This is a genomic window from Pseudomonas caricapapayae (assembly GCF_001400735.1).
Taxonomy (GTDB): Bacteria; Pseudomonadota; Gammaproteobacteria; order Pseudomonadales; family Pseudomonadaceae; genus Aquipseudomonas; species Aquipseudomonas caricapapayae.
Window position 1 is genome coordinate 1 of sequence record NZ_LJPW01000078.1, and the last position, 57,317, is coordinate 57,317.

The window sequence follows — 57,317 nt, forward strand, 5'->3', positions numbered from 1 at the left end:
ATGTCTATCTCGCCGAACTACCAGGGCGCAACCAATGGCGCTGGCGGTTATGCGCTCGCTCCGCTACAGGGCTACGTCAAGGAATCCGCCGACCGGCTGCGGGCGCTGGTGCTCCAGTATGGTGACAAGCTTGCTGCTCTGGGCACCACTGGCAACTATGACATCTTGCCTCTGGCAAAGGGCGGGACAGGGGCGTCAGATGTGGCGGGCGCACTTACCAGTATCGGCCTCAAGGGCGGCTCTAACGACCTGCTGATTAAGAGTATCGGTTTTCGCGGCGCTCCCGTCGCTTACAATGTTCAAGGCCTCTATATGGGGTGGAACGGAAACGGGGATGGCGGTGCGAATTACATCTGCAACCGCGGCGGAGGCCTCGGCGGGCATGCATGGTGGTCCGTGAATTCGGATAACACGGCAGCTGGCCCAGTCATGACCTACTCCTACTCCGGGCTTTTGACCGTAAACCAGGTATCCACGACAGTGGTGTCCACCAATCAGATCAATGGCCTGACGACAGCGCTGACGATTGCGCAAGGCGGCACCGGGGCCAATAGCCAGGCAGGAGCGCAAAATGCTCTCGGGCTTGGCGTAGCGCAAACACCCCAATTCGCGGGCATTGAGCTGTCGGCCGCCGCACCCTACATCGACTGGCACTACGCGAACAGTACAGCTGATTATTCGGTCCGCATGCAAATCGACAGCGCCTCATCAATGGGTGTCAGTGGTGACTGGGGAGCCCGCGCCTACTGGTGCAAGTTGGGGCTGAACGGCGCTCGCGGCAGTAACCGGTTCAACATGAACTGGACTGGCTCGGCGATGGACCTTTATGTCGACGCCAGCTACGTGGGTTCTCTTTCGCTGTTCACCTCGGATTATCGCATCAAGAAGCTGATCAAAGATGTGGCGGTGCCATCGTTCCTTGATCGCATCGACGCTTATCGCATCGTGAATTTCCAAAAGCGCATTTTCGGCGCGGTTTTCCGAGGGGACGGCACAACCTACCAAGGTCTGATTGCTCATGAAGCGCAGGCGGTAAACCCATTGGCTGTTAGCGGGGAGAAGGACGGCGCTGATGCCGATGGCAATCCGATCATTCAGCAGCTTGAGCCGATGGCGTTGATTACCGATCTGATGGGCGCAGTCAAAGAGCTGCGCGCAGAATTAAGAGAGATTCAGGCGCAGCTAATGTCTGTAGGGAGTAGCTAATATTTAGGTATGGCTTTAGAGTTCACTAAGAGAGTGAACTTTTAAAGACTCTCGAGAAGCTTCAAATAAAGAGTTTAGGAAATCCACTGTGAATGGGGATTTAATGAATTTAAGTTCGCTTTTTCCTCTTTGAGCTTCTGAGAGCTTTAAAAGTGGCTGGCAAATATCTCGAAATGCTTGAAGCTCGTCCGTTGATGGTATGGCTTTATATGAGGCTAAATATAAAGGAGCCGGTAGTTCTTGGTGGTGAGGATCGAAAACCATCACGGCATTAATTGATTCGTTGTTGCTTGCTCCCCCATGAGCGGCCCAAGCGTGCCTTAGCGTGATAATTTTATCATGCAATTTCACTTGATCTTCATTTAGTAGCTTAATAAGATTGGATCTCTCCAGTTTTGCGTTTCTGCCTTTTTCCTGAGTGGTGTCACGTTTTGAACTTGTGTTATCAAAAAGCTTGGCGTAAGTTACTATTGATGATGTGTATATATTGCTTATTATTAGATGCGCCTCGCTAGATAGATCGAAAGTATTTAGTTCTTTCTCGTTCTCTAGCTTCTCTTTTATGGTATATGCGACACTCAGTGATGCATGTATGAAATTGACATCATTCCATATAGCTTGAAATGCAGCGGTTGCTCTTGCCGAAGGGTGGTCAATTGGTGCAATTCTACATCTTTTCCCCTTGTACTCAAATATGGCATGAACTTCGTCACCTATCTGCTCGTGCGAGTGCTTCACCTTCTGTCCATCTATAGGCTTCATTTGTTTCTCCTTAGTAAAAAATGCGTTTTCAGGCCAGCTATAGGATAGGCCATGTTTAATATAAAGTTTGATTATTTTAAAAGCACCAACAAATTCAGCTAGAAGCTTTGCGAGCTTCCTTCCAAGATTTTACCAATCGGAATCTTTTTGCCTGGAGACATAGAAATGCCGATCACCACGCATCAACTACTGAAGATCCTTCCTAACGCCGGCCAGAAAGCCGGCGTTTTTGCACCCGTCCTCAACACAGCAATGAGCAAGTACCAGATCGTGACATCGCTGCGCATCGCGGCGTTCATCGCTCAGGTTGGTCATGAGTCCGGCCAACTGCGCTATGTCCGAGAGATTTGGGGCCCGACTCCGCAGCAGCTGGGGTACGAGGGTCGCAAGGACCTGGGCAACACTGTGCCGGGCGATGGCTCCAAATACCGTGGCCGTGGCCTGATTCAGGTTACGGGCCGGGCCAACTACGAGGCGTGCGGCGAAGCGCTGGGCCTGGACCTGATCAACCATCCTGAATTGCTTGAGCTGCCAGATCACGCAGCCATGTCGGCTGCATGGTTCTGGGACAGGGCAAAACTCAACACGCTGGCAGACAAGGGCGACCTTCTCCAAATCACTCGCAGAATCAACGGTGGCACGAATGGTCTCGCCGATCGGCAGGCGCTGTACGCCCGGGCGCTTGGGGTGTTGGCGTGAAGGCCCTGCCGTGGAGGGCGGTCGGCCTGCTGCTGATCCTGCTGGCGCTGGCCGGTGCGTTGTACGGGGCATACCGGCACGGCGTGACCGTCACCGATCTGGCCTGGAAGGCGAAGTGGGCCGAGGAAGTCCGCGCCCAATCAGAAGAGGTGGCCACCACGACCACCGAGTACCGAACTGAAGAGCAACGCCGCCAGAAAGCGGCCAACCAGGTGGCAAATGATGCAAGACAAGAACAGACCGCTGCGCTTACTGATGCTGCTGTCGCTGACGCTGCTGGCGACCGGCTGCGTGTCGAAGCAGGAAAGCTGGCAGCCACGGCAAGTTGTGTGCCCGGCGATACCGGAGCTGCCGAACGAGGCAAGGCAGCCACCCGCGCCGCCATGGTGCTCTCCGAACTGCTCGGCCGGGCTGACGCGCGAGCGGGAGAGCTGGCAAAAGCTTATGACAAGTCCCGAATAGCCGGGCTGGCGTGCGAGCGCTCTTACAACTCCCTGATTACCTCTGAGTAACGGAACAACAAAATGGCCACGACGCAGCTGATTCAAAGAGACATGGGGCGGACGATGCTGATCGTCAAAGCGAACGGCGGCACGGTGACGGTCGAGAAAAAGGCCGGCGATAGCTGGGTGGTGACCGATACGCTGGCCAAGGACGGCGGTTATCTGCTGGAGCTGGGCAGCTCGTACACCCGCATCACCCCGACCGCAGGCGCTTACTTTGAGGTGACGCGATGAGCCTTTTGATCAATCAGGCTCCGCGCCGCCAGCCGATACGCCGTGGCCTTGGCCTGCTGGGCGATAGCTTCTCTGGCAACTGTCACACCATCGGCGCGACCGTGTATGGAACCGAGGCTTACGGCTACGCGGCAATGATCGCAGCGCGCACCGGTCTTTTCCCGAGCTACCTCGACAACCAGGGCAAGGTCGGCGACCACACCGGGCAATTCCTGGCCAGGCTACCAGCCTGTATCGCTTCATCCACGGCTGACCTTTGGATGCTGCTGTCACGCACCAACGACAGCACCACGGCAGGTATGAGCCTGGCCGACACGAAAGCGAACGTGATGAAGATCGTCACCGCGTTCCTCAACACGCCGGGCAAGTACCTGATCGTCGGCACCGGCACACCGCGCTTCGGTAGCAAGGCGCTGACCGGTCAGGCGCTGGCTGATGCGATCGCCTACAAAGACTGGGTGATCAGCTACGTGAGCCAGTTCGTTCCGGTGGTGAATATCTGGGATGGCTTCACCGAGGCCATGACGGTGGAGGGGCTGCACCCCAATATCATTGGCGCCGACTTCATCAGTTCGCGCGTGGTGCCGATCATCAATGCCAACTTCGAATTCCCCGGCATCCCTCTGCCCACGGACGCTGGCGATATCTACTCGGCCATCCGGCCCTACGGCTGCCTCAACGCCAACCCGCTGATGGCGGGCACTGGCGGCACTCTCCCGGCTGGCGTGAACGCTGTGGCTGGGTCTGTGCTGGCGGACAGCTACAAGGCAGTGGGCTCTGGTCTGACTGGCATCACCACGCGGTGGTACAAGGAGCAGGCCGCCTATGGCGAGGCGCAGTGCATTGAACTGGGAGGGACCCTTGCGGCGGCGGGTGGCTATGTGTACGTGCAGCCGATCGCCAACGTCACAATGGGCAATCTGGCAGCCGGCGACGTCATCGAGATGGTGTCGGCCGTGGAGATTGCTGGTTCATCTCGCGGCATCCTGGGTTGGGAGGCTGAACTGACATTCACCAAGCCCGTCAGCGGCGCGTCCACCACCATTTACTACCGGTCGATGGACAAGTACCAGGAACCATTCACGCTACCCGCCAGCTTCGTCGGGCAGCTGGAAACCCAGCGCGGCACTGTCGATCTGACAGAGACCGTGATCACCTCGCGCATGGGTCTGTACCTGGCCGCAGGCGTGGCGCAGAACTCCACAATCAAGGTCGCCCAGTTCGGTATCAGGAAGGTTTAAGTGCCAACACCCAGCGTGCTTGGAGCGAATCCCGCAATCTGGAATTACGTGAAGTTTTCTCCGTTATTGCGAAATCGGAGTTTTGTCAACCAGACTTCATGGCTGATCCGTCGATTTGTCAACTTGCGCAAAATCGCAAGTTGGCAGGTCTGGAATATTTTCTGGAATATTCTGATGTGGATTATGTAGAACGGTTAGGCAAGGCCCGGCAGCTCAGCACCCGCAAGGTTTAGGCTGCCGCCACCTGTCGAAAACCTGCTCATACAGTATTGCCCGGCAAACCCTGTATCGATTCTACTGGCTGTATATACAGTTAATCGGTAGTAGAAAATGCACTATCTCATCCTCAGGAGGCGACACCTGGGCATCGCCATCGACCGAAAGGAGCTTCACCGAATTGAGCCGGTCCGTGGTGATATCCATATTGCCGAGTACAAGATCGAGGCGCTGGGCCGTATCGCGATCAGCGCCTTCCTGTACAAGTCATCGCCTCATCTGCTGGATGTGATACCGCCGCTCATCGATGTCACGATCACCAGCATGGCAACCAACGGAATGAACCTGACCGGTATTGAGCAGGTCGGTGACGCCTTCTACTGGCAGTCATGGTGGTGCAGGGGGATCGTTGATGACCGGGCTTGATCCACTGGCCGATTGGAATCGGCGCATTGATGATCGCGGGTCGTTCCTGGCTGAGCCGGAGCAGCACCGGCAGAGGCTGATCGATCTGGCAAGGGCGGCGCTGACTGAAGGCCAGGTGTGCAGCGAGGAGTTCGGCGAAATGCTCGAGCTGCTGGACTGCGCCAAGATTTGGGCAGAGGTGGAACTTGCTGAAGCTGAGGAGATTGGTTTGTTCGTCGGCAGGACGCCGGGGGAGGGAAAATAGCTCAGTGACTTTCAAAGTGACTTCGCTCTGTACGGTAAATCACAGTGAGGCATCGTTGCAGCGAGCGCCACGCTGGAGACCTTGTATTATCTGGGCTGTAGCCCCATCCGCTTGCATGGGGTGCTAGGGGTCGAGTGTTCGAATCACTCCGTCCCGACCATATTTTGTAAAGGGGATCAGTCACTTACGGTGCTGATCCCCTTTTTAATTTCCGGCTTGCGCAAAGCCCGCGAAACCAATTCAAAAAGGGCTTATATCAAGGTCCTGAATTGACTCTGGCCATACAACTGCAACGTGGTCTTTCTGGTATTTTTTCTTCATATCCCTTCTCGCATGCTCAGCGATCTTTTGTCCGTACTTTTCGGCCTTCTTGTACAGGTGCGGTGACAGCGCCTGCTCCTCGTGGACGTTTGGCATTTCCTCATCACTCCAACCCGCTTAGCACCCTGGCGCGCAGCCTTGAATGCGCGTGTCAAATAACGCTCTTCGATCTTCGTCCAGTGGTTCTTGGTCTGCGCCTGTTTTTGCTTTAGGTGCTCGGGGCGGCTGTGAACAAGATAGGGCGAAGTCACGTTGTCCGGCATCGAATGATTACAGTCTGAAGCGCTTCCAGAGTATCCGTGAGCCGCTGTGCAGTGGGCAGTGGGCAGTGGGCAGTGCGAGGTCGATTGTGTTCTGTAGCCAGGCCGTCGTCATCCTGCTCACTACACAGTTGATACCTGAATGAAATTGATTTTCGTTATCTCTGAATGTAAAAATTGTAAATGAGCATCATTTGCATTTTAATTTTTGGAGCCTCAGCGACTCATGCGCATAACGTCCTCCTTGCCCAACTCAGCCCTCACGTTGATCGCTTTGGGTATTCTTAACAGTGCTTTTGCGGATGACAGCACTCTGAATCTGCCGTCCACTACCATCAGCACTTCGGCCGAAGATCAGGAAAGCGCGCCGCCGGGCTATCAGGCCAAGCCCGACCGTAGCACCACACGGTTGAACCTCACAGCCCGGGAAACCCCGCAGGGCGTGACCAGTATAAAGCGCGAGCAAATGGACGATTTCAAACTCGACAGTGTCCGCGATGTGCTCGACAGCACGCCGGGTGTGAACGTCCAGAAAGTAGAAACCGACCGCACTTACTTCACGGCCCGGGGCTTCGATATCACCAATTTTCAGTATGACGGCGTGGGAATGCAGATGACCGGCGGGCTGCTGGTGGGCGATGTCGACATGGCTACCTACGAGCAGGTGGATATCCTGCACGGGGCCAATGGCCTGATGACAGGCAGCGGCAACCCCTCGGCAACGGTCAACTTCGTGCGCAAGCGTCCGACTTACGAGACTCAGGCCAAGATAGATCTAAGCGCCGGTTCCTGGGACAAGCGTCGGGTCGATATCGACTTGTCGGGCCCGTTGACCGAAACGGGCAATGTTCGTGGGAGGTTGATCTATGCCAACGAGGTGGGTAACTCCTACCTGGATCGTTACTCCCGGGAAAAGAACATTTTCAGCGGCATGCTGGCATTCGACCTGACCGACAGCGATACCTTGACTGTTGGTTACGAAGACCAGAAAAGCAATTCCAACGGTGCCAGTTGGGGTGCGTTACCGCTCACCGACGCCAGTGGCAAGTCGCTGCATTACAGCAGCAAAAGCGCCAACATCGCCCAGCCTTGGGTGTATTGGGATGTTCACACCACTCGTGCTTTTGCGGAGTGGGAGCACAGCTTTGCCAACGACTGGAAGTCGCGCCTGACCCTCACCGCCATGGAGCATAGGGAAGATACCGAGATGTTCTACATCTACGCTGACAGCACTTCTTCTACGGGCTATACCGGCCTGGCTTCCAAGTACAAGGACAAGAACCGTGAACTGGACGGTGATCTGTCTTTCAGTGGGCCTTTTTCCCTGGGGGGACGTGAACATCAGTTGACGGTGGGGGCCAACGTGGCCCGCTCGCGCAACAATGAGTCCTCGCTATACGGAACGTCGTCTTACTACACATCGGTAGCGTTGCTGGATGCACTCAATGGCTCCATTGCCAAGCCCACTACTTACGACATTGCCAACGCTGCCGATACCTCCAACTATACCGACCGGCAGAAGAGTGTGTATGCCGGGGCGCGCTTCAGCCTCACCGACGATCTGCATTTGATCACCGGGGCGCGCATGCTCAGTGCCGACAGCGATGGAGAAAACTACGGGTCAGGCCGGGATGTGCGTGTCCACGGCAAGGTTACGCCCTATGCTGGCCTGGTCTACGACCTGACGCCGGAATATTCGCTGTATGCCAGCTACACCGAGATCTTCAATCCGCAGTACTACCTGGACTCTCAGGGCAAGGTGCTCGACCCGCTGGAAGGCAAGAGCTACGAGGCCGGGATTAAAGGCCATCTCCTGGACAATACGCTGGACGTCTCGGCTGCGGTGTTCCATACCAGGCAGGACAACGTCGCCACTTACTCCGGCTATGATGCCAGCCTGGGTGGTTACTTGTATGAGGGCATGTCCTACAAAAGCAACGGTGTAGAACTGGAAGCCTCTGGTGAGCTGGCTCCGGGCCTGCAAATCAGCGGTGGTTACACCTATGTGTACATCACGGATGCGGATAACGACCGTGGACGCAAATTCATCCCGCGGCATGCCTTGACCTCCTCCATGAGCTACAAACTGCCGATGGCACCGAAGGTCAAGGTTGGCGGCACGGTCAAATGGCAAAGCGAGATCCGGAACGACGATACGCCGGCTGCGAATCAGAGTGGTTACGCATTGGTGGGGCTGATGGCGCATTACGATATCGACCCACACTGGAGCACCCAGCTCAACCTCGACAACCTTACCAACCAGAAGTACCTGCAAGCTGTGCGGTATGGCCAGAGCAACTATGGCGAGCCGCGTAACTTCACAGCGTCTGTCAGCTGGAAGTTTTAACGTCGGGTCGCAAAACGCACATCAAGCCGCGACCTGTCGCGGCTTGATGCCGGGCGTCAATCGGCTGTTCACCTGAATTGGTATGACTCCCTGGCGTTGGCCGACTCCATCTACGCTGCCGTAGCGGCCTGCATGCTTTACTCCGCAGAATGAAACTGAATTATTCCCCGCCCCCCAGCCCTCGCGCAGTCTCCACATCGGTAATCAACACATCCAGGTACCCACCCAACAAAGCCCCTTTGATCGCCTGTACTTTTCTGGCTCCTCCGGCCAGCCCCAGCACCCGGTTAATCGAACGCAATCTGGGCAGCGCCATCGACACCACAAACTCTTCATCCTCTTCCAGTACCGGCGTCCCCTGCGCATCGAAGTACCGCAAGCAGATATCACCCACCGCGCCACGTTCGGCGAGGACGCGCAGCATGTCTTCGGTGTAATAGTTGCCGCTATTGCGCAGTAGTTGTGAAGGCTCAAGTTCACCGATACCGACGATTGCCAGAGTGATACTGTCGAAGCGGTTGAGGACTTCCTTTACTTCTTCCATCTCGACGATGCGCTGTTTGCTTTCCACCGATTGCTCGATGCTTTGCGACGGCAGGAGGAAAGCGGGGCAGTTGAGCAGGGTGGCGAGGCGCTGGGTCAGCAGGGTCGCTTCAAATGCCCCTTTATTGCCGACGCCGCCCAGCAGTTGCACCACTTCCCGGGCACCTTGTTTGCCCGGTTGGGCGTGCATGTGGCCGACCATGGCGCGAATGGTGCTGCTCCAGGAGGAGATGCCGATGTGGTCCTGAGGGCCGAGGCTGGTTTCCAGATAGTGGGCGGCTGCCGAGCCGATGGCCTGCTTGATGCTTTCTTCGCTGTCCGGCTCGGTGGCCTCGACGACGATCACCTGGCGTATGCCGTATTTCTGCTGCAGCCGGCTTTCCAGCTCCAGATGCAGCCCCTGCGGGCGCATCACGGTGATCTTTACCACGCCTTCCTGCAAGGCGCGGCGCAAGGCGCGGCTGATGAATGATTGGGACAAATCGAGTCGTGTGGAAATCTCGGACTGCTTGAGTCCTTCTTCATAGTAGAGGCTGGCGATTTTGCTCATCAGCCGTTGTTCTTCGATCTGGCTCATGCAGGCCCCAAAAAAATGATAGCGATATCCAAAGTGGCGGCGAGGATACCAAACTGGCAGCGGGTCGTGCCTGCTCTGGCGGTCAGGACATGATCAGTCCACCGTCGATGTTGATCGCCTGACCGGTCAGGTAGGCGGCGTCGTCCGAGGCAAGGAACGCGACCAGCCCGGCTACGTCCGAGGGCTTTCCGGCGCGGCGCATGGGGATGTTACGGACCCATTCGGCCATCAGTTCGCCCTTGGCATAGCGTTTCTCTTCGGTGCCAAGGATTTCTCCCCAGACCCGGTCGTTGTAGTCCCACATTTCGCTTTCGATAATGCCGGGACAGAAAGCGTTGACGGTGATGTTGTGCCGTGCGAGCTCCAGGGCCAGGCTCTGAGTGATCCCGATCACGCCCATTTTGCTGGCGGCATAATGTGGAGTGTAGATGAAGCCCTGGCGTCCCTGGCCTGAAGAGGTGTTGATCAGCCGCCCGCTGCCCTGTTTGACCATATACCGTGCGGCCTCCCGGCAGCCGAGCCAGACACCTGTTGTGTTGACTTGCAGGACCTTGTCGAAGTCGGCGCGAGGCATGCGTTCACAGTGATCGATGGTGATAATGCCGGCGTTTTGCACCGATACGTTGATGCTGCCAAAGCGCTCGTGGGCGGTTCTGTACAGGCGTTGTATGTCGGCCTCGTCGGTGACGTCGAGCCCTACGGCAATGCTCTGGACCGAGTACTCGCTGGCCAGTTGGCCGGAGGTAAAGGTCACTCGCTCCAGGTCGTTTGAGGCCAGCACCAGATTGGCGCCTTCCTGAGCGAAACGTTCGGCGATGCCTGCGCCGATGCCTCGGCAGGCACCGGTAATGACCACGGTTTTTCCACTGAATCGTTGGTACATGTTCAGGCTCCTGTAACAGGCATGGGCGGGCTTACCAACAGACAAATCCACCGTCCACCAGCAGGTCGATACCGGTGCAGAAGGACGACGCCTGGCTGGCCAGAAAAACTGCCGGCCCAACCATTTCTTCTACGCTGGCCATGCGACCCATCGGCGTGGTCTGTTCAAAGATTTTTACTTGCTCGGCCACTTCCGGGCGCGAGTTCATGGGCGTAGCGGTGTAGCCGGGACTGATGCAGTTGACCCGCAGCCCCTTGTCGGCCCACTCCATTGCCAGGCTCTTGCTGAGGTGGATGACCCCGGCCTTGGAGGTGTTGTAGTGCGCTTGCAGCAGTCCGCGGTTGACAATGCTGCCGGACATCGACGCGATATTGACGATGGACCCTTTGCCGCGAGGCAGCATGACTGCGGCCTGGGCCTGGCAACTGAGAAAGATACCGGTGAGATTGATGTCCAGCATCGTTTGCCAGCGTTGCAGCTCCAGGTCTTCGGCGGCCTGGGCGTTGGCGATACCTGCGCAGTTGACTGCCACACTCAGCGCGCCCAGTTCGGTTTCGCTTCGGGCTACGGCTGTATCCAGCGCTGCACGGTCTGTCACCGTACCGCTCAGGGTGATAGCGCGGCGGCCCAGCGCGAGGATGCGCTCCACGGTGCTGCCGATGCCGGGGCTGCCCGGCAGGTCGAAGCAGGCTACATCTGCACCGGCCTCAGCCAGGCCTACGGCAATGGCCTGGCCGATGCCGCTGCCCGCGCCAGTCACAAAGGCCACTTGGCCATCAAGACGAAAAAGTTGCATGTTTCGCTCCACGTCATAAACGTCTGGTTGGGTGCCTGTTTTCAGGCAGTGGCCATTTCCATGACCGTGACCGGGGTCGCTGCGCCGCGTTCGAGAATGCCCATCTGTCTGCCACGGCTCATGACCATGACCCTATGCGACAGGCCAAGGACTTCGTCGAGGTCGGAACTGACCACAATCACTGCCATGCCGGTTGCTGCCAACTCCGCGATCACTTCGTAAATAGCTGCGCGCGCGCCGACGTCGATGCCTCGCGTCGGTTCGTCGAGAATGAACACTTTAGGGTTACGTGCCAGCCATTTGGCAATGATGACTTTTTGCTGGTTGCCGCCTGACAGGCTGTCGATGCGTTGTTCTGGCGCGCCTTTTACCCCCAGCCGGGAGATGGCATTGCGGGCAAATTCGTGAAGCCCGTTGGGCAGTATCCAACTGCCGCTGTGCAGCAGGTCGGTGTTGCCATAGACCAGGTTGTCTTCGATCCGGTGTTCAACCACCACGCCTTGTTGCTTGCGGTCTTCAGGCACCAGCACCACGCCAGCCTGGATGGCCTGCGAGGGGGAACGCAGATGAACGGTTTCGCCGTCCAGCTGCATGTGGCCCTGAATATCCCGGGCTGCCCCGGAGATCACCCGGATCAGTTCGGTACGGCCGGCGCCGACTACTCCGGCGATGCCGAACACTTCGCCTGCGTGTACGCTGAAGTCGATGCCGTGCAGAGCGAACTCCCGACAGGCGAGGTCCTTGACCTGCAGCATTACCCGCTCCTGCGGTGCCTGCAGGGCGGGGAAGATACGCTCCAGGCTACGCCCGACCATTTGTTCGACCAGTTCGCGCACCGGTACCTGGGCGGTGGCGTGCAGAGCAATTTGTCGGCCATCGCGCAGGACCAGAATACGGTCGGCGATGCGTGCGATTTCTTCCAGGCGATGGCTGATGTAAATGAACGATACGCCCTGGGCTTTGAGGCGTTCTACCTGCTGAAACAACAGCTCGGTTTCCTCGCTGCCGAGGGCCGCAGTCGGCTCGTCAAGGATCAGCAGTCTGGCATTCAGAGTCAGCGCCTTGGCGATTTCGACCAGTTGCTGTGCAGCAACGCTCAGCCCCTCGACCTTGCGCGATGCCGGCACATTCAGGCCCAGGCGCTGTAGTTGCTTCTGTGCCTGCGCTTCCATGTAGTCACGGTCTACCTTGCCATGACGCATTGGCAGGCGACCGACAAAGATGTTCTCGGCAATCGACAATTGCGCCAGCAGGCGAATCTCCTGATGGATCAGCCCGATACCGGCACTCAGAGCTGCCCCCGGCGATTCCGGGGTGTAGTCCTGATTGAGCCAGGTCATGGAACCGCCTTCTTCGGGCTGCACCAGGCCGGCGATGATCGACGACAGGGTGGATTTGCCTGCGCCGTTCTCGCCGAGCAGGGCGAGCACTTCGCCCGGTCGCACATCGACGTTGATCTGCGACAGCACCTGCACAGGTCCGTAGGACTTGCCGATGTTGCGTAGGCACAGCACCGCCGCCGGTGCGGTCTCGGTACCGTGGAGAGCGTGGTTATCCAGAGCAGCTTGCATGGCGAACTCCCAGACTCAAGGGTGCTGTTGCAGGAAGGGTGCAACGTTATCCTTGGTGGTCAGTACGGTTTCCAGCAACTGCTCCTTGGGCACGGGCTTGCCAGCCTTGAGGTCCAGCGCAGAGGCGACTGCCATGCGGCCCATTTTCTGGGTCTGCTGGGTCATGGTCGCTTGCAGCACACCGCTGGCCACGGCTTTGAGGCCCGCGACGTCGCCATCGAAACCGACCACCACCACGGGCTGCGCCAGGTTGGCGACTTTTACCGCCTGCGCGGCACCCAGCGCCATGGCATCGGCGCGGCCAAAAAATACCGTGATGTTCGGGTCGCGCTGCAACAGGTCCTGGGCGACCGCAAAGCCTTTGTCCTGCGCCCACTCTGCAGGTTGTTCGGCAACCACCTTGAGGTCGGGAAAACCCTTCAAGCCTTCCTGGAAGCCCTTGGCACGGTCGTTCTCCGGGGTGGTACCCAGCTGGCCCTGAAGGATCGCGATGCGGCCCTTGCCGCCAGTCACCTTGCCCACGTATTCAGCAAGGGTGCGTGCACCGGCGACGCTGTCGCTGGCGATAAAGGTGTCGCCGGGTGCATCGGGTGCATTGCGATCGACGGCGATGACAGGAATCCCCGCAGCCTTGGCTGCCTTGACCGGTACCCCGGCGGCAGTGGCACCCGCAGGAATGTAGATCAGCGCATCTATCTGGCGGGTGATCAGGTCTTCGATCTGGCTGACCTGGGTGGAGGAGTTGCCCTGTGCATCAACGGTAATGATCTTCACCCCACGGGCTTTTCCTTCCGCTTCTACCGACTGTTTGATCTGGTTGAAAAAGTCAGCCTGCAGATTGGCCACGGCCAGGCCGATGGTGAGTTCCTTGGCCCAGGTCGAACCTGCGGTAGTGAGGGTCGCGGCAGCCAGAGCGGTAGCGAGCAGCAGTTTTTTGGTCATGAACATGGCGGTGACTCCTGATTTTATTGTTGGGGGTGTCAACAGCGGTCAAGCGCAAAACGGCACAGCTTAATGAGCACTACTGTCAATTAATGAGCGCTACTGGAACGGCGACGCAAGGTATCGATGGTCACGGCAAGGGCGATCACCACGCCGATCACCACCTGTTGAATGAAGGGGGAAACGCCCAGCAGGTTGAGGCCGTTGCGCAGCACACCAATGATCAGCACGCCGACCAGTGTGCCGCCGACGCTGCCGACGCCGCCGCTCAAACTGGCACCGCCGATGACGACTGCAGCAATCGCATCCAGCTCCAGAGTCAGACCTGCGCTGGGTTGTGAAGAATCGAGGCGGGCAGCCATGGCCACCGCGGCGATACCGGCAAGTGCCCCACTGATGGCGTATACCCATAACGTAATGGCCCGCACTTTGATCCCCGAAAGCCTCGCAACTTCGGGGCTGCCGCCAATGGCGTACAGGTTACGACCGCCTGCACGAAAGCGCAGGAACACCCAGGCCACCACCAGCATGACCAGAAATAGCCCGACTGTGGCAGACAGAAAGCCGAAATGACGCACCGTGGCCAGGTGAGTGAACCACTCCGGATAACCGACGATCTGCCGGCCTTCGGTAAGAATGTTTGCCAGGCCTCGCGCGACCGACATCATGGTCAGCGTGGCGATGAAGGCGGGCAGTCTGGCGTAGGTAATCAGCAGGCCGGACACCAGTCCCGCGAGCATGCCGGTCGCAATCGCCACCGGAATCGCCACACCCAGCGCCAGGCCCTGGTCCTGATACAACCAGCCGAGCATCATCATCGAAAACGCCAGCACCGAGCCCACTGACAGGTCAATGCCGCCGATCACGATCACGGCGGTCATGCCGATCGCGAGGATGCCCAGTACGGTGACTTGATCAAGGATATTCAGACCATTGCGCAGGGTGAAAAAGAATTCGGAACTGAAGGAGAAGACCACTACCAGCAGCGCCAGACCAATCAAAGGACCACCGATGTTGTTCGGCAGCAGCCTGAGCAGCCATGCACGCCCCGAAGGTTTTACGACGGCCTGATGAGCAGGGGCTTTGGCGTCCATAGTGTTCTCCGGATTTATTGTTGTTGGAGTTTTTTCGGCTGCATGAATATATATGCATGCCTGACTTTTAATTCAGATTCCATCTCCGGCTCGCTAAAGTCAAGCGGTTTAATTTTCTTCAGTCATCGCTCTTGCCTCCGTAAATGCCCTGAAAGCCTCTGAGCAGAGCCTCGCATTGAGAACCATCGGGCTGGCAATCGGGCATCTCCACGTTCTTTTTTCGATTTCGACGCAGCGCTCGCTTGACCTGAAGAACGAACAGCGTCTAAATATAAATATATTTTCAAGTGTGAATATATATTCATTCCGTGTTTTCAGGCACTGTTTCAAGGCCTTTGATATCACGCGTGGTGAGCCCCCCAGGAGCCGTTGCATGAATGCCTTCCAGTACGACGCCCAACAAATCAAAGAACAGGCACGCCTGATCAGGCGCAATGTCATCCTTCTGAATGCCGGGTCGCCAGCGGGCGGGCATACCGGGGCCGACCTTTCGGAAACCGATATTCTTGCCACGTTGTACTTTCGTATTCTCGACATCGGTCCGCAGCGCATCGAGGACCCGGAGCGCGATATCTATATCCAGAGCAAAGGCCACGGCGTGGGCGGGCTGTATTGCTGCCTGGCCCAGGCGGGTTACATCCCCGAGGCGTGGCTGCCTGACTATCAGCACTTCAATTCGCGCTTGCCGGGGCACCCGGTGCGCCAGAAGACGCCAGGTATCGAGCTCAACACCGGCGCACTCGGACACGGACTGCCGGTCGCGGTCGGTCTTGCGCTGGCGGCGAAGATGTCCGGGAGTAAACGGCGTATCTACGTACTGACCGGCGATGGCGAACTGGCGGAAGGGTCGAACTGGGAGGCGGCGATGGCGGCCGCCAAGTACGGTCTGGATAATCTCTTTGTCATTGTCGACAAGAACAAGCTGCAACTGGCAGGCCTGACGGCAGAGATCATGCCGCTTGACCCACTGGATGTGAAATGGAAGGCGTTTGGTTTCACGGTCAGTGAATGTGATGGCAACGATGTTGCCCAGTTGGTGCCCGCGCTGGAGCAGATGCAGGCCCGCAAGGGGGCTCCCCAGGTACTGATCGCCCATACCGTAAAAGGCAAAGGCGTGTCATTTATCGAAGGGAAACCCGAATGGCACCACAGGGTGCCCAAAGGTGAAGAAGTCAGCGCAGCACTGGAGGAGTTGAATCATGTCGAGTGAGCATTTTGCCAGTGTGATGGTGGAAGCATTCATTGCCGCTGTTGATGCCGGGCTGGACCTGGTGCCGGTGGTCAGCGATTCCACGTCGACTGCGAAGATCGGTCCCTTCGTGCAGCGCTTCCCCGAGCGCGTGATCAATGTCGGAATTGCAGAGCAATCGTTGGTCAGCGTAGCTGCCGGTCTGGCGCTGGGCGGCAAAATCGCGGCGACCTGCAACGCTGCGCCGTTCCTGATTTCCAGAGCTAACGAGCAGGTCAAGGTCGATGTCTGTTACAACCACGCCAATGTCAAAATGTTCGGTCTTAACGCGGGGACCAGCTATGGGCCTCTGGCCAGCACCCATCATTGCCTGGATGACATTTCGGTGATGCGCGGCTTTGGCAACGTACAGATTTTTGCGCCGTCCGACCCGCTTGAGTGCCGTCAGATCATCGACTATGCCTTGCGTTATCAGGGGCCGGTCTATATACGTCTCGACGGCAAACCACTGCCTGAGCTGCACGATCGGAGTTATCGCTTCGTACCCGGTCAGGTGGATATTCTGCGTCACGGTTCGGACGTCAGTATCGTCGCGTTGGGCTCGGTGGTGCATGAAGCGGTGGACGCTGCGGCGCTGCTGGCGGAGCAGGGTGTCGACGCGCAGGTCATCAATCTCTCTTCGATTCGTCCATTACAGCGTGATGCGCTGTTCGACGCCCTGAGCGGCAGCCGTGGCGTGATTACCGTCGAAGAGCACAACGTCAATGGCGGACTTGGCAGCCTTGTGGCCGAGCTGCTTGCCGAGGGCGGGGCGGGTGTTGCGCTGATTCGCCTGGGTATCGGCGACGGTGAGTATGCAGCGGCGGGCGCCCGCGAACCGACTCGCGCGCTGCATGGCATTGATGCTGCCGGGATTGTCGCCGCCTATGCACGTTTGCGCTGATGCGCGCCCGTATATCGAGTAACCAGACCATGAATGAATGCTCCCCGCTGATTCTGGCCCTTGATGAAGGCACCAGCAATGCCAAGGCTGTGCTGGTCAACGAACTGGGTCAGGTGATCGCCCGGGGTTCGCGACCTTTGTGTCTCAGTCATTCGCAGCCTAGTTATTCGGAGCAGGACCCGTTGATGATCTGGGAGAGCACCCTCGCAGCCATCGCAGACTGCATGAACGGTCTGGATCGCCCGCTGAGCGCGCTGGCCATCAGTAATCAACGCGAGTCAGTGGTCGCTTGGGATCGGGCTAGCGGCGCACCGCTGTCGCCCTGCATCAGTTGGCAGTGTCGACGTTCGCTGCCCTTGTGCAATGAACTGCATGCGCAAGGTCATGAGGCGATGATTCTAGGCAAGACCGGCCTTGCGCTGGACCCGATGTTTTCTGCCGGCAAGCTGCGCTGGATCCTTGATCATCTGGACAATGGTCATGCACGCGCAGCCGCCGGCAAAATCTGCCTTGGGACCATCGACAGCTGGCTGCTCTGGAACCTCAGCGGCGGCCGGGTATTTGCCACCGATTACTCCAACGCGGCACGCACTCAGTTGTTCAATCTGCACACTGGCGATTGGGACCCAGAGTTGCTTGAGCTGTTTGCGATTCCTGTCGCCGCATTGGCAACCATTCAACCCAGTGCCGGCTTTTTTGCACATACCGTCGCCAACGGCAGCCTTGCTGCCGGGATTCCGATTCTGTCGATGATCGGTGACTCGCACGCTGCGCTGTACGGGCAGGGCGGTTTTGCTCCGGGCCTGGTCAAGGCCACGCTAGGGACGGGCTCTTCGCTGATGACGCCCATGCCCGGGCCTGTGGTCTCTGGCCACGGACTGTCGACGACATTGGCCTGGCACGACGGGAAGAGAGCGACCTACGCCATGGAAGGCAACATCGTTCACACCGGCGCGGCGGTGCAATGGGCATCGCGACTGATGCCCGGGGAGTCCATCGATGCACTGAGCGAACAGGCCGCACAACTGGACGACAATGGTGGTGTTTACTTTGTGCCAGCGTTGTCCGGACTGGGAGCACCCCACTGGCAGGCTGACGCCCGCGGACTGATTTGCGGCCTTACTGAAGGTGCTGGCGGCGTACACATCATGCGGGCCGCACTGGAATCCATCGCCTATCAGATCCGCGATGTGTTCGATGCCATGCAGGCTGATACCGGTACTCCGCTCAAGGAGCTCTGGGTGGATGGCGGGGCGACCCGCAATCGCTGGCTCATGCAGTTTCTCGCGGACCTGTTGCAACGCCCGGTAATCCGCAGCTTGTCGCCGGAAGTTTCGGCACTGGGCGCTGCGCACCTCGCCGGTAAAGCCCTTGGCATCTGGCGCGACGATGCCAGCCTCCAAGGCCTGGAAAGAAAGCGTGAGCGCTTCGATCCGGTTTCCGGGCTGAAGCTGGAGGGTCAGTATCGGGAATGGCAGAAGTCCCTGCAGCGTACCGTCCGTTGATTGGCTTGACGCCTTTCCACCTGCTGAATCTGTTTTATCGCAATCGCAGGGTGATCCAGGCATGGGCCAAGCCCGGTGCACCAAATCTGCCTGGGCTTTAACAACTGAAACTTGACACTTTATCTCGTCAAAATAATGTCTTTTGCGGAACTAAGCGTTTTAAATGTCGATACTAATTAAAAATAAATTATTGTTAATTATCAGATGCTTAGTTTGTAAAAGGCGTTTTTAGGCTGTTAGCTTAAAAGGAGTTCCTCAAGTTAGGATCCAGATGGACGACACTAGGGATGTCTAAGTGACATCACTCGCATGAGATGGTTCCAACACTATTCTTGCGACCAAAAAACGCCCATAGCACGCCATGGAAAGGCAAGGCTCAGGATCGCTATCATGTTCAGCAAACTCAGCATCTCGCAAAAGCTGTACTTCAGTTTCGTCGCTATAGTCGTGCTAATCGCCGTGCTGGTAGCCAGTGCCTACAGAGGCTTCGAGCAGGTTGAAGACGCTACCAACAGCAACGTTCACACCTATCAGGTCCTTAGCGATGCACAGTTGGCCCTCGAGCAACTGATCAACATCGAAACGGGTATGCGCGGCTTTGTCATTGCTTCGAAAGATGCTTTCCTTGAGCCCCTGGTAGCGGGCGAAAAACGCTTTAACGAAGAGCTCGATTCGCTCAAGCGCCTGACCGCCGATAACCCGGAACAGCAGCGCCGCCTGGCCTCGCTGGGTGAAATTCAAAAGCGCTGGCTCGATGAAGATGTCCATCCGATCATTGCCCTGCGTCGTGACCTGACCGCACGCAACATAGCCGATGACGAGTTGGACAGTCGTATTACCTCCGGTGCCGACAAGGCCAAGATGGACAGCATGCGTGCCATTCTGGCGGAAATCAGCGCCACCGAGAACAAGCTTCTGGTAGCAAGAACCCAGAACATGGTGGATGCCAAGCATCTCGCTATCATGATTCTGATGTGCGGCGGCCTTGCAGCCGCTGTGCTTGCTGCCATCCTGGCCACGGCATTGGGGCGCAGCACTACAGCGCGTCTGCAGTTGGCTATCGACGCCGCAACCGCTATTGCCAATGGCAAGCTGGACACCGTCATTGATACCAGCAGCCATGACGAGTTGCCTAAAGCCTTTGATCGTATGCAGAACCGCCTGCGCGAGATGATTCAGCAGATCAGCCAGGCAGCCAATCAATTGGTCGTTGCCGTGCAACAGATTTCCGGTGCCTCCGAGCAGCTTTCCGGTGCAATCCAGGAACAGTCAACGTCTGCATCGATGATGGCCGCCACCATTGAGGAGCTGACCGTCAGCATCCACCACGTATCCGAAAATGCCGATGAGGCGCATCAACTCGCCAGCCGCTCGGGCCAGCAGTCCAAGGATGGCGCGCAAGTCATCGAAAATACGCTGTCCAGCATGAATGGCATTGCCAGGACCGTACAGCTTTCGTCTACTCAGGTTGCAGGCCTGGGTCAGCACTCGGAGCACATTTCATCGATCATCAGCGTGATTCAAGGTATTGCCGACCAGACCAACCTGCTGGCACTCAACGCCGCCATCGAAGCTGCGCGTGCCGGTGAGCAGGGTCGCGGCTTCGCAGTGGTTGCCGATGAAGTGCGCCTGCTGGCGCAAAACACGGGTAAATCCACCAAGGAAATTGCCGGAATGATCGAGAAAATTCAGGCAGGCGTGCGCGAGACAGTCGAGAGCATGCGCAGCGGCGTTCTGGAAGTTAATCAGGGTGTGGAGATGGCTGGCACGGCCGGTCAGGCTATCGTCGAGATTCGCGACAGTTCCGGCAAGGTTCTGCAGGTCGTCGACCAGATATCCTTCGCTTTACGCGAGCAAACCGCAGCCAGCCAGGACGTAGCGCGTAACGTCGAGCGTTCTGCGCAAATGGCCGAACAAAACAACATGTCGGTTCAGGAATTGCTCAAGACCAGCGGCGGCCTGAAGAACCTGGCCACCAGCCTGCAACTGGAAGTCGGTAAATTTCAGCTTTAGTGCTCTGAAAACAGATCGACAGCAGGGCCACCGCGCTGAAAATGCCCGGTATCAGTCGATAGGCTGATACCGGGCATTTTGCTTTGCAGGTTTGGCAAGCCGAGCGCAGGCGGGCACGAAACGGGTGTCTGACAGCTTTACCGTTGCGCCAGAATACTCCCCAACAATCCTGGAAACCTGTTCTCCAGCATTTGAGCGCGTAGCGAGTTCATGTGCGTGGTACCGATATTCCGCGTCTGCACAAGCCCGGCATCGCGCAATACCCGAAAGTGATGGGACATGCTGGATTTTGGACGGCCGCCGTCGAGTTCGCCGCAGGTGGCTTCGGCGACGCCTGCCAGATAGCGCACGATTCCCATGCGTACAGGATCACTCAGGGCGTAGAGCACGCGTTCGAGTGTGAGGTCTTCAGGATCGGGGTGTTGGAAGGTTCGCATGGTGCGAATGATATCAAGGCTTCCGTTTATTGCCATAGTTCGATTACCATCGAACAATTGAAATCAAAGCCATCTGGCTTACGGGAGCTTTCCAATGTCTGCATTGTTCGAACCCTTCAAACTGAAAGACGTCACGCTGCGCAACCGAATCGCCATTCCTCCGATGTGCCAATACTCGGCAATCGACGGGGTTGTCAATGATTGGCACCACGTTCACCTCGCCAGCATGGCACGTGGTGGCGCTGGTTTACTGGTGGTTGAAGCCACTGCAGTTGCACCGGAAGGGCGGATTACCCCCGGTTGCACCGGTATCTGGAACGACGAGCAGGCGCAGGCATTTGTGCCCGTCGTCAAAGCCATCAAGGCGGCAGGCTGTGTGCCGGGCATCCAGATTGCTCATGCCGGGCGCAAGGCCAGTGCCAATCGTCCGTGGGAAGGCGATGACCATATCGTTGCTTCCGATTCGCGCGGCTGGGACACCATCGCGCCCTCGGCAATTGCGTTCGGCGCCAATCTGCCCAAAGTCCCGCGCGCGATGACGCTGGAAGACATTGCCCGCGTTCGTCAGAACTTCGTCGATGCTGCCCGTCGTGCCCGAGATGCCGGCTTTGAATGGATCGAATTGCATTTTGCCCACGGCTATCTGGGGCAAAGCTTTTTCTCCGAGCACTCCAATCAGCGTACCGATGAGTACGGCGGCAGCTTCGATAACCGCAGCCGCTTCCTGCTCGAAACGCTGGCAGCGGTTCGCGAAGTCTGGCCGGAGAACCTGCCATTGACTGCACGCTTCGGCGTTCTTGAGTACGACGGTCGTGACGAACAGACCCTCACCGAATCGATAGAGCTGGCGCGTCGCTTCAAGGCCGGTGGTCTGGACTTGTTGAGTGTCAGCGTCGGTTTCAGCACTCCGGACGCCAACATTCCGTGGGGGCCGGCGTTCATGGGGCCGATTGCCGAGCGAGTACGCCGTGAAGCGGATATTCCAGTGACCAGCGCCTGGGGTTTCGGCGAGCCGAAACTGGCTGAAGAGGCGGTTAAGTCAGGGCAGCTCGATCTGGTCTCGATCGGTCGTGCCCACTTGGCCGATCCGCACTGGGCATACTTCGCGGCGAAAGAGCTGGGCGTCGAAAAGTCTGCCTGGACACTGCCTGCGCCATACGCCCACTGGCTTGAGCGTTATCGCTGAGTCAGCTTGATCTGAAGGGGATGTACTCGTCAGCAGGGTGCATCTTTTCTTCGGCAACGTGGTCGGGCGGCGCTTGCCACCCGCCACCGAGTGCTTTGAACACCGCAACCGCCGCTTGCGCTGACTCGGTTTTCGCCTGCGCATTGGCGTCGGATATCTGCAGCATTTTCTCATCGGCGCGCAGGACTTCAATCAAGCTGACGGCACCTTGCCGGTAGCCTGCGAATGAAGATTGTCGCGCTGCCGCAAGGGCCGCTTCCCCCTTGCTCAGCGCTGTGATCCGGTTTTCGTCATTGATCATTGAAGAAACGGCATTTTCAACGTCCTCCGTGGCACGCAAGACTGACTGGCGATAGACCGCGAGGGCTTGAGCTTCCTGCCCTTTGGCCTGATTGATCTGAGCGTTCACCCGACCAAAATCAAAAAGTCTCCAACGCAGTCCCAACAGGCCAGCGTACTGGCTGGCACCCCCGGTAAACAGATTGCCGCTTGACACAGCGGTGGCGCTCCCAAGCAATGCGCTCAGCGAGAGTTTCGGGTAATACTCGCTGACCGCCACCCCGATGCGCGCACTGGAGGCGGCGAGGCGCCGCTCGGCGACCATGAGATCAGGTCTGCGACGCAGAAGATCAGCGGGCGTTCCCGTCGACACAAGCCGAGGTGATTGGGGAATGCTGGCCGGTGCAGACAACGAGTGTCGATGAGTGCCAGGCGGTACGCCTAGCATCACATCCAGCGCGTTCATCGCGGCATCCAGACCCGCTTTCAGGCTCGGCACGGTGGCCTGGACCTGTGAAAGCTCCCCTTCGATCTGACGCACTTCATACTCCGCAGAGATCCCCTGGTCGTAAAGCAGTTGAGTCTTTTCCAGCAGGTCCTGTCGGGTTTTGACCTGTCGGTTTGCAATGTCCAGCCTGGTTTGCAGACCACGAATGGCGATGTAGATATCAGCGGTTTGAGCCGCTACGGCGAGTCTTGAGGCTGCAACACCCGCCTGCGACGCTTGATATTCAGCCAGTGCAGCCTCTCGACCACGTCGCAAGCCGCCGAAAACATCCACTTCCCAGCTCGCATTCAGATCGGCTTCGTACGAACTACCGTAGCGGTCGTAGCCAGGTCTTGAGTTCAGCACCTGGCCGAGTGGCGTTTCGACCGATTGATAGGCACGGGCGGCCTGGGCACTGACGTTACCCGATGGCAGAAGCGCCGCCGTAGCAGCACTTAATCCTGCCCGTGCCTGAGCAAGCTGCGCACTGGCTTGAGCGAGATCGAGATTCTGTGCAAGCGCGTCTGAGACGAAGCGACTGAGGAGCGGATCATTAAAACCTTCCCACCAGACGGTATTAGCGGTCGTCGGCGCGGTAATATTTGCCTTGTCACCGGATCGAATCAGATAGTGCTCCGGCAGCGGCGTATCCGGGCGGTGGTAATCCGGACCTGAGATGCAGCCCGACAGCAGGCCAGTGCTTACCACCAATACATAGCTACAAAGCGGGCGCATTGAAAATCCTTGAGTTGATCTGCCTTGTGACGATATTACAATTTGGTCACTTGTTGTCAATGAGAGTTCACAGAGTTAAGCTGGAAATATGACTAATCAAATCAAGACGCCGCCATCGCGTGGCCCATCGGATCACAGCGTTCGCGATCAGGTCGTGGAAGCGGCAACCCTGCATTTCGGACATTACGGGTATGAGAAGACCACGGTCTCCGATCTTGCCAAGGCCATTGGTTTCTCCAAAGCCTACATCTACAAGTTTTTCGACTCCAAGCAAGCCATCGGAGAGGTGATCTGCTCGAATCGGCTTGCGATGATCATGAGCATCGTGAATGAGGCAATCAGCGATGCGCCAACGGCTTCCGAGAAGCTGCGCCGCCTGTTTCGCGCGCTTGCAGAGGCTGGCAGTGACCTGTTTTTTCACGACCGCAAGCTCTACGACATAGCGGCCGTGGCAGGTCGGGATCGGTGGCCTTCTGCTGCAGAGCATGACGAACGCCTTCACCGGCTTATTCAGCAAATTGTCCTCGAAGGCAGAGAGTCCGGGGAGTTTGAGCGCAAGACACCTCTGGATGAAGCTGTTCAGGCAATCCACCTGGTGATGCGCCCTTACATCAACCCTGTACAACTGCAATATAACCTCGACATCGTCTCGACGGCCCCGGTCCACCTTGCGGCCTTGGTGCTAAGAAGTCTGTCTCCCTGATATTGTGACCATTGACTAAATTGGTCACTTTACGGAGAATCGTTTCCCTGCTCACTTGATTTCAGGTAGGGGATCCCATGCTTCGCTCCAGACGCTTAACCATTGCTTTATTTCTGTTGCCTCTCGTTTTGACGGCGTGCGGCGAGTCGTCGAGCGTGCGCGACCCACGTACTCAACCTCCTGTAGTGCGAGCCGCCATTGTTGCGAGCGCTGATGACACCTACCGCTCGTTTACCGGTGTTGTGGTCGCTCGTGTTCAGAGCGATCTTGGGTTTCGTGTCTCGGGAAAGGTGCTGGAGCGTCTGGTCGACACCGGTCAGACCGTCAGGAAAGGTCAGCCGCTTATGCGTCTTGACCCCGTCGACCTCGGCCTTCAGGCACAAGCCCAGCAGCAGGCTGTTGCAGCCGCCAGCGCGCGAGCCCGGCAGACCGCCGATGACGAAGCCCGTAATCGCGATCTGGTGGCGGCAGGTGCTGTGTCCGCCTCTGCTTATGACCGGATAAAATCACTGGCCGACACGGCAAAGGCAGAGCTGAGTGCTGCGCAAGCTCAGGCCAACGTGGCGCGCAATGCTAGTGGCTACGCAGTTTTACTGGCGGACGCCGACGGGGTTGTGGTTGATACCCTGGCAGAGCCAGGCCAGGTTGTCAGCGCAGGCCAGCCCGTGGTCAGGCTGGCAAAGGCCGGGCAGCGTGAGGCCATTGTCCAGTTACCTGAAACACTGCGACCGGTCGTGGGCGAACAGGCTCAAGCCAGGCTTTATGGCAACCCCGCGAACATTATTCCTGCACGGCTGCGGTTGCTCTCTGATGCTGCCGATCCGCTGACGCGTACGTTTGAAGCCAGGTATGTGCTTGAAAGCGGAACCCTCAGTGCGCCACTGGGTTCGACGGTTACGCTCGATATCGCCGGTCGCATGGACACCGGGCATGCACTGACGATACCCATGGCGGCCATCCATGACCCTGGTCAGGGACCTGGTGTCTGGGTCATTGCAGATACGCCTGCAAAAGTAACCTGGCGCGCGGTTCAAGTGCTTGGCCTCAGTGATGATTCGGCAAGGGTGAGCGGCGCTCTCAAGGCCGGCGAACAGATCGTTGCATTGGGCGCGCATTTGCTTCACGACGGTGAAGAAGTGTCTGTCCAGCAAGCACGGGGCGGCGTCGCGGGGGAACGACCATGAGCGGCCGTTTCAACCTCTCTGCACTCGCAGTACGCGAACGGTCCATCACGCTGTTTCTCATTTTTCTGATCGGCGTGGCAGGTACGCTGTCGTTTTTCGAACTGGGGCGTGCGGAAGATCCGCCTTTTACGGTCAAGCAGATGACGGTTATTTCTGCCTGGCCTGGTGCCACGGCACAAGAGATGCAGGACCAGGTCGCCGAACCGCTTGAAAAACGCATGCAGGAACTGAAATGGTATGACCGCAGTGAGACCTACACTCGACCGGGTCTTGCGTTCACCATGGTTTCATTCCTGGACAAGACGCCGCCTTCCCAGGTGCAGGAAGAGTTTTATCAGGCGCGTAAAAAACTGGGTGATGCTGCGAAGTCGCTGCCTGAGGGCGTCATCGGCCCGATGATCAATGATGAGTTCTCGGACGTGACCTTTGCGCTCTTTGCGTTGAAAGCAAAAGGTGAGCCACAGCGGTTACTGGTACGCGATGCCGAATCGCTGCGCCAGCGTCTGCTGCATGTCCCGGGTGTGAAGAAGATCAATATCATCGGTGAGCAAGCCGAGCGTATTTTCGTCTCGTTCTCCCATGAGCGCCTGGCAACACTGGGTATTTCGCCTCAGGACATCTTCTCGGCGCTTAACGACCAGAATGTCCTGACGCCTGCCGGGTCGATCGAAACCAGCGGGCCCCAGGTATTTCTGCGTCTGGACGGTGCCTTCGACACGCTAGAGAAAATCCGCAACACACCGATCGTCGTGCAGGCTAAAACTCTGAAGCTTTCAGACGTGGCGACAGTGGAGCGCGGTTACGAAGATCCCGCGACGTTTCTGGTCCGCAATCAGGGTGAACCGGCGCTGTTGCTGGGCATCGTGATGCGCGACGGCTGGAATGGTCTGGATCTTGGCAAGGCACTGGATGCCGAGACGGTCAAGATCAACAAGGGCATGCCGCTGGGCATGACGCTCTCGAAAGTCACTGACCAGTCGGTGAATATCAGCTCGGCCGTTGACGAGTTCATGATCAAATTCTTCGTCGCGCTGCTTGTCGTGATGCTGGTCTGTTTTCTCAGCATGGGCTGGCGAGTGGGGGTGGTGGTCGCTGCGGCTGTTCCGCTTACGCTGGCTATTGTCTTTGTAGTGATGGAAGCCACGGGCAAGAACTTTGACCGTATTACCCTGGGGTCATTGATTCTTGCGCTGGGTCTGTTGGTGGACGACGCCATCATTGCCATCGAAATGATGGTGGTGAAGATGGAAGAAGGCTATGACCGCATCAAGGCAGCGGCTTACGCCTGGAGTCACACCGCGGCTCCAATGCTTGCCGGTACGTTAGTGACCGCTGTCGGCTTCATGCCGAACGGTTTTGCGCAGTCGACGGCTGGCGAGTACACCAGCAACATGTTCTGGATCGTCGGCATCGCCTTGAACGCTTCCTGGGTCGTTGCCGTGGTTTTCACGCCTTATCTGGGTGTGAAGATGTTGCCTGAGATCAAGCCGGTTGAAGGCGGGCATGCCGCTATTTATGACACGACGAGTTACAACCGTTTCAGGCGTGTGCTGGCGCGCGTTATTGCTCGGAAATGGTGGGTGGCAGGCGCGGTAATCGCTGCGTTTGTGGTAGCGATTCTGGGGATGGGGCTGGTAAAAAAACAATTCTTCCCGACATCGGATCGTCCTGAAGTGCTGGTCGAAGTGCAGATGCCCTATGGCACATCCATCGAGCAGACCAGCGTCACTGCAGCAAAAATCGAAGCATGGCTGCAAAAGCAGGATGCCGCGAAGATTGTCACGTCTTACGTCGGGCAGGGCTCGCCACGGTTTTATCTGGCCATGGCGCCGGAGCTGCCAGACCCCTCGTTCGCAAAAATCGTTGTGCTCACTGACAGTCAGGAGGCGCGCGAGGCGCTCAAATCAAGGATTCGAGAGGCTGTTGCCCAAGGTCTTGCACCTGAAGCCCGGGTCCGGGTCACCCAACTGGTATTCGGTCCTTACTCACCCTTTCCAGTGGCGTATCGCGTGAGGGGGCCGGACCCTGATGTGTTGCGCGAGATCGCCGGTCGGGTCGAAACCGTCATGCTGGGCAGTCCGATGATGCGGACCGTCAACAGTGATTGGGGCACCCGAGTGCCTACTCTGCATTTCTCTCTGGATCAGGACCGATTGCAGGCCGTCGGTCTGACGTCGAGCGCTGCTGCCCGGCAATTACAGTTCCTGCTTTCCGGTATCCCGATCACGTCTGTGCGCGAAGACATCCGCACAGTGGCAGTAATGGCGCGCGCAGCCGGTGATATCCGGCTGGACCCTTCGAAAATAGCCGGTTTCACCCTCGTCGGCGCAGCCGGCCAGCGTATTCCTCTTTCCCAGATAGGCGAGGTCGAGGTGCGCATGGAGGATCCGGTTCTGCGCCGCCGAGACCGTGTACCGACCATCACCGTGCGCGGCGACATAGCCGAAGGCCTTCAGCCACCGGATGTATCTACCAGCATCACGAAACAGCTGCAGCCCATCCTCGACAGCCTTCCGGAGGGCTATCGTATCGAGCAGGCCGGATCGATTGAGGAATCGGCAAAGGCCACTGTGGCGTTGGCTCCGCTGTTTCCGATCATGATCGCAATCACCTTGCTGATCATCATCCTTCAGGTGCGCTCGATGTCGGCGATGGTGATGGTGTTTCTCACCGCGCCGCTTGGATTGATTGGCGTCGTGCCGACACTGCTTCTGTTTAACAAGCCATTTGGTATCAATGCGCTTGTGGGGTTGATTGCCCTGTCCGGGATCCTGATGCGCAACACCCTGATCCTGATCGGGCAAATCGATCAGAACGAGAAAGACGGGCTTGATCCTTTTCATGCGGTGGTCGAAGCGACGGTGCAGCGAGCGCGACCCGTGCTGCTCACGGCTCTGGCGGCCATCCTGGCATTCATCCCGCTGACCCATTCGGTGTTCTGGGGCACCCTCGCTTACACGCTCATCGGCGGCACGCTCGGAGGGACTGTCATGACCCTGGTCTTCCTGCCAGCCATGTATTCGATCTGGTTCAGGATCCGCCCGGACAGTGGGTCGCAACCTCAACCGTTCAGCAGCCATGCGTCGACTGACGCAGAGACGAAGAGGGTCTGATTATGAATCTGCATGTTCAAAAACGCATCGTAGTAACAGGTTGCGGCGTCGTCAGCCCACTGGGGTGCGGGGTCGGTGAAGTGTGGCGCAGGTTACTGGACGGCCGCTCGGGTATTCGCTCACTCGCAGACAGCGTGGGTGAGGGCACCGGTGTTTCAGTCGCAGGCCAGGTGCCGACCCTTGAAGAAGACTCCGTCGCAGGGTACGACCCGGATAGCATCATCCCGATGAAAGAGCGCAAGAAGATGGACCGATTTATCGAGTTCGCCCTCGTTGCAGCTCACGAAGCGCTTGCGCAAGCGGGGTGGCATCCTGAAGCCGAAGCGCAGCAGCAACGGACCGCAACGGTTATTGCGTCCGGGGTGGGTGGTTTTGGCGCAATTGCCGAAGCTGTGCGTGTGACTGATACGCGCGGGCCTCGCAGGCTGTCGCCGTTCACGGCTCCCTCCTTTCTGGCCAACATGGCGGCAGGGCAGGTTTCCATCCGGTATGGTTTCAAGGGACCTCTGGGAGCCCCGGTGACGGCGTGCGCAGCCGGTGTGCAAGCCATTGGCGATGCTGCGCGACTGATCAGAAGTGGCGAGGCCGACATTGCCGTTTGCGGTGGTACGGAGGCCGCTATCGATCGCGTCACTCTGGGATGTTTTGCCGCCGCCAGGGCGCTTTCCACCGGTTTTGCTGATCGGCCAGAAGAGGCCTCGCGCCCGTTTGACCGTAACCGCGACGGTTTTGTCATGGCTGAAGGTGCAGGCTTGCTGGTGATCGAATCGCTGGAACATGCGTTGGCGAGAGGCGCGACACCGCTCGCGGAACTGGTGGGTTATGGCACCAGTGCGGATGCTTATCACCTGACAGCCGGGCCTGAAGACGGTAGCGGCGCCCGCAGAGCGATGGAGCAGGCACTGCAGCAAGCTGGCGTAAGTGTCGATGACGTGCAGCACATCAATGCTCACGCGACGTCGACACCGGTCGGCGACAAGGGCGAACTGGCTGCCATTCGTTCACTGTTTGGCACTCGATCAAATGTCGCGATCAGTTCTACAAAATCTGCCACCGGACATTTGCTCGGCGCAGCAGGCGGGATCGAGGCCGTTTTTACGGTGATGGCATTGCACGATCAAGTCGTCCCGCCGACGTTGAATCTCAATCAACCCGACGAGGCTGCCGAGGGGCTCGACCTGGTGGCCTTGACCGCCCGAGCGACGCCGATTGTTTACGCACTTTCAAACGGATTCGGCTTCGGCGGGGTCAATGCCAGCGCTCTGTTTCGCCGTTGGCAAGGCAAGCCGTGAGCGGTTTGAGTCTCAACGAGGCTGCAACAGCCTGATGGCTCATTTGCGTCGCACCCGCGGCGCAACGCCTGTCAGTTGCTGGCGAACGCATGCCCAGGCCTGATGCAGGGCGTTACGCAACGCGACTGCATCGGCGGTCATGATCCGCACAGACAGGCCGCAATCGTTCGGCAGCGCGCTGACGCCCGGATAGCTCTCGGGAACCTCGGCTAACGCTGCACGCAAGGCCTGCTGCAAACCCTCTACAGGCAAACCCTGACCCACCAGCATGAAGGTCGCCAAGGCCTGCAGTTGTCCGCTGACGCCGGGCAATCGGCGTTGCAGGTCTGCGCCGGTCATTGCCAGTCGATCACCGGCCAGCAGTTTTCCATCCGGGCAGTGGATCTGCAGATCGGCGCGGTAAAAGTCTGGCAAGCCTTCGCTGCCTGGGGGCGTGTGCAGGCAGAATGCGTCGCATAGCATGACCCGCGCACCAGGGTGCAAGGTTACGTTCACCTGGCTGTGCAGCCGCGTCTGAGGAAACAGAATGGTGGCCATCGGCAGGTATTCAAGCAGCGCGCCGGGTTCGGCGACCAGTGTGACGGTCTGTCGTGCGGACTGTTCCAGCATGCTGTGCGCCACCGTTGCCGCGCCGGTGCTGACATGTACCTGCGTGCCTGGCCCGGCGTTCAGATCAAGGTGCAAGGCTTCGCCAGCGAACAGGCCGCCGGAGCACGATTGCAGGTAGATCGCCGCCATACCGGGCGGGTCTTGTGGCAGTGTCAGGGTGCGTCCCAGGTGGAAGGGATAGCCGACTTCCTGACGGGACACATAACTGGCCCCCGAAGGCGCTTTGCTGAAGGCAATACGCGCCGTGGTGGGGGCTTTTGCGGACAGTAACGTTTGATGGGCGTTCATGGGCGGTCGAACAATACGGCGCGGCTTATCGCTTCAACTACCGCGTCGACGCCTTCACCGGTGTTGCAGTTGGTAAACAGAACGGGCCGACCGTTTCGTGCCTCCGCCGATTCGCGCCGCATACGCGGCAGATCGACGCCCACATAGGGTGCCAGATCGTATTTATTGACCACCAGCAGGTCACAGCTCAATACGCCGGGACCGCGTTTGCGCGGGATGTCGTCACCGCCTGCGACATCGATGACGAAAATCCAGTAGTCCACCAGATCCAGTGAAAAGGTCGAGGCCAGGTTGTCGCCGCCGGACTCGATCAGCACCAGGTCAAGGTTGCCGAAGCGCGCCTCCAGCTCATCGGCCATCTGCAGGTTGAGGGTCGGGTCTTCACGAATGGCGGTGTGCGGACAGGCACCGGTTTCCACCGCACGAACCCGCTGCGGGTCGATCAGACCGCTGCGTTGCACGCGTTCGGCGTCCTCGCGGGTGGCCAGATCATTGGTGATGATCGCAAGCTCGATGCCGCGCTCGACGAAGCGCGGGATCAGTTGTTCCAGCAGGCGGGTCTTGCCCGAGCCCACCGGTCCGCCGATCCCGACGCGTGCAGCACCGGGATGAGGTTGGTCATTGGTGTACAGGGCGGGTGCATTAAGGGGCAGGCTCATGGTCGGGTTTCCTGTTCGGAGGGTTTCAGCGCAGCATGTAGCGCTGGGCGAGAGGCACTTCGCTGACCGGTTCGCAGTGAAGACGCTCGCCGTCGGCATACACGTCGAAGGTCTGCGGGTCGACGCGGATGTCCGGGCAGGCATCGTTGTGCAACATGTCGGACTTGCGCAGGGTGCGCGTGCCGAACGCTGGCAGCAGTTTTTTCTTGAGTCCCAGCCGAGTAGCGGTGTCGGCTTCAACGGCAAGACGGTTGACAAAATTGACCGACAACGCCTGTTTCGCCTCGCCAAAAGCTCCCCATTGCGGGCGCATCACCAACGGCTCGCAGGTGTACAGCGAGGCGGCGGAATCGCCCATCACGCCATGCACGATGAAGCCGCCCTTGACCACCAGCTCGGGCTTGATGCCGAAGAACGCCGGTCGCCACAGCACCAGATCGGCCAGCTTGCCGGGCTCCAGAGAGCCGATGTAACTGTCGATGCCGAACACCCGCGCTGCATTAATGGTGTATTTGGCGATGTAACGCTTGATCCGTTCGTTGTCGCCCAGTGCGGTGGTTTCTTCCGGCAGGCGGCCGCGCTGGTCTTTCATCTTCGAGGCCAGTTGCCAGGTACGGCAGATCACCTCGTTGATGCGGCCCATGCCCTGGCTGTCGGAACCGAGGATGGAAATGGCTCCGGTATCGTGAAGAGTGTCTTCGGCAGCGATGGTCTGCGGGCGCACCCGTGATTCGGCGAACGCCACGTCTTCCGGCACGTCAGGGTTTAGGTGGTGGCAGACCATGATCATGTCCAGGTGTTCGTCGAACGTGTTCACGGTGTAGGGGTTGGTCGGGTTGGTGGAGGAGGGGATGCAGTTGGCCTTGCCCGCTACGCTGATGATGTCCGGAGCGTGCCCGCCGCCTGCACCCTCGGTGTGGTACATGTGGATGGTGCGCTCGCCGATGGCCGCCAGCGTGTCTTCGAGAAATCCGGACTCATTCAGTGTGTCGGTGTGCAACTGAACCTGAAAATCGTATTCGTCGGCGACCTTCAGGCACGTGTCAATCACCGCCGGCATGGCTCCCCAATCTTCATGAATCTTCAGCCCCAGACAGCCACCACGCAGTTGCCCGAGCAGTGATTCAGGTTTGCTGGAATTGCCGCGCCCGAGAAAGCCGAAGTTGATCGGCCAGGCTTCGGCAGCCTGCAACATCTTGCCGACATTCCATTCGCCGCCACAGTCGATGCCGACCGTGATCGGCCCCAGCGAACCCCCGATCAGCGTGGTCAGACCGGCCGCCAGTGCGTGATCGCACAGTTGTGCCGAGTCGAAATGCACATGCACGTCGATACCACCGGGAGTGACGATCAGTCCTTCGGCATCGCGTACGGTGGTGGCCACGCCGCAGATCAATTGCGGGTGTACGCCGTCCATGATCTGTGGGTTGCCAGCCTTGCCGATGGCGACGATCCTGCCGTCCTTGATACCGATGTCGCCTTTGACGATGCCGATCACCGGGTCGATGATCAGCGCGTTGCAAATCAGCATATCGAGAGCCCCTTCGGCACTGTCGTGGCCGGGCATCAGGCCCATGCCGTTGCGCAGTGTCTTGCCGCCGCCGTGCAGGCATTCATCGCCGGGCACCGAATGATCGAATTCGACTTCGGCCAGCAACGACGTGTCACCGAGGCGCACCGCATCGCCCGTGGTCGGGCCGTACATGGCGGCGTATTCCTTGCGAGTCATCGTCGCCATGGTTCAGGCTCCCTTGAAAAGTTGGGCGCGGGCACGTTCCAGTGCCGCTGATTTGCAGGCCGGGTCATGCAGATTACCGTTGGTCAGGCCGCTGAAGCCGTGGATGTCGCCGCTGCCGCCAAACTGCACCAGGTGCACTTCGCGCAGCTCGCCGGGCTCAAAGCGCATGGCTGTACCTGCGGGGATGTCCAGGTGCATGCCGAAGGCGCGTTCGCGTGGAAAATCCAGAGCCTTGTTGACCTCGAAAAAATGGTAGTGACTGCCGATCTGCACTGGTCGGTCGCCGGTATTGATTGCGCGCAACGTAGCGGTCGGACGGCCGTTATTGAGCTGGATATCACTGTCTGGCGAAAGTATTTCGCCAGGTGTCGGCATGACGGCCAGCGGCCGTTGGCCCGGTCTGATTGGCTGGTGCACGGTGACCAGCTTGGTGCCGTCCGGGAAGGTGCCTTCTACCTGCAACACCGGCAGCAGATCGGCGACACCGGGCATGACGTCGTCGCTGTTCAGAATCGTCGAGCCAAAACCGATCAGCTCGGCGACGCTGCGACCCTCACGCGCACCTTCAAGAATCTCGTCGGCGATCAGCGCCGAGGCTTCCGGAAAATTCAGGCGCAGGCCTTTGCTGCGGCGTTTGCGTGACAGTTCGGCGGCGGTGTACAGCGTGAGTCGTTCAAGCTCGGTCGGGGTCAGCAGCATAGTCGGGGCTCCCGGTAGGGTGGCTGGCTCAATTGGCGAACAGGCGCAGGTCCTGGGTTTCATGGCGCATCACGGCGATTTCGGCCATAGGTGTGAAACCACAGGCGTCGTCGGTGTCAGGCGGTTCCTGCGCCAGCAGTTCGGTGATCAGCGGCTGGATATCGGTCAGCACTCGTTGCCCATCGATATGGCCAATTACGCCCAGACGTACGGCGGCACTGACCAGCCCTGTACACAGGCTGTGCGCCGCAGCCAATTGGCAGTGATCGCGGTGCATGCCCAGACCCTTCCAGAGCAAGCCCTGCACCACGGGCAGATGCCCCGGCGCGTTACCCGCCACAACCAGTTGCTGATAAGTTGCCGAACCCGGCGTGTGCAGTGCGACGTGTACGCCCAGTAAAGCCTGGCCGACACGCCGTGAGCCCTGGCGCAGTTCCTCGGCCAGGGTCAGTGCTTCGATCTGTTTGTCCAGGGCCATCAACTCGGGCTGGTTGTCAGATGCGTGCCAGGCGGCGAGCAGGAACAAGCGGTCAAAGCTGTTCCAGCGATGGCGCAACTGGCCCTCGACGAAGCCATGCACTTGGGCACTGCGAAGATAGCGATCGGTTCGTTGCCGGCGTCGCATCATTACGACTTCGTCGTTGCCAAGATGCCCGTCAGCCAGCAGGGTTTCCAGTCCCCACGACCATGCCACCGCGCCCCCCGGAAAGAAGCTGTCGGCCTGTTGCAGCGCCAGCAGCAGGCTGCTCGAGGCATTCATGCGCGACGCACCCGGCCGTCCGCAAGCATGGGTGCCAGCCGCTCAAGGTAATCGGCTTGCGGGCCATTGAGCGGGATTTGCAGGATGTCCCCGGCAAAGCGTACCGCCCAGTGCATGTTGCCGGCGAAATAGCCCAGTTCCAGCGCAGCGGCCGGGTCGCGTGGCTGCAGGTCAAGATATTCCTGATCCTGCATCTGTACGACGATGGCGCGTTGATTGTCGAGCATCAGCACCGAGCCGTTGCGCAGTTGCTGATGACGCTCCAGGCGAATGGCGCAGTCGGTGCCCCGGTCGCTGGCCAGGCGCAGGCGATGACGCTGGATGTCACTGGCGGACAGGCTCAGGGTTTCTACGTGGCCTGCATGGCTCAGGTCGTGCAAGCGATCGGCAAGGGCAGGGTCGCTGGCCTGGCCCAGAATACGGTCGAGTATCAGCATGGCGATGGCTCCTGTGCTCTGTTCAGATGGTCAGGTAGCGCAGGATGCGCTCGCGGTCGACGGTTTCGCGGACTTCGCTGTGCACGAATTCGCCTTTTTCGATAATCAGATAGCGGTCAGCAACCGCCATGGCGAACGACAGCACCTGCTCGGAAACAATCAGCGAAAACCCGCGCTCCTTTTTCAGCAGGTTGAGGGCTTTGGCAATGTCCTTGATGATCGATGGCTGGATGCCCTCGGTGGGCTCATCGAGGACCAACACCTTGGGATTGGAGACCAGCGCCCGGGCAATGGCCAACTGTTGCTGCTGGCCGCCGGAAAGGTTGCCGCCCTTGCGCCGGCGCATGTCGAACAGCACCGGGAAGTACTCGAAGATGTAGTCGGGAATGGGCGCGGCGGGAGCGCCCTGCATGCCTGTGAGAATGTTTTCCTCGACGCTCAGGTAGGGAAATATCATCCGCCCCTGGGGCACGAAACCGACCCCGGCGGCTACCCGCTCATAGCTTTTGCTGCCGGTCAGTTCCTGTCCGGCCAGCGTTATGCTGCCGCTGCGGGTCGGCAGCATGCCGACCAGGCTTCTCAGCAGCGTGGTCTTGCCCATCCCGTTGCGGCCCATCACCGCGAGTGACTCGCCTGCCGCCAGCTCCAGACTGAGGTCACGCAATACGTGGCTGTCGCCGTAGTAAACGTTGAGGTTAGAGACATTCAGCATGATCAGTGCCCCAGATAGACGTCAATGACGCGAGGATCGTTCTGCACCTGATCCATCGAGCCGTAGGCCAGGGTCTTGCCCTGATGCAGGACGGTGACCTTGTCAGCCACCGATTTCACGAACTCCATGTCGTGCTCGATGATTACCATCGCACGGCCTTTGGCGATGAGCTTGAGCAGTCCGGCGGTTTTCTCCCGCTCGCCCGCGCTCATGCCGGCGACCGGCTCATCAAGCAACAGCAGTTCGGGACGCTGCATCAACAGCATGCCGATCTCCAGCCACTGTTTCTGGCCGTGCGACAGCAGCCCGGCTTTGCGCCCCAATTGATCCTTGAGAAAGATCATCTCGGCGGTCTGCTCGATTTCGGCGTTCAGCGCTGCGTTCTTGCCGGCGAACAGGCAATTGAAGACGCCGCGTTTGTCCGGCGAGGAGATGTCGAGGTTTTCCCGCACGGTAAGGTCTTCGTACACCGACGGGTTCTGAAACTTGCGGCCCACGCCCGCGCGGGTGATCTGGTACTCGATCATGTTCGCCAGTTGCAGGTCCTTGAAGCGGATGCTGCCTGCGCTGGGGCGGGTCTTGCCGCAGATCATGTCGAGCAGGGTGGTCTTGCCCGCGCCGTTGGGGCCGATCACCACATGCACCTGGTTCTCCTCGACATAGAAGTTGAGGTTATCGACTGCCTTGAAGCCGTCGAACGAGACGGTCAGGTCTTCTACGCTCAGTAGCATCCCGCTCATGACTGCACCTCTTTGTTGCTCAGGCGTTGCAGCAGCCCGGCCAGCCCGGTCGGCAGAAACAGCACCACCGCCATGAACAGAAAGCCGATGAAGTATTGCCAGAAGCTGACGAAATTCTCCGACAGCCAGGTTTTGGCCGCACCGATCAGCAGCGTGCCGTACACCGCACCGACCAGTGAAAGGCGGCCACCCAACGCGGCGTATATCACGATCTCGGTGGACGGAATGATGCCCACCAGCGAAGGCGATGCCAGGCCGACCTGCAAGGTGAACATCACCCCGCCCAGCGCGGAAATCAGCGCAGCCACGGCAAAAATGAAGGCCTTGAACAATGCAGTGTTGTAACCGGAGAAACGCACCCGGTCTTCCCGGTCACGGATCGCCACGACGACCTTGCCCAGTCGGCTGCGCAGGATGAACCCGCACATCGCGACGCAGGCCAGCAGCAACAGTGTGGTGATCAGATAGAGAATCCAGGGCGTCTGGGGTGTCTGCAAACTCATGCCGAAGGCGGTCTTGAAGTCGGTCAGGCCGTTGACACCGCCGGTGTAGCCCTGTTGTCCGATGATCATGATTGACATGATCGAGGCCAGCGACAGGGTGATGATCGAGAAGTACACGCCGCCCACGCGCTTTTTGAAATAGGCATAGCTGAACAGGAACGCCAGCAGCGCAGGCAAGATCAGGATCGCTGCCAACGTAAAGGTCGCCGTTTCGAACGGCTTCCACCACCAGGGCAGTGCTTCTACGCTGTTCCAGATCATGAAGTCGGGTAGCGCAGAGCCGTAGAAAGCGGCGAGGGCGCTGGCAGCTTCGTCTGTGGCGGTGGCTTCAAGCTTCAGGTACATCGCCATCATGTAGCTGCCCAAACCGAAGAAGATCCCCTGGCCGAGGCTGAGAATGCCGCCGTAGCCCCAGATCATCACCATGCCCACTGCGCAGAACGCCAGGCTCAGGTATTTACCGGCCAGGCCAAGGCGGAAATCGCCCAGCGCCAGCGGCAATACCACCAGCAACAACAGCGATAGCCAGATCAGGCTGTATCGCTCGATCAGTGGCAGCCAGCCGCCATTCAGCCGAACGGGTCTGGGCACCGCAGTCTGTGGCCGGAGCGGCGGCTTTTCAGTCATGTCATTCATCTCAACGTCTCACTTTCGTGGCGAACAGGCCGTTGGGGCGGAAAAACAGCAGCACGATGACCACCAGCAGGGTGATCGCCTTGGCCATGGATCCGGTGGTGAGGTATTCCAGCGAAACCTGCGTCTGGCCGATGGCGAACGCCGAAAGGAAGGTGCCAAGCAGGCTTTCCACGCCACCGAACACCACAACGATGAAGGTATCCACCAGGTACTGCTGGCCGCTTACCGGGCCGGTGGACGCGAGCATGGTGAACGAACTGCCAGCGATGCCGGCCAGGCCGCAGCCCAGCGCGAAAGTCACCGAGTCGACCCGCGCCGTATTGATACCGGCCGCACCCGCCATGGCGCGGTTCTGAGTCACTGCACGAATGCGCAGACCCCAGCGGCTGCGGTAGAGAAATAGAAACACCGCAGCGGCAATCACGAACGTCAGGCCGATGATGAAAATGCGATTGAGCGGCAACTCCAGCCCTTCGCTGATTTTCCATGCGCCCTGCAGCCATTGCACGGTGGGCACGCTGACTTCCTTGGGGCCGAAAACCTGACGGAACAGTTGCTGCAAGACCAGAGACAGCCCCCAGGTTGCCAGCAGGGTGTCCAGCGGCCGGTTATACATGAAGCGAATGAAGCAGCGTTCCAGCAGTAAGCCGAAGGCGAACGTCACGACAAAGGCCATTCCGATGCCGACGATGAAATACCAGCCCATCAACTCGGGAAAGTAGCGCTGGAACACCACCGAAGTGACATAGGTCATGTATGAGCCCATCGCCATCAGTTCGCCGTGAGCCATGTTGATGACACCCATCAGGCCGAAGACGATGGTCAGCCCGAGTGCCATCAGTACCAGCACGGAAAACAGCGAGAAGCCGCTGAAGACTTGCATTACCAGCGTATCGAGAGTCATGCCATCGCTACCTGTTGCTGCACATTGACGAAAGCGGGCGCGAAGCGGATCGCGCCCGGACCGGTATCAGAGTTTCGGAAAGGGATTGGGCTCTATCGGCGCCGACTCGTAGATCACATCGACCTGGCCCTGCGCGTTCAGGGTGCCGATGCGGGCGCGCTTCCACAGGTGGTGATTATCCTTGTGAACCTTGATTTCGCCTTCCGGAGCGTCGAGGGTCAGCTCCGAGGACGCAGCAATCACGTTCGGCACGTCGAAGCTGCCGGCTTTTTCGACAGCCTTTTTCCACAGGTACACCGCGGTATACGCCGCCGCCATCGGGTCACCGACGACGCGTTGCTGCCCGTAGCGCGTCTTGAAGGCCTGGACGAACTTCTCGTTGACCGGGTTTTTCAGGCTCTGGAAGTAGCTCATGCAGGTCAGGAAGCCGACGAGGTTTTCCGCACCGATACCGGTGACTTCCTCTTCGGTGATCGCCAGCCCCATCAGGGTCTGATTGCTGCTGTCGATACCGGCTGCCTTGAGCTGTTTGTAAAACGCCACGTTCGAACCGCCGACGATGGTCGACAGCACGATGTCCGGCTTGGCTGCCTTGATCTTGTTGATCACTGACGAAAACTCGATGGCACCCAGCGGCAGATAGTCTTCGCCGACGATGGAGCCACCCTGTTTGGTGACGGATGCCCGCGCCAGCTTGTTGGTGGTGCGTGGCCAGATGTAGTCGGAACCGACCAGATAGACGCTCTTGCCCTTGTTGGCCATCAACCAGCTGACCGCTGCCAGGGTCTGTTGCGAGGCCTCGGCACCGGTGTAGATAATGGCCGGAGATTTCTCCAGCCCTTCATAGAAGGTCGGGTAGTAGAGCAAGCCTTTGTTGCGTTCAAAGACCGGCAGCACCGCTTTGCGCGAAGCGGACGTGAACGCGCCGAAGGTCACTGCAACGTGATCGTTTTCCAGCAGTTTGCGGGCCTTTTCGGCGAAGGTCGGCCAGTCGCTGGCACCGTCCTCGACGATGGGTTCGATGGTTTTACCCATCACGCCGCCACTGGCGTTGATTTCTTCGATGGCCAGTTTTTCTGCGTCGACCACCGAGGCTTCACTGATGGCCATGGTGCCGGTCAGCGAATGGATGATGCCGACCTTTACAGTCTCGGCTGCCTGCGCCTCGCCGATCAGGGAAAACGGCAGCAGGCTGATCGCGCCCAGCAACAGAGCATGCTTGATCAAACGGCGTTTGTCGTTGTGCATTCACTTCTCTCCCAGGAATAAAAAAAGCCCGACATCCCGGCCAAATCAATGGGCGGGGTGTCAGGCTTTTGTGCCGAATCTGGCGGGACAACTGCGTCCGATCCAGTCGTACGCGAGGTGTCTCCCTACTTGCCGAGAAGGGCGTAGGGCAAACAGCTGGCGCGATGTCTCAGAAGAGACTTAGCAAGCACAGTGCCAAGTGCAGAAACAGCCTCATACACTAGAAATCGAGTGTGGGCGCAGGGCGTCCCTTCATCTATTGCACGAAAAATCACCCTGCGCCGCTTTGGCGCGAATCAGGCTTTTGCGCACCAAAAACGTGAGACTGCGCACGTTGTTCCCTTGGATGCGCACGCCTTCAATGGCTGAAATACGATGCTTTTGTGAGAAGTGTATTGAGGCCTTTGCAGGAGATGTATGCCGCTTTTGTGGGGGCGAACTTGTTCGCGAAAGCAATGTGTCATGCGACACAACCCTTGCGAATGTACGCCCATCCCTGCAAACAAATGCCTGTTACGTCAGCACCGCCCCAGCCAGCAGACACACAAATCATCAACACCCACACACCCCGCATGGCCCGCTATCTGCATGACTGCCAGCAGACACCCTCGCAGGGTTTCTTGCCACACGCCCATTCTCGGCAGGTGTGGAAGGCCCCTCGCATGACTGGTCCTGACACTGCCGTCACGCCAGCCCCAGGCACAACCGCCTGAGAGCCACCGTTTGAATCCGCGGTTATTCGCTCAGTCTTCTTTCAGGCTCCCGGCCAGGTTCGGGCGTCTCACCTCACGTTGAACAAGGTTTATAGACATGGTTGACCCGTCGATTCGCATAGGAGGTCTGTTTTCCAATACCGGTGTTACCGCGGCTGGCGAATGCTCAACGATGCGCGGCGCACAGTTTGCAATTCATCAGATCAACGCGGCCGGGGGCGTGAAGGGTCGCCCTCTGGAACTGATTACGCGTAACCCGGACTCAACGCCTGCGTTGTTTGCCATGCACGTTGAATCGCTGATTCGCGAAGAGAACCTGCGGTTTTTCTTCGGCTGCTACACCTCGGCGGCGCGCAAGGCCGTATTGCCCGTCGTCGAACGTTACAACGCGTTACTGCTCTATCCGGTCTACTACGAGGGTTTCGAGTATTCGCGCAACATCATTTACACCGGCGCCACGCCGAACCATAACGCCGTGCCGCTCGGCAGTTACATGTTTGATCACTTCGGCAGCCGCGTGCTGATGATCGGCTCGGAGTACGTGTACCCGTACGAAACCAATCGGCTGATGAGCGACCTGCTCTACGAGCGGGGCGGCAGCAAGCTGGGCGAGTACTATCTGCCGCTGAAAAACGCCAGGGCCGAGGACTTCGCCAGGCTCATGGTCAAGGTCCGGGAGCTGAAGCCCTCGTTCATTTTTTCGACGGTGGTCGGTGACACCATGGCGCACCTGTACCAGGCCTACGCCGACGCCGGTTTTGACCCGGCCGTCATGCCGATTGCCAGCGTAACCACCAGCGAAACCGACATTAAGCAGATGGGCGTACATCTGGGTGCCGGCCACATATCGGCAGCCACTTACTTCCAGTCGATCGACACTCCGCTCAATCGTCAGTGTATTGCCCAGTACCGGGCGATGTTCGGTCAGCATCAAGTCACCGACCGCTGCTGGGAGGCTGCTTATTTTCAGGTCCATCTGCTGGCCAAAGCGATCGAACGCGCCGGCAGTACGGAGGTGGAGGACGTATTGCAGACCATGCGTGGTCTGGAGTACGACGCACCGCAGGGACGGGTACGTGTCGATGAGCACAATCACCATACGTACCTGTACTCGCGCATCGGTCGCGCCAATGCCGACGGGCAATTCGACATCCTTTATGAAAGCCAGAAAGCGCTGAGGCCCGACCCGTATGCCGTTGCGCCTGACTTTAATGGCTGGTCCAGCCTGACCGGGAGGCGTCCATGACCCTGCGTGCCGCCAAGAAACGTTTGCGCAACGACAGCGCAGGCGGCATCAAGGACCTGCGCGATATCAGCGTGCTGGTGATGCATCCGGATGATGAGGACGGTCGCAATCTGATTGCCCAGTTACAGCGTATCGGCTGTCAGGTACGGGTGCAGTGGCCGATTCCCGAACGATTGCACAGTGAGGCTGACGTGATAGTCCTGGCGGTATCGCCGGAAAGCCTGTCGACCAATACGCCCTGGCTGTTGCATAACTCGACGCCGCCGATCATTCCGGTGATCGCCTATGAAAATCCGATCATTGTCGAGGCGCTGGTACAGCTTAATGCCTGTTCGGTCATTCCCTCGCCGGTGAGGTCCTTCGGTCTGCTGACCGCGCTGGCTATCACGCTAAGCCAGGCCCGCAAGACACGGGAGCGGGAAAAACACGTCAAGCGCCTGGAAGGGCGCATGGCGGTGATGCGCACTGTGCAGCAGGCAAAAATCATCCTCATGGAGACCAAGGGGCTGTCCGAAATAGACGCTTACAACGCGCTGCGCGATCAGGCCATGGCCAAGCGCGAGCCCGTGGAGAAAATCGCCGAGGCGCTGGTCAAGGCTCACGAACTGTTTCAACAAGCCTGTTCCTGACAGGTTACAGACACGCTTCGAGTGTCGGGCCTCAGCGGCCTGATCCTCTTCTGCGCGGACAGTTGCCATACGCCCTGAAACGGCAGGTATGGGGCACCGCGTGGCGACCGGCAGGGACAACGGCGTCCTCCGGATCGAGCCCAGACCTGCGCATCCTGCACAGGCGGCTCCAGTCAGCGCCTGTCCGACCCCGGACGGCCCTTACCGTTATCTGGAGAACACCATGTCCGTAAAACGTCCCGGCAAAGCCGACTTCCTGATTGCCGCTCAAGACCACGGGTACGACCTCTCAGACAGCCAAATGAAATCGTTCCTGAGTCTGGCTGACGAAACCCTGGGCTCTTACGAGGCCATCGATGCGTTATATGCCGCTCACATCGCCCAACCCACCCCGCAGCGTGAACACAGCAGGCCGACAGAGGCAGAAAACCTGCACGGGGCCTGGTATGTGAAGACGCATATTGCCGGTGCCCAGAGCGGCCCGCTGGCAGGTAGAACGGTGGTCATCAAGGACAACGTATCGGTGGCCGGCGTGCCGATGGCCAATGGTTCGCTGAGCCTTGATGGTTATGTGCCTTCCGAGGACGCCACCGTGGTCAAGCGCCTGTTGGCTGCAGGCGCGACCGTGGTCGGCAAGTCGGTGTGCGAAGACCTGTGTTTCTCCGGGGCCAGCTTCACCTCGGCCAGCGGCGCGGTGAAAAACCCGTGGGACCTGACCCGCAACGCAGGTGGCTCATCCAGCGGCAGTGCCGTGCTGGTCGCTTTGCAAGCGGTGGATATGGCCATCGGCGGCGATCAGGGCGGCTCGATCCGTATGCCGTCGGCCTGGAGCGGTATTGTCGGGCACAAGCCGACTTACAGCCTGGTGCCTTATACCGGGGCTTTCCCGATTGAGCGGACTATCGACCACGTCGGCCCGATGGCCAACAACGTACTTGACTGCGCGATCATGCTCGATGTGATCGCCGGAGCCGACGGCCTCGATTCAAGACAGAAAAACCCGCCAGCGGTGAACTGTGTCGCGACCCTTGATCAAGGCGTTTCGGGCCTGAAAATCGGTCTGTTGCGCGAGGGTTTTGCGATCCCCGGCATGTCCGAGCCGCAGGTAGACGCCTTGGTCAAAGTTGCCGCGGCACAACTTGAAAGCCTTGGCGCCACGGTCGGCGAGGCCAGTGTCCCCTGGCATCGCGGGGTGGCGCTGGACATGTGGAACGTCATCGCCACCGATGGCGCGGCGTACCAGATGCTGCAAGGCAACGGCTATGGCATGAACGTCGACGGCTATTACGACCCCGAGATCATGAGTTACTTCGGTGCCAAGCGTCGTGTGCATGCCAACGCATTGTCCAGCAGCGTGCGTGCCGTGGCGCTGACCGGGCATTACAGCCTGAAGAACCTGCACGGTGCCTATTACGCCAAGGCGCGCATGCTGGTGCCGGAACTCACCCGTCAATATGACGAAGCGTTCAAGGATTTCGACGTGCTGGTGATGCCGACCATGCCGTTCGTGGCGACCCCTTTGACCGCCGCCGATGCGCCGATTGAAGAGTATGTGCACAGCGCACTGAACATGCTCGCCAACACTGCGCCTTTCGACCTGACCGGCCACCCGGCCACGTCAATCCCGGCAGGTCTGGCCGACGGACTGCCAGTCGCCATGATGATCGTGGCGCCGCGCTTCAAGGATGCCCTGGCGTTGCGTGTCGCGCAGGCCTACGAGCAGGTTCGTGGCGTGTTTCCGGGGCCGCCGCGTGTTTGAAAAACGATAGAAATCGTTGAAGATTATAGAAGGCCTGAACCGGTTCAGGCCTTCTGCCTTTCTAGACACTGTCGACGCTTGCGTGTCGGGTCAGATGCTCATCTGTTGCTCTCTTCAAGTGTTGGCCGCACCTTCAACCGGCAGTATTGCTAGTTCGCTTTCCAGCTCTTCGTCTTCCCCAATAGCAGAAGCTGGCAAACGCTTGGAAACGGTAACGCCCAGCGCGACGAATTTGTCCACGGTCTTAGTCAGGCTGCCGTGATCTCCTTTCAGTGTGGTGACGCTTTCGTTATAGCTTTTCTGCACGGTTGCAATTTGATTACCCAGTTTGTCCATTTTTTCTACGAAAACTCGCAACTTGTCGTAGACCTTGGTCGCCATGGTAGCGAGCTGTAATGTGCTGCTGTTCTGGCGCTGGATACTCCAGAGGTTTGAAACGACGCGAAGTACCGGCAGCAATGTCGTCGCTGTGATAATCGCGATACGTTTTTCATAGGCCCCCTGAAAAACGCCCGGGCTGTGCTCTGCGGCAACCAGATAGGCGGGCTCGACCGGCATGAACAAAAATACGAAGTCAGGCGAATTAATGCCGTTAAGGTCGGTGTACTTTTTGTCGGAGAGGCCGTTGATATGATGCTTGAGGGCAAGAACGTGTGCAGACAACGCTCGGGTGCGTTCTTCGTCAGTTTCGGCGGACACGTACTCCGTATAGGCGACCAGTGACATTTTACTGTCAATGATGATGTGTTTGCCTTCGGGCAAATTGACGACAAAGTCCGGTCGATTGTTTCCAGCCTCATCATTCTTGAAGTTGGCCTCACGGTGATACTCGAACCCTTTGCGCAATCCGGCCTGTTCAAGCAGCATTTCGACCTTCTGCTCGCCCCACGTGCCCTGCAGCTTCTTGTCACCTTTAAGTGCCTTGGTAAGGTTTGACGCTTCCGTGGTGATCTGGGCATTCAGCTCCATCAGCTTGATCAGCTCGTTTTTCATCGAGCTTTGTCCTTGCACTGTATCGGAGTGAACCTGATCTACCCGCTGGCGAAATGAGTCGAGTTGGTCCTTGAATGGTTTCAGCAACGTATCCAGGCCTTGACGACTCTGTTCGGAGAAACTCTGCTGCTTGCTGTCAAAAATCTGATTGGCAAGGTTTTGAAATTCTTGCTTGAGCTGAACCTTGTTGTCTTCAAGGAGCTGCAGTTTCTCGGCGGCGGAGTGCTGGTCACGCGCGTGACGCATGTTGACTTCCGCGAGGCTTTGCTTGGCGAGGCTCAGTTCATCTCGCATCACGCCCAATTCTTTATCGCGCTGTACCAGCGTGCCTCGTAGCACATCAAGTTGTTCTTTTTGTTCCGCAGCCTGACCCAACTGCTCACGCTGCTTTTTGAATTCTTCCTCTGCTTTTTCGATACGTGTTTGTGAGTTGGCGTGGGCAGCCTTCAATTCCAGCAGTTGGTTAGCCTGTTCGGTGCTTTGTCCGAGTTGTTCGCCTTGCTTTTGCAATTGCAGTTGAGCTGCTTCCAGCCGCGTCTGATGTTGCGCGAGTATCTGCTTGAGCTCCTCTAATTGTCTTGTTTGTTCTTGGTCCTGGCCAACTTGCACCCTGAGTTCTCCGAGCTGCATTCTTAGCTTGTTGGATTCCAGGCTGCGATTTTCGGCCAGGGTGGTTACCTCAGTGAGTTGCGCTACTTTGTCGGACATGCGCTGCTTTTCTGCGTCCAGCGACGTCTTGAGTTCGCCGAGCTGAATACTGAGTTGTCTCTCGACGTCCCGGTGACGCCCCATGTCCTCGCTGAGCAGTGTCAACTCGCGTTGGTGCTCTTCCTGCTCATGAAGCATCTGTTGTTCTCGCTGGTGCGCGAGCGCTGCATCATTCAACAATTGTTGATGTTCAGCCTGATTCGCTGCCTTCAGTTCGGCGAGCTGTTGTGCAAGCTTGCTGGCTGCCACACGACTGTTGATCCAGAAGCCAATACCCAGAAATAGCAAGCTGAAGAGCCCGATCAGAGCAGGTGTCAAATAGTGCTGTGCCATCGGTACGTCCTTTTATCGCTGGGTTAGGATCCAAAATGATGGCACGTTGTTAGTTGTCTGAGAACTGCAAAAGCCGTTTTTAGACCAAGGCACCCGGATATTTTGCACAGCGAAGGCGTTAAACCGATTTTCAGGGCTTCCAGATCTCGACATCGCCCGCATCCACCGCCTTGGGCAGCAGACCGGCTGCGAAGAAGGCGTCGGCGATATGCTGTTGTTCGTCCAATTGATCATGTGTGACTGGCTGGATCTGATAAGTGCGATGGCTGTTGGCGATTTCAACCGTTTCGATGTCCAGGTTGCCCCACAGAGGGCTCAGCACCTGTGCGGCTTCGCGTGGATTGGCCTTGAGCCATATGCCCGCCTTGTGCAATTGCTCGTAAACCACGCTGAGCACTTGTGGGTGGTCCTTGGCGTAGCCGGTACCGGTCAGGTAATAGCGCTTGTAGCTGGACAGGCCCACGCCGTCAGCCAGGGTACGGGTCGGCAATTGCCGTTGGGCGCTGGTCAGGAAGGGTTCCCAGGTGACCCAGGCGTCAACCTTATTGTTCTCGAAGGCTGCACGGCCGTCGGCGGGTGACAGGTAGGCGGGCTGAATATCCGAAAACGCCAGGCCGGCTTTCTTCAACGCAGCGATCAGCAGGTAGTGAGAGCCGGCAGCCTTGGTAACCGCGACCTTTTTGCCTTTCAGGTCCGACAGTTGGTGCACGGACGAGTTTTTATGCACGATGATTGCCTGAGCCGAGGGTGATGCCGCTTCCTGGGCAAAGTAGGTCAGCCTGGCCTGCGCCGCCTGAGCAAAAATCGGCACGGTGTCGGCCACGTCCGCACTGATGTCGACATTGCCCACGTTCAGTGCCTCCAGCAGCGGCAGGCCGCTCGGAAACTCATGCCAGGTTACGTTGACGTGCTGTGGCGCAAGGGCTTTTTCCAGCGTGCCCTGGGTCTTCAGCAGGGTGATCAGCGTGGACGACTTCTGGTAACCGATCCGTAGCGTTTCCTGTGCCTCGATGGGCAGGGCGCAGCCTAGAGCCAACGCTGCGAACAGCCCTGCCAACAGAGAACGCCGGAGTTGAATTCGAGTGTTTCTTATGGGGTTCGACATGGCACGCTCGGTATGTGTAAGTGATGCTGAGAGTCAGTAGCCGCGCTGGTGATCAGCCTGATTGTGCAAGGCCTGCCCGCTGATATAGCGCTCCAGATTGGCCAGGAAGCTGTCGGCTATCTCGTGACGGCTATTGCTGGAGATCGCCGAGGTGTGCGGTGACAGACGCACTCGCGGATGCGAATACAGTGGATGGCCGTCCGGCAGCGGTTCGGGCTCGGTGACGTCGAGCGAGGCGAGGCCGATGTTGCCTTGATCCAGTGCCGTGACCAGCGCCTCGTGATCAAGCAAACCGCCGCGGGCGATGTTGATCAGGTGCAGGCCGGGTTTGGCACTGTTCAGCACGTCGGCGTTGACGATATGCCGGGTGGCAGGTGTCAACGGCGCGGCCAGTACCAGATGGTCGGCGCGCGCGAACAGGTCGTGAATGTCCCGAGCAGCTTCGACACCGTCAACCTCGAACGGAGCCGAACTTTGCCGTAATGCGACCACGTTGATACCCAGCGCGTGGGCCTTGCTGGCCAGACTGCGGCCGATGGCGCCGAAGCCGAGAATGCCGAGTGTGGTGCCCTTGAGTGGCGTCAGGGCGGTGAAATTCCATTGCGAGTCATGCACCCAGATGTCCGGAAGATGCTTGGCTGCGGCAAAGATCGCGGCCAGCGAGAACTCGGCGATGTTTTCTGCCGCACTGCCCCGAGAAGTGCTCACGGGCGGTCCGTCGAACAGCCAGCCCGGATAGAAATCGATGCCTGAAGACACCACCTGAATCCATTTCAGGCCATAGGGCCAACCCGGTGGCGGCGAGGCTGGTGCTTCATAACCACGCACGTTGATCGGGCGCGCCAGCAGAATGCCGACCTCGCCGGGCAGGTCACTCGGCACTCCAGCAGGTACACCGATGACCCTGGCTTGTGGATGGGTCACTGCAAGCCGCTCGCGGATGACCTGGTTGAAGTCTTCTTCCAGTTGGCTGGCTATCACGAGTCGAGTCATGCCAATGCCTCGTCTTTTTTGTGGGCGACAGCCTTTGCGTGACGATTGACCGGCACTTCAAGGCCAAGATTCTCACGTAGCGTGTTACCGCTGTATTCAGTGCGAAACAGGCCACGCTGCTGTAGCACCGGCACCACCCACTCAGTGAAATACTGCAAACCATCCGGCAGGACGCTATTGATGATGAAGCCGTCGGCGGCCCCTTCTTCAAACCACGTCTGAATAGCGTCGGCAACCTGTTCGGGCGTACCGACAAAGTCACGGCGGGGCAGGGAGAAGCGCAAGGCGACCTCACGCAGGCTCAAACCCTCGTCTCTGGCCAGTTGCTTGATCCGGTCCGAACCGCCTTTCTGGCTGTTGGAGCCCAGATCGCCCAGTTCCGGAAACGGGGCGTCCAGTGGGTACTGGCTGAAGTCATGGTCATTGAACGGACGTCCGAGGGCGACGATAGCGTCTTCGATGGTGACCAGCTCCACGGCCTGGCGGTAGCGGCTCTCCACCTCGGCCTCATCACGCCCGACAATCGGGCGAATGCCGGGCAGAATCGATAGCGCGTGCGGGTCGCGGGCAAACCCTTCGGCTCGTTGCTTGAGGTCCTGATAATAGGTGCGCGCGTCGTCGAAGCTCTCGGCGTGGACAAAAATTGCATCGGAGTTCTGAGCGGCAAAATTACGCCCGGCCTCGGAGGTGCCCGCCTGGAAAATCACCGGTTGGCCTTGCTTCGACCGGGCTATGTTGAGCGGGCCTTTCACCGAGAAGAACTCGCCCTTGTGATCCAGCGTATGCAGTTTGCCAGGGGTAAAAAACTCGCCTTTTTGCTTGTCGTAGGCGAACGCATCGTCTTCCCATGAGTCCCACAGCCCCTTGACCACTTCGATGTGCTCCCTGGCAATGCGGTAGCGCACGGCATGGGGCGGATGTTCACCTTTGCTGAAGTTATCGGCAGTGCCGCTGAGCCAGGACGTCACCACGTTCCAGCCAGCCCGACCGCCACTGATGTGATCCAGCGAGGCGAACTGGCGAGCCACCTGGAAAGGCTCGGTGTAGCTGACTGTGACCGTTGCCACCAGACCGATATGCCGGGTGGTGGCCGCCAGTGCGGAGAGGATGGTCAGTGGTTCGAAGCGATTCAGATAATGCGGGCTGGATTTTTCGTGAATGTGCAGGCTGTCGGCAATGAACACAAAATCGAATCGAGCCGCTTCGGCCAGCTGAGTCTGCTGCTGATAAAAGCCTAAATTCACACTGGCATTGGCCAGTGCTTGCGGGTGACGCCATTCGCCCCAACCATGGCCGACGCCGTGGACCATTGCGCCGAGTTTAAGGTGTCGTTGTCTGCTCATGGTTTTGCTCCGGACGGTTCAAAAAGGTGGGTGCACCTCCGCCTGGAGAAGGGGTCGGCATAAAGACGACGATATGCCTATAAAAAATCGCAGTGAAATTCTATTTTGTTATATGTTAATTATTAAATTAAATGATTATATTTTATTCAAGTATGCATAAATTAAATTTTAAGGGTGTATCTAAAGTGTCCGGCTCAAGGATTCGCAGCCCGGACGCCCAGCAATGGCAGCTTTGTCAGCATGTTCTTCAACGCCAATGCGTCCCACGGCAGGTGCTCGGCAATACCAAGGCCGACCACGTCCACAACGCTGGCAACGTCTGCCAGCAAGCGGACAACCTGTTCGATAGTCATCTTGCCTTGCGCAACGCCCTCAAAGTGAGCGGCCGGGACACCGGGTTGTGCAAACAGCAGAGAACGGAAGAGCGCCGGGTCCAGCACGTCCAGATCCAGATGGATCGCCAGGTGCCTGGCCCCGGTTTCCTTTAGCCATTGCAGCACCGGCGCGCTGGTGTGGGCCAGCGCCTGTGCGCCGGCACTGCGCAGCCCGAGACGCTTGATGAAAGCGGTTTCTGCCTCCAGGGTGTCCTGCAGGCCCGCATACATCACATTGGCTGGTTTGATCGGGCGTTTTACGGCATTGACGAAGTCCTCGTCACCTTCGCCCAGCAGATTGCCCATGACCATTGCATGCGCATGCTGGAAGTCCTTGGGGGTCAGGACGTCCGGGTGGGCGTCGACCCAGAGCACTGCAAGGTCGCCGTCGTAGCGTTCGTTCAGATAGGCGAATGGCGCCAGATCGACCAGACAATCGCCACCCAGAACCACCAGACGATCCGGCTGATGCCGGTCGATCAGTCGCCGGGCAAGGTCAAGCTGCGCCAGCAGCGCATGGCGGGCAATAATGTTGTTTTGCAGTTCCAGTGGTTGATCATCCGGTTCGGTTACGTCCACTTGTTCCACAGGCCCTGTCGCGTCCGGTGCCAGCCATGCAAGCAACTGTGCGCCAAAATAGTAAGGCGCGTTGTTGCCGCCTTGCCATTGGGGAAAGATCAGTCGCAGGGTTTTATCGGAGTGGGTATTCATTGAGGTTTTCCTTCGTCACCGTTCCTGGGTACGGCGCGCAGCAAGCGCCGTCAGCATGGCAGTGATACTGATTGGCGTGGGTGCAGTGCGCTTTGCCAGGACAGCCAATCGCTGTGCCGAAAGCGCCAATCGCCTTATCGTGGCCCCAAGAGCTGCTGAGGAGAGATGCCATAGGCATTTTTGAAGGCGCGGCTGAAATGCGAGAGGTTGGTAAAGCCGAAGTTCAGCGCAGCATCACTGACTCGGCGAACATGGCGCTTGAGCAATGCGTCATGGCACGCCGAAAGTCTTTGCTGCCAGAGCCAGCGAATGGCTGTCGTGCCTTGCTGTGCGAACAATCGATTGAGCGTGCGTGGCGAAACGTGCGTCGCCAGGGCAATGCTGTCGGCCGTCAGGCCCGTGTCGGACAGGTTATTCAGCAGGAACTGCTTGATGCGTCGCAACTGTTGCAGTTGATGAGAATCACGCCGGATATCAGTGTCGCCTAACACCGAGTCGAAAGCCGTGGCCAGTACGTCCAGCAGTGATGCATTGAGCCTTTTGCTCAGCGGGTCCGATAAATCCTCTGTGCTCCAGGTTTCGTTCATCAAGGTGCCGGCCACACGGCCCAGCGCCGAACGACCGGGCAGTGTTCTGCATACCTGTCGCTCGGCATTCGGGATATGTTGCAGCAACAGCTTGCGCGGCACAGCCAGCACGATCTGATCATCACCTTCGGGGTAACGGCAAGCGTACGGTTGGGCGCTATCGTAAAGGATGATATCGCCTGCGCCTTGCCGGGACTCCCTGCCGTTCTGGGCGACGAGCGCGTCGGGACACAAAGAGAGCGTGACGAGGAAGTGATCACTTTCCCTGTCCTGTTGCAACCGCCGGTAATGAAGTGGAGATGACTGAATCCGGGTAAAGGTAATGCCACTTCGATCCCTGACGTTCAGGGTTCCGTCGAACGGTGCTTCGCTCAGCGGCTGGCTTGCGACCAGGCCGTACGTCGAGCTCAAAACCTCCTGCCAGACGTCGAAACGATCCTCGGATCGCAGTGGTTCGGCTAGGAAAATGATGGCCATGTCTGCCCCTGTAACGAGCGTTTTCTAACGAAGTGATCGCAGACAGGTTATCAGACATTGATCCAGGGCAAGACCCGCGCACTGACTGTGTTCCACGGTGGCGAAAATAATTTATATATCGGTGATCCAGCCGATATATCCCTACGTATGCAGCGCTCTGCTTACCCAAGCCTTCTAGAACAGGAGTTCCATGGACCCGCGCCTTGCTGGACTTTCCTTTTTGCTCACCCTGGGATGGACCGGTGCCGTGATTCTCGTCATCTGGTTCTACGCCTGATTGCGCGGTGGTGCTCTGCGTGGGGAGGAGGGGACGAAGTATTTTTTTACCGGTGATCGGGCCGACCGCACGTCTGTATTTATATGATGGCTAAACAGTGGCGCTAAAGCTGGCCTGTTTCAAGCCGATGTGAATACAAAGGCTTCTTGCCAATGAGCTTGCGTTGTTTCATCCGCCGCTGATGAACTGAGAGTTTGCGCTATGGAAGGCATTGAGAAAGACGATTAACCGGCTTGATCGGCAGGCACCATAGTCCACGCATGCAGAAGCGTTCGACGCGGCCCGCAGAGACCGGCGCTTCATAACAATACTTCCATAGATGCTGACTCGCAGAGACTTTTACATGTCGACCACAATTGAGAATACCCCCGGGGATCGGGCCGCGCTAGAGCTGGACCTCCACTCGCTGATGACGGCCATTGATCGCTCGCAGGCGATGATCGAATTCGATCTCGAAGGTAACATCCTGCGGGCCAATACCAATTTTCTGGATTGCGTCGGGTATCGGCTGGACGAAGTTCAGGGTCGGCATCACCGGATGTTCTGCACGCCGGAACATGCCTCCAGCGTCGAATATGCGACATTCTGGGAAAAACTGGGCAAAGGTGCTTTTGACGAAGGTCAGTACAAGCGCCTGGGCAAGAACGGTCGCGAGATCTGGCTGCAGGCAACCTACAACCCGATCTTCGACGAACTGGGTAATCCATTCAAAGTCGTAAAATTTGCCACTGATGTCACTCAACAGCGCAAAGCCAATGCCGAGTATGAAGGCAAGGTCGCGGCGATCGATCGTTCGCAGGGCGTCATCGAGTTTGATCTGAACGGTCGGGTGCTTAATGCCAATGAAAACTTCCTCAAGGTGCTTGGCTATCGTCTGGATGAGATACAGGGCCAGCATCACCGCATGTTCTGCGAAGAAGACTACCTGAACAGCCCTGCCTACCGCGCGTTCTGGGCCAAGCTGGAGCGTGGCGAATATGACTCCGGCGAGTACAAGCGTATCGGCAAGAACGGTCGCGAGCTCTGGATCAGTGCCACTTACAACCCTATCTTTGACCCTGACGGTCGTCCCTACAAGGTTGTGAAGTTTGCCAACGATGTCACCGAGAGTCGCGCCCGTCAGGCCGAGTCCGCTGGCAAGGTCACGGCTATCGAGCGCTCTCAGGCGGTCATCGAGTTCGATCTGACCGGTAAAGTGCTGCATGCCAATCGCAATTTTCTGGCGGTATTCGGCTACGACCTGGAAGACGTTGTCGGCGAACACCACCGGATGTTTTGTTCCGAAGAGTTCGTCAGCAGCCTTGAGTATCGCGAACTCTGGGAAAAGCTCGGGCGTGGCGAATACGACGCCAACGAGTACAAGCGCAAGCGCAAGGACGGCAAGGAAATCTGGATTCAGGCCACCTACAACCCGATCTTCGATGCGCAGGGCAAACCCTACAAGATCGTCAAGTTCGCGCTCGACGTGACCAGCGCCAAGGAAACCAGCGTCGAGGACCAGGGCAAGGTGAATGCCATCGACCGCGCCCAAGCCGTTATCGAGTTCGACATGGCTGGCAACATCATCACCGCCAATGCCAACTTCCTCAAAGCGCTGGGTTATGGCCTGCTGGAGATCAAAGGCAAGCATCACCGTATTTTCTGTGAGGAAGAGTACGTGCGCGGCACCGAGTACCGTGAGTTCTGGCACGGGCTGGGGCAGGGCGAGTTCTACTCCGGGCGCTTCATGCGGGTCAGCAAGTATGGGCAGAAGATCTGGATTCAGGCGACGTACAGCCCGATTTTCGACCATGACGGCTTGCCGTTCAAAGTGGTGAAATTCGCCACTGACATTACCCGTCAGGTCGAGATGGAGCAGGCGATAGAGGCCAAGACCCGCGCCATGGGCGACTCGGTGAAAGCACTGATGACCGCCATTTCCTACGTCGCACAAAGTACCGAGACGGCCACCGATCTGGCCAGAATGACGCGTGAGCAGGCCAGTTCCGGCTCGCAGACGCTGGTCAAGGCGTCCGACGCGATGGGCATGATTGCCAAGTCCGCCGAGGGCATTCAGGACATCATTCAGGTGATCAGCGAGATCGCCAGTCAGACCAACATGCTGGCCTTCAACGCGGCCATCGAAGCGGCCAGGGCCGGTGAGCATGGCCTGGGCTTTTCGGTAGTCGCCGATGAGGTGCGCAAGCTGGCCGAGAAGTCCTCGCGCGCGACCAAGGAAATCAACAAGCTGATTCTGGAAACGGTCAGCCGTATCGAGTCGGGCAACGAGATTTCGCGCAGTGCCGGCGAAGCCTTCGAACATATCGTGGAAGGCGTGATGCAGACCACTCAGGCGATCGACGGGATCAACACGGCGACCGAGAAACAACGCCTGTCGGCTCAGGAAGTGGAGGCACTGATCATCGAGCTGCATAAAGCCAACCTGACCGGCTACACCGAAACTCTGAACAAGGTATCCATCGGACAACCTGCATGAGCAGCCTGAATGCCTATGGCGTCGTGCAGATCAATGGCGTCTACCTGGCGGTGGTTGCCGATGCATTGATGGAGGCCGTGCACTGGCCGGCTGATCTGCATCCCCATCCGCTGACCCGGGGAGCGTTGCGTGGAGTATTTACCTTGCGCGGCAAACCCGTGCCGTTGGTCGACCTGCGCAGCCAGTTGGCGGAAGGAGGCGACGTTTCGTCACCCACGCCACTGGTCGCTATCCTCAAATACGGGGGCGGTTATCTAGGCCTGGCGATTGACGCGGTCTGTGACATTCTCAAGGCCCGCGATTCGCAATTCAGTCCGCTGGGGCCTGGCGGCACCAGCGCCGGGTTGCTGCCAGCGCTGCTGCTGAGCGCAGATGAGTCGCGGATGATCTACAAGCTGGATCTGGGCTTCTTGAGCAGCCTGCCGGGCGTGCTGTTCGCAGCTGATCCAGGCGCGCAGATTCTCAAGGAAGAGGCGCTGGCAGCCAAGAACCGTCTGCTTCATTACCTGGTGTTCGAGTGTGACGGTCGCAACTTCTGTATCGATGCCAGCGTTGTGACCGAGTTGGTGGATGGCCCGGAAATCTCGGCGTCGGACTTTGCCAGTGACTGCTGCTTTGGCGTCACGTCGGTACGTGGCACCAAGGTCCCGGCGCTCAACCTTTCCGAAGTCCTTGGTCTGGACCACCCACGCCAGACGTCCAAGCCGCAGTTGCTGCTGTTGACCGCGCCGGATGGTCGGGTATGCGGGTTTGGTTATGACCGTATGGTTGCCATTCAGCGTCAGGACCCGAGCAGATTGCTGGCTGCACCGGGTTATGGACTGCCGCACCCGGAACTGCTGGCCGGTGTGATGAACCTGGAGGAGGGGCAGCAGGCATTGCTGCTTGATCATCCGATGCTGTTGCAGCGCCCGGAAGTCAAAAGCTATACGCAGGTCTACCAGCATGACGTCAGACCTGCGCAAGCCTCGCATGATGTGACCAAGGCGATGCTGCGACATGCCTGCCTGCTGTTTGACGCACCGACTCGCTTTGTCGCTCCATTGAGCCAGATTGTCGAAATCATGAGCGTGCCACAGCAGTTGATCGGGCTTTCACAGCCAGAAACACATTTGCTGGGTCAGTTCAATTTGCGTGGTGAGCAGGTGCCGCTGATCTGCCTGAGTAGTCTGCTGGGCGAAGGTGCGCAAACCCAGAGTGACGCTTCACGCGTATTGATCGTACGTGGCGAGCGTCTGTGCTTCGGTTTTGCGGTGAGCCGGGTCGATGCGATCGACGCGTTCAATCAGTTCGATCCGGCGATGCTGGAACAAGGCTGGCAAGCCAGTACCGGCAAGGGCATTTCGGTCAATGACCGGGTTCGTTCGCTGGTCAGCGTCGGCAGTCAGGAGCGCAGCTGGCGCGCGACCCTGCTCGATCTGCAGGGCCTGGCCAGGCAACTGGAATGCAGCGTCGATCAGCGCCGGGCTGCGCAATCAGTCTGAACCGAATGCTCCGCGCGTGGCCTTATTTGAGTGTCCACCAGCGGAGTCAATGACCATGACTGACAAGAAAGACGAGAAAAAACCGGAACCGCAAAGCGATGTGCCCGCGCATTCGACGCCCGAAGAAAAGGACCGCCTGAAAGACTTCAACAAGGACGGCATCCCGCCAGGGGTTTGTTGATCAGCCTGCGGGAGTGTTTACGTGACGCCCGGTCTGTTCAGGCCGGGCGTCACGGTTTCTGAAAGCCTGCGCCGGCTTGGTCTTCACTTACGCGTCGCGCAGCAGGTCGTTGGCGTTGAGCAACTGATAGGCGATCTGTGGACGTGCTTCCAGGGCGCGGCGGATGGCGGCGGGTATCGATTGGCGCGCCTTGCGACACAGCCCGACCTTTTCTTCGACGACAATGCTGATGCCGCGCATGGTGCGCACTTCATTGAAGCCCGGCGCGACGTCGACACGCACGCCCAATTGCTGGAAAATCTTGCGCTGCATGTGCTCCAGATCTTCCAGACTTTCGATACGCTCCAAGCGATCCAACAGGGCTTTTTCCGCATCGCGGGTCAGCAGCAGAATCCGCAGGTCTGCATCTTCTGCGTCCAGCAGCTCGCGCTTGCAGTCGCAAGCGCCGGGCGGACAGGGGGTACGGATTTTCAGAGGGGCGTTCATGGGCGCAGCATAGCGACTGATATGGGCGTCTGACCATACCTGAGTGCATGTGCGCTGCGCATGTAAAAGCTTGGTCCCCGCCTTTTATTCGCAACGCTCCGCCGAGGCCTTACAGGTAGCGGATCAATTCGGCCACTTCATCTCGCCCTTGATGACTTTTGCGCTCATCTCCAGCGAAGCCGGTTCGGCCAATTGCGGCCAGGCTTTCTGCATGGCATCGATCAGGGCGCTGGAGTCCTTGGCCTTGGCGGCCTGCTCTTCGAAGGACTTCAGGTAGTCGGCGGTGAACGTCACAGCCTGGGTGCCTGCCGGGATCTCGCCCAGGTAATGACCCGGAACCACAGTGGCCGGTTTCAGCGCCTCGATGCTTTTGAGTGTCGCGAGCCAGTCCTGACGCGATTTAGCGCTTTGTGTGTCAGCGACCCAGACATGAATACCGCTGGAGACCACGACACCACCGACTACCGCCTTGAGGGAGGGAATCCATACGTAGCTTCGCTCGGGCGCCGGGCCATTCAGGCCTTTGATCTGCAACGGTTGGCCTTCAAGTGTCAGGTGGTCGCCCTTGAGCACGTCGG

Annotated in this window: 51 protein-coding genes (1 of these 51 running past the window's edge); 23 read left to right on the plus strand and 28 right to left on the minus strand. The window is 58.5% G+C overall.

The window, feature by feature from the left end; genetic code table 11:
• The coding region (locus ALO80_RS11630) for a tail fiber domain-containing protein (RefSeq protein ID WP_083493244.1) at positions 1–1,206 on the plus strand (1,206 nt) is incomplete at its 5' end.
• Between the two features lie 15 nt (positions 1,207–1,221).
• On the opposite strand, the gene ALO80_RS11635 is transcribed toward ALO80_RS11630, so the two are convergent.
• Entirely contained in the window at positions 1,222–1,968 is a 747-nt protein-coding gene (locus ALO80_RS11635; protein ID WP_055009112.1) for a hypothetical protein, read from the minus strand.
• 165 nt (positions 1,969–2,133) lie between these two features.
• Between ALO80_RS11635 and ALO80_RS11640 the strand changes: the two genes are divergently transcribed.
• The 7 genes from ALO80_RS11640 (at position 2,134) to ALO80_RS11670 (ending at position 8,459) form a co-directional block, all read left to right on the plus strand.
• Positions 2,134–2,667, plus strand: a complete 534-nt coding sequence (locus ALO80_RS11640) for a glycoside hydrolase family 19 protein (protein ID WP_055009113.1) — start codon at positions 2,134–2,136, stop codon at positions 2,665–2,667.
• On the plus strand, positions 2,664–3,179 hold the full coding sequence (locus tag ALO80_RS11645) for a DUF2514 domain-containing protein (protein ID WP_055009114.1): 516 nt from the start codon (positions 2,664–2,666) through the stop codon (positions 3,177–3,179). Before ALO80_RS11640 ends, ALO80_RS11645 begins: the two co-directional genes overlap by 4 nt.
• Before the next feature lie 12 nt (positions 3,180–3,191).
• Positions 3,192–3,404 carry a hypothetical protein gene (locus tag ALO80_RS11650; protein ID WP_011168556.1) on the plus strand — a complete coding sequence of 71 codons (213 nt, stop codon included), beginning with the start codon at positions 3,192–3,194 and terminating at the stop codon, positions 3,402–3,404.
• Positions 3,401–4,645, plus strand: a complete 1,245-nt coding sequence (locus ALO80_RS11655) for an SGNH/GDSL hydrolase family protein (RefSeq protein WP_055009115.1) — start codon at positions 3,401–3,403, stop codon at positions 4,643–4,645. The genes ALO80_RS11650 and ALO80_RS11655 overlap by 4 nt, the downstream gene beginning before the upstream one ends.
• Positions 4,646–4,975: 330 nt before the next feature.
• Positions 4,976–5,287, plus strand: coding sequence for a hypothetical protein (locus ALO80_RS11660; RefSeq protein ID WP_055009116.1), 312 nt, complete (start codon positions 4,976–4,978; stop codon positions 5,285–5,287).
• Positions 5,274–5,531 (plus strand): hypothetical protein, encoded by a 258-nt coding sequence (locus ALO80_RS11665; protein ID WP_055009117.1) that lies wholly within the window; start codon positions 5,274–5,276, stop codon positions 5,529–5,531. Before ALO80_RS11660 ends, ALO80_RS11665 begins: the two co-directional genes overlap by 14 nt.
• Before the next feature lie 807 nt (positions 5,532–6,338).
• Positions 6,339–8,459, plus strand: coding sequence for a TonB-dependent siderophore receptor (locus tag ALO80_RS11670; protein WP_055009118.1), 2,121 nt, complete (start codon positions 6,339–6,341; stop codon positions 8,457–8,459).
• A gap of 160 nt (positions 8,460–8,619) precedes the next feature.
• Here the strand turns inward: ALO80_RS11670 and ALO80_RS11675 are convergent, their stop codons facing one another.
• From ALO80_RS11675 to ALO80_RS11700, 6 genes are all read right to left on the minus strand, one after another.
• On the minus strand, positions 8,620–9,579 hold the full coding sequence (locus tag ALO80_RS11675; RefSeq protein WP_054985109.1) for a sugar-binding transcriptional regulator: 960 nt from the start codon (positions 9,577–9,579) through the stop codon (positions 8,620–8,622).
• A gap of 82 nt (positions 9,580–9,661) precedes the next feature.
• Positions 9,662–10,462: an SDR family oxidoreductase gene (locus ALO80_RS11680; RefSeq protein WP_055009119.1), complete on the minus strand. Its 801-nt coding sequence runs from the start codon at positions 10,460–10,462 to the stop codon at positions 9,662–9,664.
• Positions 10,463–10,493: 31 nt separating this feature from the next.
• Complete coding sequence (locus tag ALO80_RS11685) at positions 10,494–11,258, minus strand: SDR family oxidoreductase (RefSeq protein WP_055005739.1); 765 nt, start codon at positions 11,256–11,258, stop codon at positions 10,494–10,496.
• A 41-nt stretch (positions 11,259–11,299) separates the two neighbouring features.
• Positions 11,300–12,829 (minus strand): sugar ABC transporter ATP-binding protein, encoded by a 1,530-nt coding sequence (locus ALO80_RS11690; protein ID WP_055009120.1) that lies wholly within the window; start codon positions 12,827–12,829, stop codon positions 11,300–11,302.
• A gap of 15 nt (positions 12,830–12,844) precedes the next feature.
• Complete coding sequence (locus ALO80_RS11695) at positions 12,845–13,777, minus strand: sugar ABC transporter substrate-binding protein (RefSeq protein WP_055009121.1); 933 nt, start codon at positions 13,775–13,777, stop codon at positions 12,845–12,847.
• Positions 13,778–13,860: 83 nt separating this feature from the next.
• A complete protein-coding gene (locus tag ALO80_RS11700; RefSeq protein WP_055009122.1) occupies positions 13,861–14,865 on the minus strand; it encodes an ABC transporter permease in 1,005 nt (334 codons plus the stop codon).
• A 373-nt stretch (positions 14,866–15,238) separates the two neighbouring features.
• On the opposite strand from ALO80_RS11700, the gene ALO80_RS11710 reads away from it, so the two are divergent.
• The 4 genes from ALO80_RS11710 to ALO80_RS11725 all read left to right on the plus strand — a co-directional run bounded on the left by ALO80_RS11710 (position 15,239) and on the right by ALO80_RS11725 (position 20,515).
• Positions 15,239–16,075 carry a transketolase gene (locus tag ALO80_RS11710; protein ID WP_055009124.1) on the plus strand — a complete coding sequence of 279 codons (837 nt, stop codon included), beginning with the start codon at positions 15,239–15,241 and terminating at the stop codon, positions 16,073–16,075.
• Entirely contained in the window at positions 16,065–16,997 is a 933-nt protein-coding gene (locus ALO80_RS11715; RefSeq protein WP_054984568.1) for a transketolase family protein, read from the plus strand. Before ALO80_RS11710 ends, ALO80_RS11715 begins: the two co-directional genes overlap by 11 nt.
• Positions 16,998–17,026: 29 nt before the next feature.
• Positions 17,027–18,502 carry an FGGY family carbohydrate kinase gene (locus tag ALO80_RS11720; RefSeq protein ID WP_055009125.1) on the plus strand — a complete coding sequence of 492 codons (1,476 nt, stop codon included), beginning with the start codon at positions 17,027–17,029 and terminating at the stop codon, positions 18,500–18,502.
• Between the two features lie 390 nt (positions 18,503–18,892).
• The gene (locus ALO80_RS11725; protein WP_055009126.1) at positions 18,893–20,515 is read left to right on the plus strand and encodes a methyl-accepting chemotaxis protein; all 1,623 of its coding nucleotides are present in this window, start codon (positions 18,893–18,895) and stop codon (positions 20,513–20,515) included.
• A 137-nt stretch (positions 20,516–20,652) separates the two neighbouring features.
• On the opposite strand, the gene ALO80_RS11730 is transcribed toward ALO80_RS11725, so the two are convergent.
• The gene (locus tag ALO80_RS11730; protein WP_054984566.1) at positions 20,653–20,988 is read right to left on the minus strand and encodes an ArsR/SmtB family transcription factor; all 336 of its coding nucleotides are present in this window, start codon (positions 20,986–20,988) and stop codon (positions 20,653–20,655) included.
• Between the two features lie 58 nt (positions 20,989–21,046).
• Here ALO80_RS11730 and ALO80_RS11735 point away from each other — a divergent pair, with 58 nt between their 5' ends.
• A complete protein-coding gene (locus ALO80_RS11735) occupies positions 21,047–22,138 on the plus strand; it encodes an NADH:flavin oxidoreductase/NADH oxidase (protein WP_055005735.1) in 1,092 nt (363 codons plus the stop codon).
• Between the two features lies 1 nt (position 22,139).
• On the opposite strand, the gene ALO80_RS11740 is transcribed toward ALO80_RS11735, so the two are convergent.
• Positions 22,140–23,639, minus strand: a complete 1,500-nt coding sequence (locus ALO80_RS11740) for an efflux transporter outer membrane subunit (RefSeq protein WP_055009127.1) — start codon at positions 23,637–23,639, stop codon at positions 22,140–22,142.
• Positions 23,640–23,727: 88 nt separating this feature from the next.
• Here ALO80_RS11740 and ALO80_RS11745 point away from each other — a divergent pair, with 88 nt between their 5' ends.
• From ALO80_RS11745 to fabF, 4 genes are all read left to right on the plus strand, one after another.
• The gene (locus tag ALO80_RS11745; protein ID WP_055009128.1) at positions 23,728–24,342 is read left to right on the plus strand and encodes a TetR/AcrR family transcriptional regulator; all 615 of its coding nucleotides are present in this window, start codon (positions 23,728–23,730) and stop codon (positions 24,340–24,342) included.
• A 77-nt stretch (positions 24,343–24,419) separates the two neighbouring features.
• Positions 24,420–25,526: an efflux RND transporter periplasmic adaptor subunit gene (locus tag ALO80_RS11750; RefSeq protein WP_055009129.1), complete on the plus strand. Its 1,107-nt coding sequence runs from the start codon at positions 24,420–24,422 to the stop codon at positions 25,524–25,526.
• Positions 25,523–28,639: an efflux RND transporter permease subunit gene (locus tag ALO80_RS11755; RefSeq protein ID WP_055009130.1), complete on the plus strand. Its 3,117-nt coding sequence runs from the start codon at positions 25,523–25,525 to the stop codon at positions 28,637–28,639. Before ALO80_RS11750 ends, ALO80_RS11755 begins: the two co-directional genes overlap by 4 nt.
• A 2-nt stretch (positions 28,640–28,641) precedes the next feature.
• Entirely contained in the window at positions 28,642–29,931 is a 1,290-nt protein-coding gene (fabF, locus tag ALO80_RS11760; RefSeq protein WP_055009131.1) for a beta-ketoacyl-ACP synthase II, read from the plus strand.
• 39 nt (positions 29,932–29,970) lie between these two features.
• Here fabF and ALO80_RS11765 read toward each other — a convergent pair whose 3' ends face one another.
• The 11 genes from ALO80_RS11765 to urtA form a co-directional block, all read right to left on the minus strand.
• Entirely contained in the window at positions 29,971–30,828 is an 858-nt protein-coding gene (locus ALO80_RS11765; protein ID WP_055009132.1) for an urease accessory protein UreD, read from the minus strand.
• Positions 30,825–31,487, minus strand: coding sequence for an urease accessory protein UreG (gene ureG / locus ALO80_RS11770; RefSeq protein WP_055009133.1), 663 nt, complete (start codon positions 31,485–31,487; stop codon positions 30,825–30,827). Before ureG ends, ALO80_RS11765 begins: the two co-directional genes overlap by 4 nt.
• Before the next feature lie 25 nt (positions 31,488–31,512).
• A complete protein-coding gene (gene ureC, locus ALO80_RS11775) occupies positions 31,513–33,225 on the minus strand; it encodes an urease subunit alpha (RefSeq protein ID WP_055009134.1) in 1,713 nt (570 codons plus the stop codon).
• Positions 33,226–33,228: 3 nt separating this feature from the next.
• Complete coding sequence (locus ALO80_RS11780; RefSeq protein WP_055009135.1) at positions 33,229–33,924, minus strand: urease subunit beta; 696 nt, start codon at positions 33,922–33,924, stop codon at positions 33,229–33,231.
• Between the two features lie 28 nt (positions 33,925–33,952).
• Complete coding sequence (locus ALO80_RS11785; protein ID WP_055005728.1) at positions 33,953–34,684, minus strand: urease accessory protein UreF; 732 nt, start codon at positions 34,682–34,684, stop codon at positions 33,953–33,955.
• Positions 34,681–35,121: an urease accessory protein UreE gene (ureE, locus tag ALO80_RS11790; protein WP_055009136.1), complete on the minus strand. Its 441-nt coding sequence runs from the start codon at positions 35,119–35,121 to the stop codon at positions 34,681–34,683. Before ureE ends, ALO80_RS11785 begins: the two co-directional genes overlap by 4 nt.
• A gap of 22 nt (positions 35,122–35,143) precedes the next feature.
• The gene (gene urtE, locus ALO80_RS11795) at positions 35,144–35,833 is read right to left on the minus strand and encodes an urea ABC transporter ATP-binding subunit UrtE (protein WP_055009137.1); all 690 of its coding nucleotides are present in this window, start codon (positions 35,831–35,833) and stop codon (positions 35,144–35,146) included.
• A 2-nt stretch (positions 35,834–35,835) separates the two neighbouring features.
• Positions 35,836–36,573, minus strand: coding sequence for an urea ABC transporter ATP-binding protein UrtD (gene urtD, locus ALO80_RS11800; protein WP_054984552.1), 738 nt, complete (start codon positions 36,571–36,573; stop codon positions 35,836–35,838).
• Complete coding sequence (gene urtC, locus ALO80_RS11805; protein WP_055009138.1) at positions 36,570–37,712, minus strand: urea ABC transporter permease subunit UrtC; 1,143 nt, start codon at positions 37,710–37,712, stop codon at positions 36,570–36,572. Before urtC ends, urtD begins: the two co-directional genes overlap by 4 nt.
• Before the next feature lies 1 nt (position 37,713).
• Complete coding sequence (gene urtB, locus ALO80_RS11810) at positions 37,714–38,616, minus strand: urea ABC transporter permease subunit UrtB (protein WP_055009139.1); 903 nt, start codon at positions 38,614–38,616, stop codon at positions 37,714–37,716.
• 66 nt (positions 38,617–38,682) lie between these two features.
• A complete protein-coding gene (urtA, locus tag ALO80_RS11815) occupies positions 38,683–39,864 on the minus strand; it encodes an urea ABC transporter substrate-binding protein (protein WP_055009140.1) in 1,182 nt (393 codons plus the stop codon).
• Positions 39,865–40,674: 810 nt separating this feature from the next.
• Between urtA and ALO80_RS11820 the strand changes: the two genes are divergently transcribed.
• The 3 genes from ALO80_RS11820 (at position 40,675) to ALO80_RS11830 (ending at position 44,211) form a co-directional block, all read left to right on the plus strand.
• On the plus strand, positions 40,675–41,823 hold the full coding sequence (locus ALO80_RS11820) for a transporter substrate-binding domain-containing protein (RefSeq protein WP_055009141.1): 1,149 nt from the start codon (positions 40,675–40,677) through the stop codon (positions 41,821–41,823).
• Positions 41,820–42,452, plus strand: coding sequence for an ANTAR domain-containing response regulator (locus tag ALO80_RS11825; protein WP_055009142.1), 633 nt, complete (start codon positions 41,820–41,822; stop codon positions 42,450–42,452). The genes ALO80_RS11820 and ALO80_RS11825 overlap by 4 nt, the downstream gene beginning before the upstream one ends.
• Before the next feature lie 88 nt (positions 42,453–42,540).
• Positions 42,541–44,211: an amidase gene (locus tag ALO80_RS11830; protein ID WP_174518949.1), complete on the plus strand. Its 1,671-nt coding sequence runs from the start codon at positions 42,541–42,543 to the stop codon at positions 44,209–44,211.
• A gap of 114 nt (positions 44,212–44,325) precedes the next feature.
• Here the strand turns inward: ALO80_RS11830 and rmuC are convergent, their stop codons facing one another.
• The 6 genes from rmuC to ALO80_RS11860 all read right to left on the minus strand — a co-directional run bounded on the left by rmuC (position 44,326) and on the right by ALO80_RS11860 (position 51,835).
• Positions 44,326–46,245: a DNA recombination protein RmuC gene (rmuC, locus tag ALO80_RS11835; RefSeq protein WP_055009143.1), complete on the minus strand. Its 1,920-nt coding sequence runs from the start codon at positions 46,243–46,245 to the stop codon at positions 44,326–44,328.
• A gap of 130 nt (positions 46,246–46,375) precedes the next feature.
• Complete coding sequence (locus tag ALO80_RS11840; RefSeq protein WP_055009144.1) at positions 46,376–47,350, minus strand: aliphatic sulfonate ABC transporter substrate-binding protein; 975 nt, start codon at positions 47,348–47,350, stop codon at positions 46,376–46,378.
• A 33-nt stretch (positions 47,351–47,383) separates the two neighbouring features.
• Positions 47,384–48,343 carry a D-isomer specific 2-hydroxyacid dehydrogenase family protein gene (locus ALO80_RS11845; RefSeq protein WP_055009145.1) on the minus strand — a complete coding sequence of 320 codons (960 nt, stop codon included), beginning with the start codon at positions 48,341–48,343 and terminating at the stop codon, positions 47,384–47,386.
• Positions 48,340–49,686, minus strand: a complete 1,347-nt coding sequence (locus tag ALO80_RS11850; protein ID WP_054985383.1) for an LLM class flavin-dependent oxidoreductase — start codon at positions 49,684–49,686, stop codon at positions 48,340–48,342. Before ALO80_RS11850 ends, ALO80_RS11845 begins: the two co-directional genes overlap by 4 nt.
• 194 nt (positions 49,687–49,880) lie before the next feature.
• Positions 49,881–50,771 (minus strand): arginase family protein, encoded by an 891-nt coding sequence (locus ALO80_RS11855; protein WP_055009146.1) that lies wholly within the window; start codon positions 50,769–50,771, stop codon positions 49,881–49,883.
• Positions 50,772–50,905: 134 nt separating this feature from the next.
• Positions 50,906–51,835 carry an AraC-like ligand-binding domain-containing protein gene (locus tag ALO80_RS11860; protein WP_055009147.1) on the minus strand — a complete coding sequence of 310 codons (930 nt, stop codon included), beginning with the start codon at positions 51,833–51,835 and terminating at the stop codon, positions 50,906–50,908.
• 620 nt (positions 51,836–52,455) lie between these two features.
• Here ALO80_RS11860 and ALO80_RS11865 point away from each other — a divergent pair.
• Genes ALO80_RS11865 through ALO80_RS32185 form a run of 3 tightly spaced genes read left to right on the plus strand, consistent with a single transcriptional unit; the run spans position 52,456 to position 56,253 of the window.
• Positions 52,456–54,588 (plus strand): methyl-accepting chemotaxis protein, encoded by a 2,133-nt coding sequence (locus ALO80_RS11865; protein ID WP_054985387.1) that lies wholly within the window; start codon positions 52,456–52,458, stop codon positions 54,586–54,588.
• The gene (locus ALO80_RS11870) at positions 54,585–56,072 is read left to right on the plus strand and encodes a chemotaxis protein CheW (protein WP_055009148.1); all 1,488 of its coding nucleotides are present in this window, start codon (positions 54,585–54,587) and stop codon (positions 56,070–56,072) included. The genes ALO80_RS11865 and ALO80_RS11870 overlap by 4 nt, the downstream gene beginning before the upstream one ends.
• A gap of 55 nt (positions 56,073–56,127) precedes the next feature.
• A complete protein-coding gene (locus tag ALO80_RS32185) occupies positions 56,128–56,253 on the plus strand; it encodes a hypothetical protein (protein WP_083493245.1) in 126 nt (41 codons plus the stop codon).
• An 87-nt stretch (positions 56,254–56,340) separates the two neighbouring features.
• Here the strand turns inward: ALO80_RS32185 and ALO80_RS11875 are convergent, their stop codons facing one another.
• Complete coding sequence (locus tag ALO80_RS11875) at positions 56,341–56,739, minus strand: hypothetical protein (protein ID WP_054985379.1); 399 nt, start codon at positions 56,737–56,739, stop codon at positions 56,341–56,343.
• Between the two features lie 123 nt (positions 56,740–56,862).
• Positions 56,863–57,317, minus strand: partial view of an MBL fold metallo-hydrolase gene (locus tag ALO80_RS11880; RefSeq protein ID WP_055009149.1) — the 3' portion only. 421 nt of this gene lie beyond the right edge of the window; the window shows 455 of its 876 coding nt (coding positions 422–876); its start codon lies beyond the right edge, outside the window; the stop codon is at positions 56,863–56,865.

What these genes read in the sequence shown, in the direction of transcription:
- ALO80_RS11785 (WP_055005728.1), bottom strand. Translation starts at nt 34,684, where the DNA reads ATGAATGCCTCGAGCAGCCTGCTGCTGGCGCTGCAACAGGCCGACAGC.
- ALO80_RS11855 (WP_055009146.1), bottom strand. Translation starts at nt 50,771, where the DNA reads ATGAATACCCACTCCGATAAAACCCTGCGACTGATCTTTCCCCAATGG.
- ALO80_RS11660 (WP_055009116.1), top strand. Translation starts at nt 4,976, where the DNA reads ATGCACTATCTCATCCTCAGGAGGCGACACCTGGGCATCGCCATCGAC.
- ALO80_RS11755 (WP_055009130.1), top strand. Translation starts at nt 25,523, where the DNA reads ATGAGCGGCCGTTTCAACCTCTCTGCACTCGCAGTACGCGAACGGTCC.
- urtD (WP_054984552.1), bottom strand. Translation starts at nt 36,573, where the DNA reads ATGAGCGGGATGCTACTGAGCGTAGAAGACCTGACCGTCTCGTTCGAC.
- ALO80_RS11675 (WP_054985109.1), bottom strand. Translation starts at nt 9,579, where the DNA reads ATGAGCCAGATCGAAGAACAACGGCTGATGAGCAAAATCGCCAGCCTC.
- ALO80_RS11870 (WP_055009148.1), top strand. Translation starts at nt 54,585, where the DNA reads ATGAGCAGCCTGAATGCCTATGGCGTCGTGCAGATCAATGGCGTCTAC.
- urtC (WP_055009138.1), bottom strand. Translation starts at nt 37,712, where the DNA reads ATGAATGACATGACTGAAAAGCCGCCGCTCCGGCCACAGACTGCGGTG.
- ALO80_RS11635 (WP_055009112.1), bottom strand. Translation starts at nt 1,968, where the DNA reads ATGAAGCCTATAGATGGACAGAAGGTGAAGCACTCGCACGAGCAGATA.
- ALO80_RS11750 (WP_055009129.1), top strand. Translation starts at nt 24,420, where the DNA reads ATGCTTCGCTCCAGACGCTTAACCATTGCTTTATTTCTGTTGCCTCTC.
- ALO80_RS11850 (WP_054985383.1), bottom strand. Translation starts at nt 49,686, where the DNA reads ATGAGCAGACAACGACACCTTAAACTCGGCGCAATGGTCCACGGCGTC.
- ALO80_RS11735 (WP_055005735.1), top strand. Translation starts at nt 21,047, where the DNA reads ATGTCTGCATTGTTCGAACCCTTCAAACTGAAAGACGTCACGCTGCGC.
- ALO80_RS11715 (WP_054984568.1), top strand. Translation starts at nt 16,065, where the DNA reads ATGTCGAGTGAGCATTTTGCCAGTGTGATGGTGGAAGCATTCATTGCC.
- ALO80_RS11845 (WP_055009145.1), bottom strand. Translation starts at nt 48,343, where the DNA reads ATGACTCGACTCGTGATAGCCAGCCAACTGGAAGAAGACTTCAACCAG.
- ALO80_RS11710 (WP_055009124.1), top strand. Translation starts at nt 15,239, where the DNA reads ATGAATGCCTTCCAGTACGACGCCCAACAAATCAAAGAACAGGCACGC.
- ureG (WP_055009133.1), bottom strand. Translation starts at nt 31,487, where the DNA reads ATGAGCCTGCCCCTTAATGCACCCGCCCTGTACACCAATGACCAACCT.
- ALO80_RS11640 (WP_055009113.1), top strand. Translation starts at nt 2,134, where the DNA reads ATGCCGATCACCACGCATCAACTACTGAAGATCCTTCCTAACGCCGGC.
- ALO80_RS11820 (WP_055009141.1), top strand. Translation starts at nt 40,675, where the DNA reads ATGGTTGACCCGTCGATTCGCATAGGAGGTCTGTTTTCCAATACCGGT.
- ALO80_RS11825 (WP_055009142.1), top strand. Translation starts at nt 41,820, where the DNA reads ATGACCCTGCGTGCCGCCAAGAAACGTTTGCGCAACGACAGCGCAGGC.
- urtA (WP_055009140.1), bottom strand. Translation starts at nt 39,864, where the DNA reads ATGCACAACGACAAACGCCGTTTGATCAAGCATGCTCTGTTGCTGGGC.
- ALO80_RS11650 (WP_011168556.1), top strand. Translation starts at nt 3,192, where the DNA reads ATGGCCACGACGCAGCTGATTCAAAGAGACATGGGGCGGACGATGCTG.
- fabF (WP_055009131.1), top strand. Translation starts at nt 28,642, where the DNA reads ATGAATCTGCATGTTCAAAAACGCATCGTAGTAACAGGTTGCGGCGTC.
- ALO80_RS11860 (WP_055009147.1), bottom strand. Translation starts at nt 51,835, where the DNA reads ATGGCCATCATTTTCCTAGCCGAACCACTGCGATCCGAGGATCGTTTC.
- ALO80_RS11780 (WP_055009135.1), bottom strand. Translation starts at nt 33,924, where the DNA reads ATGCTGCTGACCCCGACCGAGCTTGAACGACTCACGCTGTACACCGCC.
- ALO80_RS11690 (WP_055009120.1), bottom strand. Translation starts at nt 12,829, where the DNA reads ATGCAAGCTGCTCTGGATAACCACGCTCTCCACGGTACCGAGACCGCA.
- ALO80_RS11745 (WP_055009128.1), top strand. Translation starts at nt 23,728, where the DNA reads ATGACTAATCAAATCAAGACGCCGCCATCGCGTGGCCCATCGGATCAC.
- ALO80_RS11765 (WP_055009132.1), bottom strand. Translation starts at nt 30,828, where the DNA reads ATGAACGCCCATCAAACGTTACTGTCCGCAAAAGCCCCCACCACGGCG.
- urtE (WP_055009137.1), bottom strand. Translation starts at nt 35,833, where the DNA reads ATGCTGAATGTCTCTAACCTCAACGTTTACTACGGCGACAGCCACGTA.
- ALO80_RS11685 (WP_055005739.1), bottom strand. Translation starts at nt 11,258, where the DNA reads ATGCAACTTTTTCGTCTTGATGGCCAAGTGGCCTTTGTGACTGGCGCG.
- ALO80_RS11725 (WP_055009126.1), top strand. Translation starts at nt 18,893, where the DNA reads ATGTTCAGCAAACTCAGCATCTCGCAAAAGCTGTACTTCAGTTTCGTC.
- ureC (WP_055009134.1), bottom strand. Translation starts at nt 33,225, where the DNA reads ATGGCGACGATGACTCGCAAGGAATACGCCGCCATGTACGGCCCGACC.
- ALO80_RS11740 (WP_055009127.1), bottom strand. Translation starts at nt 23,639, where the DNA reads ATGCGCCCGCTTTGTAGCTATGTATTGGTGGTAAGCACTGGCCTGCTG.
- ALO80_RS11655 (WP_055009115.1), top strand. Translation starts at nt 3,401, where the DNA reads ATGAGCCTTTTGATCAATCAGGCTCCGCGCCGCCAGCCGATACGCCGT.
- ALO80_RS11730 (WP_054984566.1), bottom strand. Translation starts at nt 20,988, where the DNA reads ATGGCAATAAACGGAAGCCTTGATATCATTCGCACCATGCGAACCTTC.
- ALO80_RS32185 (WP_083493245.1), top strand. Translation starts at nt 56,128, where the DNA reads ATGACTGACAAGAAAGACGAGAAAAAACCGGAACCGCAAAGCGATGTG.
- ALO80_RS11665 (WP_055009117.1), top strand. Translation starts at nt 5,274, where the DNA reads ATGACCGGGCTTGATCCACTGGCCGATTGGAATCGGCGCATTGATGAT.
- ALO80_RS11865 (WP_054985387.1), top strand. Translation starts at nt 52,456, where the DNA reads ATGTCGACCACAATTGAGAATACCCCCGGGGATCGGGCCGCGCTAGAG.
- ALO80_RS11670 (WP_055009118.1), top strand. Translation starts at nt 6,339, where the DNA reads ATGCGCATAACGTCCTCCTTGCCCAACTCAGCCCTCACGTTGATCGCT.
- ALO80_RS11840 (WP_055009144.1), bottom strand. Translation starts at nt 47,350, where the DNA reads ATGTCGAACCCCATAAGAAACACTCGAATTCAACTCCGGCGTTCTCTG.
- ALO80_RS11700 (WP_055009122.1), bottom strand. Translation starts at nt 14,865, where the DNA reads ATGGACGCCAAAGCCCCTGCTCATCAGGCCGTCGTAAAACCTTCGGGG.
- ureE (WP_055009136.1), bottom strand. Translation starts at nt 35,121, where the DNA reads ATGCTGATACTCGACCGTATTCTGGGCCAGGCCAGCGACCCTGCCCTT.
- urtB (WP_055009139.1), bottom strand. Translation starts at nt 38,616, where the DNA reads ATGACTCTCGATACGCTGGTAATGCAAGTCTTCAGCGGCTTCTCGCTG.
- ALO80_RS11720 (WP_055009125.1), top strand. Translation starts at nt 17,027, where the DNA reads ATGAATGAATGCTCCCCGCTGATTCTGGCCCTTGATGAAGGCACCAGC.
- ALO80_RS11875 (WP_054985379.1), bottom strand. Translation starts at nt 56,739, where the DNA reads ATGAACGCCCCTCTGAAAATCCGTACCCCCTGTCCGCCCGGCGCTTGC.
- ALO80_RS11830 (WP_174518949.1), top strand. Translation starts at nt 42,541, where the DNA reads ATGGGGCACCGCGTGGCGACCGGCAGGGACAACGGCGTCCTCCGGATC.
- ALO80_RS11680 (WP_055009119.1), bottom strand. Translation starts at nt 10,462, where the DNA reads ATGTACCAACGATTCAGTGGAAAAACCGTGGTCATTACCGGTGCCTGC.
- ALO80_RS11695 (WP_055009121.1), bottom strand. Translation starts at nt 13,777, where the DNA reads ATGTTCATGACCAAAAAACTGCTGCTCGCTACCGCTCTGGCTGCCGCG.
- rmuC (WP_055009143.1), bottom strand. Translation starts at nt 46,245, where the DNA reads ATGGCACAGCACTATTTGACACCTGCTCTGATCGGGCTCTTCAGCTTG.